Annotated in this window: 52 protein-coding genes (2 of these 52 cut by a window edge); 38 read left to right on the plus strand and 14 right to left on the minus strand. The window is 70.7% G+C overall.

Annotated features, from left to right (window positions below; all coding sequences use genetic code 11):
• The 4 genes in view from OV427_RS26590 to OV427_RS26605 are tightly spaced (at most 22 nt apart) and all read left to right on the plus strand, a layout consistent with a single transcriptional unit that may run on beyond the window.
• A protein-coding gene (locus tag OV427_RS26590) for a DEAD/DEAH box helicase (RefSeq protein ID WP_267858976.1) crosses the window boundary here: on the plus strand, positions 1-86 show its end. It extends 2740 nt beyond the left edge of the window; the window shows 86 of its 2826 coding nt (coding positions 2741-2826); the start codon falls outside the window, past its left edge; its stop codon occupies positions 84-86.
• A gap of 22 nt (positions 87-108) precedes the next feature.
• On the plus strand, positions 109-2136 hold the full coding sequence (locus tag OV427_RS26595; protein ID WP_267858977.1) for a hypothetical protein: 2028 nt from the start codon (positions 109-111) through the stop codon (positions 2134-2136).
• Positions 2133-2867 (plus strand): hypothetical protein, encoded by a 735-nt coding sequence (locus OV427_RS26600; RefSeq protein ID WP_267858978.1) that lies wholly within the window; start codon positions 2133-2135, stop codon positions 2865-2867. The genes OV427_RS26595 and OV427_RS26600 overlap by 4 nt, the downstream gene beginning before the upstream one ends.
• 8 nt (positions 2868-2875) lie before the next feature.
• Positions 2876-4285, plus strand: coding sequence for an EH signature domain-containing protein (locus tag OV427_RS26605; protein ID WP_267858979.1), 1410 nt, complete (start codon positions 2876-2878; stop codon positions 4283-4285).
• Positions 4286-4362: 77 nt separating this feature from the next.
• Here the strand turns inward: OV427_RS26605 and OV427_RS26610 are convergent, their stop codons facing one another.
• Positions 4363-4590 (minus strand): hypothetical protein, encoded by a 228-nt coding sequence (locus OV427_RS26610; RefSeq protein WP_267858980.1) that lies wholly within the window; start codon positions 4588-4590, stop codon positions 4363-4365.
• 258 nt (positions 4591-4848) lie between these two features.
• Between OV427_RS26610 and OV427_RS26615 the strand changes: the two genes are divergently transcribed.
• The gene (locus OV427_RS26615; protein WP_267858981.1) at positions 4849-5184 is read left to right on the plus strand and encodes a hypothetical protein; all 336 of its coding nucleotides are present in this window, start codon (positions 4849-4851) and stop codon (positions 5182-5184) included.
• Between the two features lie 74 nt (positions 5185-5258).
• Here the strand turns inward: OV427_RS26615 and OV427_RS26620 are convergent, their stop codons facing one another.
• The 4 genes from OV427_RS26620 to OV427_RS26635 all read right to left on the minus strand — a co-directional run bounded on the left by OV427_RS26620 (position 5259) and on the right by OV427_RS26635 (position 10643).
• Positions 5259-6518, minus strand: coding sequence for a lipocalin-like domain-containing protein (locus tag OV427_RS26620; RefSeq protein WP_267858982.1), 1260 nt, complete (start codon positions 6516-6518; stop codon positions 5259-5261).
• Between the two features lie 3 nt (positions 6519-6521).
• Positions 6522-9062 (minus strand): FtsX-like permease family protein, encoded by a 2541-nt coding sequence (locus tag OV427_RS26625; RefSeq protein ID WP_267858983.1) that lies wholly within the window; start codon positions 9060-9062, stop codon positions 6522-6524.
• Positions 9059-9775 carry an ABC transporter ATP-binding protein gene (locus OV427_RS26630; protein WP_267858984.1) on the minus strand — a complete coding sequence of 239 codons (717 nt, stop codon included), beginning with the start codon at positions 9773-9775 and terminating at the stop codon, positions 9059-9061. The genes OV427_RS26625 and OV427_RS26630 overlap by 4 nt, the downstream gene beginning before the upstream one ends.
• Positions 9776-9842: 67 nt before the next feature.
• Positions 9843-10643: an alpha/beta hydrolase gene (locus OV427_RS26635; RefSeq protein ID WP_267863481.1), complete on the minus strand. Its 801-nt coding sequence runs from the start codon at positions 10641-10643 to the stop codon at positions 9843-9845.
• 81 nt (positions 10644-10724) lie between these two features.
• On the opposite strand from OV427_RS26635, the gene OV427_RS26640 reads away from it, so the two are divergent.
• Complete coding sequence (locus OV427_RS26640) at positions 10725-11015, plus strand: DUF3467 domain-containing protein (protein ID WP_267858985.1); 291 nt, start codon at positions 10725-10727, stop codon at positions 11013-11015.
• 14 nt (positions 11016-11029) lie between these two features.
• Here OV427_RS26640 and OV427_RS26645 read toward each other — a convergent pair whose 3' ends face one another.
• Positions 11030-11773: a hypothetical protein gene (locus OV427_RS26645; protein WP_267858986.1), complete on the minus strand. Its 744-nt coding sequence runs from the start codon at positions 11771-11773 to the stop codon at positions 11030-11032.
• 131 nt (positions 11774-11904) lie between these two features.
• Complete coding sequence (locus OV427_RS26650) at positions 11905-13695, minus strand: hypothetical protein (protein ID WP_267858987.1); 1791 nt, start codon at positions 13693-13695, stop codon at positions 11905-11907.
• Between the two features lie 116 nt (positions 13696-13811).
• Between OV427_RS26650 and OV427_RS26655 the strand changes: the two genes are divergently transcribed.
• The 8 genes from OV427_RS26655 (at position 13812) to OV427_RS26690 (ending at position 19874) form a co-directional block, all read left to right on the plus strand.
• Complete coding sequence (locus tag OV427_RS26655) at positions 13812-14552, plus strand: hypothetical protein (protein ID WP_267858988.1); 741 nt, start codon at positions 13812-13814, stop codon at positions 14550-14552.
• Between the two features lie 83 nt (positions 14553-14635).
• Positions 14636-15484 carry a TolB family protein gene (locus tag OV427_RS26660; RefSeq protein ID WP_267858989.1) on the plus strand — a complete coding sequence of 283 codons (849 nt, stop codon included), beginning with the start codon at positions 14636-14638 and terminating at the stop codon, positions 15482-15484.
• Between the two features lie 23 nt (positions 15485-15507).
• Positions 15508-16410 (plus strand): oxygen-dependent coproporphyrinogen oxidase, encoded by a 903-nt coding sequence (hemF, locus tag OV427_RS26665; protein ID WP_267858990.1) that lies wholly within the window; start codon positions 15508-15510, stop codon positions 16408-16410.
• Positions 16411-16416: 6 nt separating this feature from the next.
• On the plus strand, positions 16417-16926 hold the full coding sequence (locus OV427_RS26670; protein WP_267858991.1) for a hypothetical protein: 510 nt from the start codon (positions 16417-16419) through the stop codon (positions 16924-16926).
• A 166-nt stretch (positions 16927-17092) separates the two neighbouring features.
• Positions 17093-18001, plus strand: a complete 909-nt coding sequence (locus tag OV427_RS26675; protein ID WP_267858992.1) for an Immediate early protein ICP0 — start codon at positions 17093-17095, stop codon at positions 17999-18001.
• A 76-nt stretch (positions 18002-18077) separates the two neighbouring features.
• Positions 18078-18692, plus strand: coding sequence for an RNA polymerase sigma factor (locus tag OV427_RS26680; RefSeq protein ID WP_163994350.1), 615 nt, complete (start codon positions 18078-18080; stop codon positions 18690-18692).
• Positions 18693-18765: 73 nt separating this feature from the next.
• The gene (locus OV427_RS26685) at positions 18766-19422 is read left to right on the plus strand and encodes an anti-sigma factor family protein (RefSeq protein ID WP_163994353.1); all 657 of its coding nucleotides are present in this window, start codon (positions 18766-18768) and stop codon (positions 19420-19422) included.
• Complete coding sequence (locus tag OV427_RS26690; RefSeq protein WP_420718281.1) at positions 19419-19874, plus strand: hypothetical protein; 456 nt, start codon at positions 19419-19421, stop codon at positions 19872-19874. The genes OV427_RS26685 and OV427_RS26690 overlap by 4 nt, the downstream gene beginning before the upstream one ends.
• 64 nt (positions 19875-19938) lie before the next feature.
• Here the strand turns inward: OV427_RS26690 and OV427_RS26695 are convergent, their stop codons facing one another.
• Both OV427_RS26695 and OV427_RS26700 read right to left on the minus strand, forming a co-directional pair.
• Entirely contained in the window at positions 19939-20757 is an 819-nt protein-coding gene (locus tag OV427_RS26695) for a hypothetical protein (RefSeq protein ID WP_267858994.1), read from the minus strand.
• Positions 20758-20861: 104 nt separating this feature from the next.
• Positions 20862-21434: a hypothetical protein gene (locus OV427_RS26700; RefSeq protein ID WP_267858995.1), complete on the minus strand. Its 573-nt coding sequence runs from the start codon at positions 21432-21434 to the stop codon at positions 20862-20864.
• A gap of 884 nt (positions 21435-22318) precedes the next feature.
• On the opposite strand from OV427_RS26700, the gene OV427_RS26705 reads away from it, so the two are divergent.
• The 10 genes from OV427_RS26705 to OV427_RS26750 all read left to right on the plus strand — a co-directional run bounded on the left by OV427_RS26705 (position 22319) and on the right by OV427_RS26750 (position 35093).
• Positions 22319-22558, plus strand: coding sequence for a chaperonin (locus OV427_RS26705; protein ID WP_267858996.1), 240 nt, complete (start codon positions 22319-22321; stop codon positions 22556-22558).
• A gap of 71 nt (positions 22559-22629) precedes the next feature.
• Entirely contained in the window at positions 22630-24231 is a 1602-nt protein-coding gene (locus tag OV427_RS26710) for a phospholipase D-like domain-containing protein (RefSeq protein ID WP_267858997.1), read from the plus strand.
• A 172-nt stretch (positions 24232-24403) separates the two neighbouring features.
• Positions 24404-24880, plus strand: a complete 477-nt coding sequence (locus OV427_RS26715) for a hypothetical protein (protein ID WP_267858998.1) — start codon at positions 24404-24406, stop codon at positions 24878-24880.
• Positions 24881-25020: 140 nt separating this feature from the next.
• A complete protein-coding gene (locus tag OV427_RS26720; RefSeq protein ID WP_267858999.1) occupies positions 25021-26433 on the plus strand; it encodes a hypothetical protein in 1413 nt (470 codons plus the stop codon).
• A 30-nt stretch (positions 26434-26463) separates the two neighbouring features.
• On the plus strand, positions 26464-27141 hold the full coding sequence (locus tag OV427_RS26725) for a hypothetical protein (protein ID WP_267859000.1): 678 nt from the start codon (positions 26464-26466) through the stop codon (positions 27139-27141).
• Between the two features lie 129 nt (positions 27142-27270).
• Positions 27271-27654, plus strand: a complete 384-nt coding sequence (locus OV427_RS26730; RefSeq protein ID WP_267859001.1) for a BlaI/MecI/CopY family transcriptional regulator — start codon at positions 27271-27273, stop codon at positions 27652-27654.
• Between the two features lie 4 nt (positions 27655-27658).
• Positions 27659-30070, plus strand: coding sequence for a M56 family metallopeptidase (locus tag OV427_RS26735; protein WP_267859002.1), 2412 nt, complete (start codon positions 27659-27661; stop codon positions 30068-30070).
• Between the two features lie 82 nt (positions 30071-30152).
• A complete protein-coding gene (locus OV427_RS26740; protein WP_267859003.1) occupies positions 30153-31871 on the plus strand; it encodes an aldehyde dehydrogenase family protein in 1719 nt (572 codons plus the stop codon).
• 102 nt (positions 31872-31973) lie between these two features.
• The gene (locus OV427_RS26745) at positions 31974-33134 is read left to right on the plus strand and encodes a tetratricopeptide repeat protein (protein WP_267859004.1); all 1161 of its coding nucleotides are present in this window, start codon (positions 31974-31976) and stop codon (positions 33132-33134) included.
• Between the two features lie 174 nt (positions 33135-33308).
• Entirely contained in the window at positions 33309-35093 is a 1785-nt protein-coding gene (locus OV427_RS26750) for a cation:proton antiporter (RefSeq protein ID WP_267859005.1), read from the plus strand.
• A 10-nt stretch (positions 35094-35103) separates the two neighbouring features.
• On the opposite strand, the gene OV427_RS26755 is transcribed toward OV427_RS26750, so the two are convergent.
• The 3 genes from OV427_RS26755 to OV427_RS26765 form a co-directional block, all read right to left on the minus strand.
• A complete protein-coding gene (locus tag OV427_RS26755; protein ID WP_267859006.1) occupies positions 35104-36237 on the minus strand; it encodes an NAD-binding protein in 1134 nt (377 codons plus the stop codon).
• A complete protein-coding gene (locus OV427_RS26760; protein WP_267859007.1) occupies positions 36234-37820 on the minus strand; it encodes a cation:proton antiporter in 1587 nt (528 codons plus the stop codon). Before OV427_RS26760 ends, OV427_RS26755 begins: the two co-directional genes overlap by 4 nt.
• A gap of 78 nt (positions 37821-37898) precedes the next feature.
• Positions 37899-39065: a PQQ-dependent sugar dehydrogenase gene (locus tag OV427_RS26765; protein ID WP_267859008.1), complete on the minus strand. Its 1167-nt coding sequence runs from the start codon at positions 39063-39065 to the stop codon at positions 37899-37901.
• Positions 39066-39362: 297 nt separating this feature from the next.
• Here OV427_RS26765 and OV427_RS26770 point away from each other — a divergent pair, with 297 nt between their 5' ends.
• The 5 genes from OV427_RS26770 to OV427_RS26790 all read left to right on the plus strand — a co-directional run bounded on the left by OV427_RS26770 (position 39363) and on the right by OV427_RS26790 (position 45197).
• Positions 39363-40697: a hypothetical protein gene (locus OV427_RS26770; RefSeq protein ID WP_267859009.1), complete on the plus strand. Its 1335-nt coding sequence runs from the start codon at positions 39363-39365 to the stop codon at positions 40695-40697.
• Positions 40698-40917: 220 nt separating this feature from the next.
• Positions 40918-42222, plus strand: a complete 1305-nt coding sequence (locus tag OV427_RS26775; protein ID WP_324289993.1) for a DUF2380 domain-containing protein — start codon at positions 40918-40920, stop codon at positions 42220-42222.
• Entirely contained in the window at positions 42219-42689 is a 471-nt protein-coding gene (locus OV427_RS26780) for an NUDIX hydrolase (RefSeq protein ID WP_267859011.1), read from the plus strand. The genes OV427_RS26775 and OV427_RS26780 overlap by 4 nt, the downstream gene beginning before the upstream one ends.
• A gap of 337 nt (positions 42690-43026) precedes the next feature.
• Positions 43027-43608 (plus strand): type 1 glutamine amidotransferase domain-containing protein, encoded by a 582-nt coding sequence (locus OV427_RS26785; RefSeq protein ID WP_267859012.1) that lies wholly within the window; start codon positions 43027-43029, stop codon positions 43606-43608.
• 188 nt (positions 43609-43796) lie between these two features.
• A complete protein-coding gene (locus tag OV427_RS26790; RefSeq protein ID WP_267859013.1) occupies positions 43797-45197 on the plus strand; it encodes a hypothetical protein in 1401 nt (466 codons plus the stop codon).
• A 12-nt stretch (positions 45198-45209) separates the two neighbouring features.
• Here the strand turns inward: OV427_RS26790 and OV427_RS26795 are convergent, their stop codons facing one another.
• Positions 45210-46145 (minus strand): DUF1684 domain-containing protein, encoded by a 936-nt coding sequence (locus OV427_RS26795; protein WP_267859014.1) that lies wholly within the window; start codon positions 46143-46145, stop codon positions 45210-45212.
• A 138-nt stretch (positions 46146-46283) separates the two neighbouring features.
• On the opposite strand from OV427_RS26795, the gene OV427_RS26800 reads away from it, so the two are divergent.
• The 4 genes from OV427_RS26800 (at position 46284) to OV427_RS26815 (ending at position 49476) form a co-directional block, all read left to right on the plus strand.
• The gene (locus OV427_RS26800; RefSeq protein WP_267859015.1) at positions 46284-47165 is read left to right on the plus strand and encodes a 2-oxo acid dehydrogenase subunit E2; all 882 of its coding nucleotides are present in this window, start codon (positions 46284-46286) and stop codon (positions 47163-47165) included.
• Positions 47166-47196: 31 nt separating this feature from the next.
• On the plus strand, positions 47197-47430 hold the full coding sequence (locus OV427_RS26805) for a hypothetical protein (RefSeq protein WP_267859016.1): 234 nt from the start codon (positions 47197-47199) through the stop codon (positions 47428-47430).
• Positions 47431-47586: 156 nt separating this feature from the next.
• Positions 47587-49026, plus strand: coding sequence for a hypothetical protein (locus tag OV427_RS26810; protein ID WP_267859017.1), 1440 nt, complete (start codon positions 47587-47589; stop codon positions 49024-49026).
• Between the two features lie 144 nt (positions 49027-49170).
• Positions 49171-49476 carry a cyclic-phosphate processing receiver domain-containing protein gene (locus tag OV427_RS26815; protein ID WP_267859018.1) on the plus strand — a complete coding sequence of 102 codons (306 nt, stop codon included), beginning with the start codon at positions 49171-49173 and terminating at the stop codon, positions 49474-49476.
• Between the two features lie 92 nt (positions 49477-49568).
• On the opposite strand, the gene OV427_RS26820 is transcribed toward OV427_RS26815, so the two are convergent.
• Positions 49569-50657, minus strand: a complete 1089-nt coding sequence (locus tag OV427_RS26820; RefSeq protein WP_267859019.1) for a hypothetical protein — start codon at positions 50655-50657, stop codon at positions 49569-49571.
• A 202-nt stretch (positions 50658-50859) separates the two neighbouring features.
• Here OV427_RS26820 and OV427_RS26825 point away from each other — a divergent pair, with 202 nt between their 5' ends.
• The 5 genes from OV427_RS26825 to OV427_RS26845 form a co-directional block, all read left to right on the plus strand.
• A complete protein-coding gene (locus OV427_RS26825) occupies positions 50860-51225 on the plus strand; it encodes an ArsR/SmtB family transcription factor (RefSeq protein WP_267859020.1) in 366 nt (121 codons plus the stop codon).
• Positions 51226-51236: 11 nt separating this feature from the next.
• The gene (gene arsB / locus OV427_RS26830; RefSeq protein WP_267859021.1) at positions 51237-52370 is read left to right on the plus strand and encodes an ACR3 family arsenite efflux transporter; all 1134 of its coding nucleotides are present in this window, start codon (positions 51237-51239) and stop codon (positions 52368-52370) included.
• Positions 52367-52786: an arsenate reductase ArsC gene (locus OV427_RS26835; protein WP_267859022.1), complete on the plus strand. Its 420-nt coding sequence runs from the start codon at positions 52367-52369 to the stop codon at positions 52784-52786. The genes arsB and OV427_RS26835 overlap by 4 nt, the downstream gene beginning before the upstream one ends.
• Positions 52787-52988: 202 nt before the next feature.
• Positions 52989-53813, plus strand: a complete 825-nt coding sequence (locus OV427_RS26840) for a hypothetical protein (RefSeq protein ID WP_324289994.1) — start codon at positions 52989-52991, stop codon at positions 53811-53813.
• Positions 53814-54270: 457 nt separating this feature from the next.
• Positions 54271-56249, plus strand: the beginning of a protein-coding gene (locus OV427_RS26845; protein ID WP_420718367.1) for a HAMP domain-containing protein. It continues 5191 nt past the right edge of the window; only the first 1979 of its 7170 coding nucleotides appear in the window; it begins with the start codon at positions 54271-54273; its stop codon lies beyond the right edge, outside the window.

The following is a 56249-nucleotide window of genomic DNA, read 5'->3' on the forward strand; positions in this document are numbered from 1 at the left end:
AAGGGAAGCGCTCCGTGGCCCGGGAGTTCCTGTCGCCGCTTCCGGATGACGCCAGCCAGTATTCAACCGTGTTCCAGAAAGCTTGAGCTGTAAGGGGGGAAGTGAGGCATGCCGTTCTTGTCTACGCTGCTGCAGGACAAAAACCTTCTCTTCGCGCTCCTGGTGATGGTCGGGCTGATACTCATGGCCTGGGGGTTCGCGTGGAGGAGGAAGGCCACGCTCGCGAAGGCGGTCCAATCTCTGGACGACGGACTGGAAGCCCTGCTCTCGGGGGTCAAGCATGAGCCTGCGCTGAGCGGCCAGGGGAGGGCGTTGTGGCGTGCCATCCGTGAGCAGCTCGTCTTCCCGCCAGGACACCCGAGCGCTCCCGTCCCCGTCCTCATCCGCACGTCACCCTCACAGGAGCTGCGGGAGACCTGCCGCGCCCTCTTCCGCCATTCCTGGGGACATGGGCTCGGCAGGAACCTGACCGGCACTGCCCTGGTGATGACCTTCGGCCTCCTGGGCTACGTCCTCGTCGGGCCGGTCCAGGAGGCGCTGCGCGCTTCCCAGGCGACGGGCACGGCCTCCCAATCGGACCTGCTCTCCCAGGCCATCGGCAGCATGGGCGCGAAGTTCTTCGTCTCCGCGTTGGGCCTGATTGGCTCGTTCATCTTCCAGGCGCTCTCGTCCGGGATGGAGGCAAAGTTGCTCGCCCGGCTGGACGCGATGCGCCCCCGCTTCGAGAGCCTGACGCGAACCCTCGACGCGCACGAGGTCCTCCTAGCCTCCGCACGCGGTGACGCCCTGGGGTCGCTGCGGACCGAGTTGGTCCAGACGCGCAAGTCGCTGGCCGACAAGCTCGAGAAGCTCGAGAGCGTCAACGTCAGCCTCCAGGACATCGGTACGCATGTGCAGACGCACCTGGGGAACATGATGAAGGAGCATGTCGGCGACGTGCTCACGCGCCAGCTCAGCGCCGTCGAGCAGGCGGCGCGCGACATCGCCGAGGACGTGAAGAGCGCCATCGCCACCGGCCTTGCCACCACGCTCCAGCAGGAGATGTCCACCGTCCGCGAGAGCCTGCACAGCATCGAGAAGGCGCTGTCCGGGCGGCAGGAGCACGACCTGGGTCGCATCCTCGAACAGCTCCGGGACACGGTCTCCGGTGGCTTCCATTCCCAGTCCCAGGACATGTCCCGTCAGCTGGAGAGGCTGGCCGACGTGTTCCCCAGGCTCGAGGAGCAGTTCGCGAGCCTGGCCCGGACTCTGGGCGAGAATGCCCGCCAGTGGGGCAGCGAGAACCAGCGGGCCGTTGACACGCTGGCGGAGCGGGTGACGGTGCTGGTGGAGAGCTTCGACCGCGTTCGCGACGACCTGGAGACCGCCGCGGCGCGGGTGCTCAAGAACTCCACGGAGTCGTCGCACCGGATGAGCGAGGGGAACCAGCAGGTGCTCGGGCAGTTGAACAGCGCGGTGTCCGCCGTGTTGGACAACTTCAAGCAGGTGCTGGCCGGGATGAATGGCAGTACCGATGCGTTGATACGGGCTGCGTCCGCCTCCGCGAAAGACCTCCAGGCCCACACGGCGCGTCAGGCGGGAGCCCTCGACCGGCAGGTGGCCGCGTTGCAGGTCGCTGCGGACGCGGGCATGCAGGACCTGCACGCGCGCTCCGAGATGTTCTCCAAGCGCATGGAGGAGACGCAGGCGGGATTGATCGACCTCACGAAGCAGCTCCAGGCGGCGGCGGCCGGGCTCGTCACCGCCAGTCGGGGGGTCAGCGAAACGCAGGAGAGAACGAAGAGCACCTCCAGCCAGATGGCGGATGTCGCCAGCCAGCTGAGCGACGCGGCGAAGGCGCTCCAGCGTCAGGCCTCCGAGCGCCAGACCTTTATCGAGAATGAAGTGAAGCTGCTCCGCGCCCAGGCCGAGGCCCTCAACCGCGTCGACCCGGTCTTCGCGGGGCTGGCTTCCGCCTATGAGGAGTCCGTCAAGAAGCAGGTTCAGTACCTGAGCAGCAAGTGGAACGAGGTCATGCGCGACATGCAATCCGTGGTGACCCAGAGCTCGGGTGAGCTCGCGCAGGGCGTTGATGACCTCGCCGACGCGGTGAGGGAACTCAAGGACGTGATGCGGCCCCAGCCGAGGCGTACATGAGTGGTTCGGGTGATGGAAGCGAGCGCTCGCTCGCGGACCTCATGGCGGGCGTGGCGGTGGTCTTCCTGATGCTGGCGGTCATCTTCATCCTGGAGGCACGCAAACAGCAGGAGGCCGCCATCCAGGAGAAGGAGGCCGCCCTGGGGCGGGTGGACTCGCAAAAGGAGGGCGTCCAGGCATCGCTGCTCGCGTTGCGGGAGGACCTCGTCACGCTGGACGCCACGCTCGACGGAGGATTCATCTCGCTGAGCGGCCTGGACGGCGGGGTGAATTCGCTGGAAATCGAGTTCAAGAACCTCCAGTTCGGCCTGGGCCAGTGCCGTACGCCCTCGGCCTACGTGGAGCAGTTCGAGCGGGGCGCGGTTCCTCTCATCCGCCGCGTGTGCGAGGCCGTAGACGCCATGCGGGACGCGGGGGCGGAGCCCACCATCATCCTCGAAGGCCATACGGATGACCGGCCCTTTCTCGGGACCAGCGGGGAGTGCGGCGTCCGCAATGGCATCACTGCTGTCAGCTTCGAGAACAACGTGCGCGCCAGCGCCGCGCGGGCGCAAGAGGTGTTCTTCACCGTGCGCTCGCAGCTCACGGATGCGGGCTACGAAAGGGAGTGCCTGGACGCGAACTTCGTCGTGTCGGGCCGGGGGCAGACCGCGCCACGCACTGGCGTGGAGGCCAATGACCCCACCAACCGGCGGCTGGTGATTCGGGTCCGAGGGGACCTGCGACTGTAGGGGGCGCCATGGGATTGGACTCGCTGTTGGACAAGCTCATTGAGCGTCAGCGCGTCTTCGCGGCCGGGCTCGGGACGTTCCAGGATGAAACGGAGCGCGGGATGCATGCGCTGTCGCGGAGCCTGGAGGAGGCCCAGCGCCACCTGGACGAGCGTGAGCCGCTGCGTCTCCAGCGCGCCAGGGAGTCCATCGACGTGACCTCCCTGATGAGCCGGGTGAAGAGTCGCGACTTCGCCAGCCTGTCCCGCCGTGAGCGGCGCGCGGTCCCCTCGCTCTGGAGGGAGGTGGGGCTGGAGGGGATGCGCTGGTTCCTGAAGGAGAGCCCGGAGAGCGCGCTCCGCCTGGTGAGACAGCGCCTCCGTGATTGGAGCCTCGCCGAGGACGAGCGGATGCAGCTCGAATGGGCGCGGTTGGCGGCGGGGTCCCTGTCCGCCGCGCGGACGTCGCGATGGGTGCTGCCCCTGCCCGTGGAGAGCGTGCTCGGACGGCGCGGCCCGGAGCTTCTGGCCACACGCTGGGCGGAGGACTCGCTGCTTCAGGTTGTCGAGAAGCTCAGGGCCGCCGGGATGCGTGCGGGGATGGCCTACGTCGGCCACGTCGTGGCGGCGCACCTGCGACAGGGCCGGGAGGCCCAGCAGGAAGGCACGGTCAGCTTGGCGTTCCTCCTGGACGATGCACGGGGGCGGCCCTGGCTCCCGCTGTCATCCTCGGCGGGCGACACGCTTCAGGCTCCGCTGGAGGCCCGGGTCGAGGTGGTTGCCGCAGCCCTGGAATACCGGGCCCAAGGGGCATGCAGCGAGGAGGTCCGAGCCCGACTCTCGGACAGGCTCGTTTCGGGCGATTCTGATTTTGGAGACCCGCGACTCACCACGCTGACGCAAGCCTGGGCCAAAGTGCAGGAGCACTCACCCGACGCCTTCCGCGCCTTCCTCTCCGGGCTCATCCAGCAGGACCTCCAGTTCTTCTTCGAGCGGGCCATGGACGAGGAGGACCGGAGGGACTTCTGGCTGCGCTATCTCGGCTCCATCCGCTCGACGACGTGCTGGCTGGAGCCTGACGCCTACGACGAGCTGCGCCGACGTCTGGATGCGCTGCCCCCCGAGCAGCAGGCGGCCTTCAAGCGGGCGAAGAAGTTCGCCAGGGAGCGGGTCAGTGCCTTCTGTCTCTATTTCGAGCACTACGTGGTGGTCGAGTTCTCCACCGTCGGCCACGCGTCCTTCGTGTACGGCCATGCGGACTTCGAGCGAAAGCTGAAGGGCCATCGGGTGGTGTGTGCCAGGGACCTGAGTGATGGCCTTGATGGCAGGTTCCACACCCGCCGACTGGTGCACGGCCAGAATTGGGAGAGGCGGTTTGCCCAGACACTCCTGGAGCTCCGCATCGAAGCGGACCGGCGTGGAAGAAGCCCTCGGCGCTGAAGTGGCGCGGAGGCTTGGCCTGACGGCGCGCGAGAGAGGCATTCTCCCGCGCGCCGTCGTCACTTCCGGCTTCTGACTCAGGCCGGCCGCGACGGGTACGGGCAGAAGAAGTGCGGTGTGACGTCGCCACGGTGGCGGATGAACAGGAAGCCCCAGGAGGGGTTCTGGTCGTGCATCTGCTTCAGCAGGCGGAGCATCCGGTCGAAGACCCTCCGCACGTTCTCCTGCTTGGCGAGGGCGGCGTGGACGCCCCCGATGACGCGCTCGGGGAGCGTTCCAATGCCGGTGACGAGCAGGCGCCGCATCTGCGCCGTATTCGATACACGTGCCCCGTCTCCCGTGCGCCGGACAGCCGGGTCCTCAGCCAAGTCCCAGTGGCAGGACGTGCAGGCCCGGCGCGCCCGCTGTGATGGAGGGGCTGCGGTGGTGTGCGGCACGCTGGCCGGGGATTACCTGGAGCCGCTGTGGTTCGTGAATAATCCGGCAACCTCCACGTCCCCCAACTGGCGCGTGCGAAGGCGGCGCTCGGCAGGGCCTGCGCCCTGGGCCGCGCGGAGTCCTGCGTGACGCTGGCCTGCGTGCTGTTCTCCGGCGCGCGCTCCGTCCTCGATCCCACCTGCGGATTCGCGCTGCTGGAGGCCCATTGCACGCAGGCCCCCAAGGCCTGCCAGCCCCGGCTCGAGGAACTCGCGGGCGGGAGCTGCCCGGCGCCTCTCCCCAATGGACGCTGGGGCTGGTGTGCAAGGTGTGACGCCAAGGTGGGCAGGGCCTGCTTCCTGCTCGGTAACGCCCATGAGGAAGGGCGGCTGGGGCAGAAGCCAGAATCGCCCTCCGCGACAGAGTCATACCGGAAGGGCTACGACGCGGGCGACACCCGAGCCTGCGAGCGCGTGCGGTAGCCGTCCACGGGCCCCACCGGGGTCGCACGATCGGGAGCGGCTCGCGCGGCGCACCGCTTCCAGCGGGATGCCGGTTACTTCACCGGGCTGCTCGCGGCGGCCTCTGCTTCCGGTGTCCCGCGCGCGTGTGTCCCAGCGCGCCGCGGGGCATGCGTGTCCGCGTACCCCGTCAGCTCCACGTAGCCACGGCCCGTGAGTGGCTTCCCTTCACGCGTGCCCTCCAGGCCCACCGCGCCTTCCCAATACAGCACGCTGACGGGCAGCTCCTGGTCCGCCAGCTTCGGCGTCACCGTGACATCCAGCCCCAACTTCTCCACACGCAGCCGCCAGCGTGACGGGTACTGGCCTCCGCTGCGCGGGCTCTTCCACGTGTCCAGCACTTCGATTCGCACGTCCTCGCGCGACACCCGTACCGGCTCGCTCGACGCCGCGCCCGGCGGAGGCACCCACGTGCCCGAGCTGAACCGGTCCGATGTGCCGTCCTTGCGGCGGAGCTGGTAGTACATCAGCTCGCTTCCGTCGGAGAGCTGCAGCGAGAACCAGTCCCAGCCCACCTGGTCCGCGCCGAGCGCGCTGGTGCTCCACTCGCGGTCCATCCAGCTCTCGCCCTTCACCTCGTACGTCCGCCCGTCCACCCGCACCGTGCCCCGCGAGGGCATGCGCGTCATCGAGTAGTAGTAGGACGCGTTGCCCCGCTCCGGCCCCTTCTGGCTCAGGCCCCTGTCTCCCTGGAGCACCGGCGGCTTGCCCGGCTCCAGCAGCAGCTCCAGCGCGACTTCATCCGTCTCCGCGTGCAGTCGCACGGGCCACGTGGCCTCGCCCACGCTGGCGGCCTCCCAGTCTTCCAGCCACACCTTGAAGGGCTTTGCGCTCGCTCCAGCGAGTTCCAGCGCGGAGCGGCTGAAGCGCTCCGAGGCATGGAACCGCCCGCCCGCCACGTCCGAGACGGTGAAGTGCCCCAGGTACACCTGCCGCGCGCCCCACGCGGACGCGCGCTGTGGGACCTCAGGGGCCAGCGCGCTGCGGAACAAAGTGAACTGGTAGCCGAAGGCGCGCCCGTCCTCCGTCTCCAGGTTGCCCGTCCAGTACCACCACTCGGTGCGGAACTCCGGGTGCGGGCCGTGGTCCTCGGGGAACTGGAACGCGCGGGGCTCCACCGCGCGTGCGTAGCCCGCCACGCTCGTGTCGCTCCCGCCCAGTGCTCCGCTCACCGTGAGCGTCCCACTGCCCGGCAGCGGTGGCGGTGCCGACTCGCGCGTGACGATGACCACGGCCACCGCCAGTCCCACCAGCACCACCGCCGTCCCGATGACGAGCCCTCGGCCGCCGCTCATGCCTCACTCCTCCCGCAGCGCGAGCGCGGGGTTGGCGCGCGCCATCTTCCACGCCGGGTACAGCCCGGCCAGTGCCGACGCCACCAGCGCCAGCAGCACCGCCTGCACCAACGTCACCGGCGTCACCGCGAGCTGTAGCGTCCACCCGAAGGAGCGCTGGTTGATGACATGCACCAGCACGTACGCCAGCGCCACGCCGAGCGGCACGGAGAACAGCCCCGCGAGCAGCCCCAGGAGGCCCGTCTGCAGGGACACCAGGCCCCAGAGTTGTCCCGGCGTCAGCCCGGTGGCGCGCAGCACCGCCAGCTCCCGGGCCCGCTCCAGTTGCAGCGACATCAGCGCGCTCAGCACGCCCACGAAGGCCACGCCGATGGCCAGCAGCCGGAGCACCTGCGTAATCGTGAAGGTGCGGTCGAACACCTCCATGGAAGCCTGTCGCAGCGAGCGGTTGGCGCGCACCAGCAGCGCCTGCGTGTCCCCGGCCCGCTCGCGCACCGAGGCCACCAGTGCATCCACGTCCTGTCCTGGCGCGGCGTACAGCGCGACGCCGCTCACGCCCCGGTCGTCGTACCAGCGCTCGTACGTGGTGCGCGGCATCAGCATCGTCCCCACGTCCGAGCCGTAGTCGAAGTACACGCCCACCACGGTGAAGTCGTGCGGCCCTTTATCGGTGGCCAGTTGCACCGTGCTGCCCACGTCCACGTGGCGGTGGAAGCTGAAGGGCTCGGAGACGAGGATGGCGTCCGGTGTCGCCTCCAGCTCGCGCCACACCGAGGCCGCGTCTCCCTGCTTGAAGCGATAGGGCCGGGTCTGCGTCCGCGAGAAGTCGATGGCCACCAGGTCCGTGGGCACGCCGTCCGCGCGCGTCGTCGTCACGCGAATGGTGCTGCTCGCGGCGACGCCCGGCGTGGAGCGCAGACGCTCGTCCAGCCCCGGCACCAGCGTGGCGGTTCCACGCCGTGCCACCAGCGACGGTGGGGAGATGAACACGTCCGCCTGCAGCGACGTGTCCAGCCACGACACCACCGTGCCACGGAAGCTGGACACCATGAGGCCCACGCCCACCGTGGTGGCCACCGCCACCATCAGCGCCGCCAGCGCCACCGCCGTGCGACTGAGGCTGGTGCGCACGCTGCGCGCCGCCATGCGTCCCATCAACCCGAAGGCCAGGCCCAGCGGCGCCGCGGCGGCCACCGACAGCCGCTCCGTCACCCACGGCACCAGCAGCGCCGCGCCCAGCAGCACGGAGAAGAGGCCCCCATACGCCGGCAGCAGCGCCTGCGTGGGCCACGCCAGCAGCGCCGTGCCCGCGGCCAAAACCCCCAGGCCCAGCAGTGCCAGCCTGGGCGCGCGGCCGCGCGACACGTCCTCCACCGTGGAGCGCCGCATCGTCGTCACCGGCGGGGAGCGCGCCGCCTCCCACGCGGGCACCAGCGCCGCCAGCACCGTGGCGCCCAGGCCCAGCAGCAGGCCCTTGGCCAGCGTGAAGGGCTCCAGCGCCAGCCCGCGCACGCTCACCACGAAGTACAGGTCATTGAACGTCTGCGTGACGAGCCCCACCAGCCCGCGCGCCAGCAGCACGCCGAGCAGCAGGCCCGCCACCGTGCCCACGGCGCCGAGCACCGCCGCCTCGCCCAGCACCAGCGCGAAGAGCTCGCTCCGGGTGATGCCAATCGCGCGCAGCCGTCCCAGCAGCCCGCGCCGCTGCACCACGGAGAAGGTCATCGTGTTGTAGATGAGGAACATCCCCACCACGAGCGCCAGAAGCGACAGCGCGGTGAGGTTGGTGCGGAAGGCCCGCGTCATCTGCTCCACCGTGCCCGCCCGCGCGGAGGCGCGCACCAACTCCGTGCCCGTGGGGAGCGTCGCCTCCAGCCGCTTCGCCTCCGCGTCGTCCCGCATCCGCAGGTCCACGCGCGTCAGCCGCCCCACCTTCCCGAGCACTTCCTGCGCGGTGGACACGTCCGTGAGCACCAGCGCCTCCAGCGCCCGCGCGGTGTCCGGGTCCGACGGCTCCAGCAGCGCCGACACGCGCAGCCGCTTGTCCTGGCCTTCCACGCGTACCGGCAATTCGCCGCCGGCGGGGACGCCCAGCGCCCGCGCGGCCCGGGCGCTCAGCAGCACCGTGCCCGGCTCGGTGAGCAGCACGCCCACGTCGCCCACGGCCTCGCCCTTCGCGTACTCGCGGAAGGGGCTTTCCGCGAACGGGTCCACGCCCAACACGGTGAGCGTGCGCTTGTCGCCCACCGCCGCCTGCACGTGGCCCTCCACCACCGGCGCGGACACTGGCGCGTCGCGGCGCAGGCGCAGGTCCCGGTACACGCGCTCGTCCACGCCCTGGGAGCCGGCGCCCACGAGCTGGTGCGTGGCCCGGCCGGCCACCGCGTCCGTGGAGCGCTCGAAGGCGCGCAGTGCGCTGTCGCTCGCCAGGTCGATGGACACCACCACCGCCACGCCCAACGCAATCCCCAGGAGCGACAGTGCCGTCAGCCACGGGTGGCCGCCCAGGTGGCGCAGGCTGGAGCGGACCAGCAGCCCCTTCATCGCGCATCCCTCCGCGTGTGCTCGCGCTCCACCAGCCGTCCGCCCTCCATCTGCAGCACGCGGTCCGCGCGAGCCACCAGCCCCGGCTCATGCGTCACCATGAGCGCGCACGCGTGGCCCTGCCGCGTGAGTCCCTCCAGCAAATCCAGCACCTGCCGCGCCGTCGTCTCGTCGAGGTTGCCGGTGGGCTCGTCCGCGAGCAGCAGCGGTGGCGAGTGCGCCAGCGCGCGCGCCACCGCCACGCGTTGTTGCTCGCCGCCGGACAGCCGGTCCGGGAAGCTGCTCGCGCGCGCCGCCAGCCCCACCCGCTCCAGCAGTGCCCGCGCCTTCGCGCTGGACTCCGCGGCGCCGTGCCCGTTCAGCTCCAGGGGCAGCCGCACGTTCTCCTCCACCGTCAGCGTGGGCAGCAGATTGAAGGCCTGGAAGATGAAGCCGATGCGCTCGCGCCGCAGCAGCGTGCGCTCACGCTCGCTCAGCCGGCCCAGGTCCCTGCCGTCCACGCGCACCTCGCCCTGGCTGGGCACATCAATGCCGCTGATGAGGTTGAGCAGCGTGGATTTGCCCGAGCCGCTGCGGCCCAGCAGCACCACGAACTCGCCCCGGTGCAGGGAGAGGCGGACGCCGGAGAGCACCTCTCGCACGGTGTCGCCTTCGGCATAGGCCTTCGTTACATCGCGCAGCTCGACGAGGGGCGGAGTGTCGGACGCAGGCATGGACGCGTCTCAAATACACGCATGCTCGCCGTGCCGCCGTGTTTTGTGTCCGCCCGTGCCGTGGAGCTCAGGCGCCCGCGTGCCGGGTGTCCCATGACTCCGAGTAGCGCCACTGCTCCAGGAAGCCCGCGACTTCGGACGCCAGCAGCGGACCCGCCGTGTCCCGGGGGATGATGTGGAAGCCGTCGCGCAGGGAGAGGAAGCGCACCGCCGGGCTCGCGGTGAGCCTGCGGGCGAGCCACCGCCCGCCCTCCGGGTCCACCACGTGGTCCTGCTCCGCCACCGCCACCAGCGTGGGACAGCGCACGTGCGCCACGTCCCGCACCGCCAGGTTCTGCAGGGTGCAGAGGTCTCTCAGCCGCGCCACCGGGAAGGCCGGGAGGACGGGCGCCTGGGCCAGCGCCTCCGGGTCCGACAGGTCCGTGCCCGTCTTCTCCACCCAGGGGTGCGCCCACTCCAGCACCGGGGTGCGAGCGAGCTGCTTGATGAGGAACATGCGCGGCCCCCGGAAGCGCACCGCCGGGGCCACCAGCGCCAGGGCCTTCACCGTTTCCGGGTGCCGGGCCGCCAGCCCCAGCGCCAGCAGCGCGCCCATGGAGAGGCCCGCGACGAAGATGTTCCGGTGGCCGTGCAGCGCGAGCAGCGCGCTGTCCGCCGCGGCCTGCCAGTCGCGCCAGTTGACGTGCAGCAGCGCCTGGGGCGTGGTGCCGTGCCCCGGCAGCCGGGGGGCCACCACGCGCATTCCGCGCGCGGCCAGGGCCTCTCCCAGCGGGCGCACGTCCCACGGGCTGCCGGTGAAGCCGTGCAGCAGCAGGCACACGTCCTCGCCCCGGCCCAGGTCGAAGGGCGCTGTCTTCCGCGGGTCCATGGGCTCGGGAGTTGGCTCTGGCATCGCGCTCACCCCGTGACGCTGGCCACGAGCAGGCGCAGGCGCTATGCCCTCTGCCTCATGGCGGACACTCCGAAGCCCCCGGACATGCAGTTGCAGATACAGATAGACGAGGACGTGGCCAATGGTCAGTACGTGAACATGGCCCTTGTGAACCACTCGGACACCGAGTTCACCCTGGACTTCATCTACGTCCAGCCCCAGGTCGCCAAGGCCCGGGTCCGCTCCCGCATCATCACCAACCCCAAGCACATGAAGCGCCTGCTGGCGGCCATGCAGGACAACATCGCCCGCTACGAGGCGAAGTACGGCGCCATCGTCCTGCGCGACGACGACAGCGGCATGCACTGACGCCCGCGGGCGCCCTACGAGTGCTGAGCGGTCGGCTGCTGGGGCGCGGGCGAGCCTTCCGGCGGCTGCTGCGAGGGCAGCGGCGGGGCTTCGGGCACGTCCTGCGGGGGCAGCTCATGCACCCCTTCCTGTGCCTCCGTCTGCTCGGAAGGGTGCTGGCGCTCGGCGAGGTATGCGTCGACGCGCTGCTCCAGGTAGGTGGCCATCTGCGGGGACACCCGGGCCAGCAGGGCCCACTCGATGTCGCCGGCGCGGTAGAGGTGGGGCTTCGTCGGAGACATGGGCTCGCCCATCACGTACGAGCCAGCCTGTCCCGAGGTGCCGCCGGCGTTGCTCTTGCTGCCGCCCCCCTCGGACCCGGCCTCCGCGCCCTCCCGCGTGCCGGCGAAGCTGCCCGGGTGCGAGGGCGCCAGGCCGTTGGTGGTGTAGGTCATGCGGTACGCGCGCACCATGGTGCGGCCGTCCTCCAGGCGGACCGCCTGCACCAGCACGCGCGACCAGTTCGCTCCCACCTCGATGTTGCCTGCAATCTTCCACGAGGTGTGCACGTAGAGCGGGTCCGAGCTGGGGAGCGTCCGATACCCCTGCTCGGTGAGCAGCTCCCGCATCTGCGTCAGCAGGGCCTCCGGAGGGAGCTTGTAGACGGCGTGGCTGCCAGTCCCCTCCAGCAACTCCTTGCGAGGGTCTCGGGTCGTGGCGCAGCCCGAGGCTCCCAGCGCGAGCCCGACGGCCACCAGCAGTGCGAGACGCCGCGTCATGACACGACCACCTTGTTCCCCCGGCCCGGGTTGGAAAGGCATCCGGCGGCCCGGGGAGTCATGAAGGCCGGATGGCCTCGGGTAGAACGCTCGGCCGACACAAACATATCGTACAAGCCGCGCCCGGCTCCTCAGTCACAGCGATGGCAGAGGGTGCGTCGTCCCCCCGCCATCCATGGGGCGGCATATTCCCTACACACCCGGTCGGGTCGCTCCTGGAGCTGCCGGACGCGGGCCTCCAGACGGGGGACGCCGTCCGCGCCGAGGCGCCGGTAGGCCTCCAGGTCCGTCTCGGCGGCTTCCCAGAAGACGCAGGTGTCCGGCCCCTCCCGCACCGCGCCGTTCTCGAACACGGGCCAGTGCCCGTTCCGGGCCTGCCAGTCGTCCGGCACCCAGCCCAGTTCCACGTTGGCGAAGTTCACCTGGGGCCAGGACGGGCTCAGCAATCCGCCGAAGCGCTTGCCGGTGTCGCGCAGCACCTCGCGGACGATGGCGGTGGCACCCCGGTCCTCCAGGGGCTCCAGGAACTGGAAGGGCGGCTGGCCCCGCACGCGCTCCTCGTAGCTCGCGTCGTACACCCGGAAGGCCCGGCCCCACCCGCGCGTCACCTCCACCAGCATGACGGCGACCAGCACGGCGAGCGCCACGCTCCAGGCCCTCGCGCGAGGGGCCCGGGCCGGGAGCAGCAGGGCCCCGACGCGGCTGCTGGTGACGAGCATGAGCGCGCTCAGCAGCAACAGCACGGCGTGGAGCCCGTACTTGAGGAAGTAGTAGTCGATGGGCAGCCGCGCCGACAGGTACGCCCCCTGGATGGCCGCATTGACGCCGGCGAAGAGCAGGGCGAAGTCGAGCAGCCGCCGCTCCACGGCCTCTTCCCCGCGCGGGGGCAGGAAGCGCACGACGAGCAGCCCCACCACCGTCCAGCACTGCACCCGCAGCGCGCGCTCGTACCCGTGGGGGATGAAGCCGCCGCTGATGTGCGCCAGGGGCAGCAGCCGCCAGTACGCGTACGCGGCCGCGCCCAGGAACGCGAGCCCCACGGGCCAGACTCCCAGGCGGAGCTTCGACGGAAGCCCGCGTCCCTCCAGCAGCAGGAGCACGCCGCAGGTGAAGAGGAAGTCCCCGAGGTTCAGCCCGTACGTGTACCGGTAGAACACGGTGAACAGCACGAGCGCGGCGCACCGCGCCCACGCCGCCCGGGGCAGCCCGTACGCGAGCCACGCCAGCACCAGCGGCACCAGCCCGAAGAGGTGCGCGTAGAAGCCCTCGGCCTGGTGGTAGTGCAACAGCCGCAGGAGCAGCAGGGGCCAGGCGACGGCGGTGGCCGCCAGCAGCGCCACCTGCGCCGCCACCGCCGCGCGGGCGGTGCCCCACCGCCGCACGGTGACGACCTCCAGGCCCGAGACGAGCGCCAGCGCCAGCACGGCGGGCACGAGGTAGAAGCCGGCGCGGAAGCTGGTGAAGGCATCCAGCCCGAAGAGCTGCTCCAGCCCATACGTCACCGTATGGAAGACGGTGAAGCCCTGGTAGGTGCCGGGCGCGTGCGTGACGAAGTCGGCCCGCAGCGCGGCGTGGTTGCCGGCGTCGCCGCCTCCGGTGCTGACCAGCCCTCCCATGACGGGGATGCCCAGCAGGCGCCACGTCAGCCCCAGCATGGCCGCGAGGCAGAGTCCCTGGACCCCGGCGAGCAGCGCGTGGTCGGGCCACGGGCGCAGGGCCGACAGCACCGTCCACGTGAGGAAGGCGGCCAGCAGGACACCGGCGGCGGCGCCCACCCACAGGGGCAGTCCCAGGGTCGCCCGGAGCACGCTCGCCAGGACGAAGGGCAGGAGCCACGAGAGCAGCAGGAAGCCGAGCGCGCCGAGCCCGCGAGGGCGCGCCGCGAGGGATGGAGAGGGCTGTGGGTCGTGGGTGTCCGGCACGGGGCGGGGCCCTCCTACCCCATGTCCCAGGGCCGGCCAAGCCAAGGGGAGTCGGGGAGACTCCCGGCCGCTGCCCCCTGGCCACGGGGCCCGGGCCGGCGCAGACTCGGGGCACCGTGCTCCGAATCCTCGTGCCGCTTTTCGTGCTGCTGTGCGCCTCTTCCGCGTCCGCCCAATGCCTGGGAGACGGCGTGCAGCTCTTCCCCACGCCGGGCGCCATCGTCCCCACCAACACGCGCTTCCTCCTGGAGGGCGTGGGCACCGCGCGCCCGCAGGTGACGGCGCTGGTGGGCAAGAAGCTGCGGTTGGTGGCCGACAAACACGTGGTGGAGGTGAAGGCGCAGCGCGGCTGGGAGAGCAGCCTCGGCCGGGCCACTGTCATCCTCAAGGTGAGCGGGAAGCTGGAGCCGGACACGCGCTACACGCTGCGCGTGGACGAGGTGATTCCCAACGTCATGGTGCTCAACGGCCCCAGCACGGTGCTGCCCGAGTGGCGCACGGGCAAGGGCCCCGACAACTTCGCCCCGAAGTGGCTGAAGCGGCCCGCCGTCTCCGAGGGCATCCTCCGCCGCACGCCGCAGGGCACCGCCCGCTTCGTCCGGCTCAACCTGTCGCTGCGCGAGGACAGCCCCGCCTACCTCGTGGTGAAGCTGGAGCCCCGGCGTCCGGGCCCCGGCGTCCAGCAGTACGTGGTGCCGGTGCACAACAACACCGCCTTCATCGGTCACGAGGCGTGCAGCGGCACCTTCGCCATGGAGGACGGGCGCAGCTACCGCGCCCGCATCGAGGCCTTCGACTCCGCGGGCCAGATGGCCCCACCCGTACCGCCCGTGGACTTCGAGGCTCCCGCGGATTGAGGCGGGAAGGGGGAGGTGACTCCTTCCACCGGACGGGTGCGAAGATGCGGCGCTCCCTCTTCACACCCCGAGGCCCCTTGTTCATGTCGCAGCGTCCCTTCCGCTTCCTCGCCGCCCTGTCCACCGCGTTCCTGCTCGCCGCCTGCGGCGGGGATGACGACGACGGGGACTCCGGCGGGCTCACCCGCACCACGCTGAAGGCCGCGGCCGACCAGTACTGGGGCGCGCCGCGCTTCTCGCCGGACAGCTCCCGCATCGCCTTCGTGCGCGCGCTCGAGCAGGGCGACACGTACGAGGTGGCGGTGATGAAGGCGGATGGCACCGACGTCCGCATGCTGGCCAACGACGGCACCTACCTGACGGGCATCGCATGGAGCCCGGACGGCACCCGTCTCTACTACTCCGGCGACGAGGGCATCTTCAGCATCCCCGCCGCGGGCGGCACGGCGGTGCGGGAGTACGACGCCTTCGCCGCCTCGGCGCTGGACGTGTCGCCGGACGGCAAGAAGCTCGTCTATGGCGTCAATGGCAGCGGGCTGTCCATCCTCGACCTGACGACGCACACGGTGCAGCCGCTGAAGGACGACGGCTCGGCGCCAGCCTTCTCGCCGGACGGCAAGCGGCTGGCGTACGTCGACAGCCCGGAGTTCGACGTGCATGAGATTCGCGTCCTCACGCTCGCCACGGGGGAGAGCTCCCTGGTGACGGCCGACGCCAGCTACCTGTCCACGGCGGACTGGCTGCCCGACGGCCGGCTCGCCGCCCTCGCCGGGGACGGCATCTCCCTCTTCGACCTGTCGGGCGCGACGCCGAAGGGCACGCTGGTGCGCGACCAGTTCGCGGCGAAGGAGCTGGATGTCTCCCCGGACGGCAAGAAGATGGTGTACGCCATCAACGGGCAGGCCGACCTCTACGTGCTGACGGGCTTCTGAGCGGCGAGCCTTCCGGAGGGTGCATGACGACGGTGGACGTGGAGAGCCTCAAGCAGCGGATGGCCGCCTTCACGCTGACGCTGCAGGACGAAATCTGCGGCGCGCTGGAGCGGCTGGACGGCACGGCGCGCTTTCGCGAGGACCCGTGGACCCGTCCCGGCGGCGGCGGCGGGCGCAGCCGCGTGCTGGAGGACGGCGCCGTGCTGGAGAAGGCCGGCGTCAACACGTCCATCGTGTACGGCGAACTGGAGGAGCAGTTCGCCCAGAAGCTCCAGGGAGAGGGCCGCACCTTCTGGGCGGGCGGCATCTCCCTGGTGCTGCACCCGCGCAACCCGCACGTGCCCACCGTGCACGCCAACTACCGCTTCATCCACCAGGGCGGGAAGGCGTGGTTCGGCGGCGGCGCGGACCTGACGCCGTATTACCTCTATGAAGAGGACGCGGCGCACTTCCACCGCACGCACCAGGCCGCGTGTGACAGGCACGACGCGGCGTACTACCCGCGCTTCAAGGCCGCGTGTGACAAGTACTTCCACCTGCGCCACCGCGAGGAGTCGCGCGGCGTGGGCGGCATCTTCTTCGAGAACATGGGCGGTGAATTGGAGAAGGAGTTCGCCTTCGTGCAGGACTGCGGCCGGGCCTTCCTCGCCGCGTACCTGCCCATCGCCGAGCGGCGCAAGGACACGCCCGTCACCGAGGCCCAGCGCTTCTGGCAGGAGGTGCGGCGCGGGCGCTACGTGGAGTTCAACCTCGTCTATGACCGGGGCACCGTCTTCGGCCTGGAGACGCGCGGACGCACGGAGTCCATCCTCATGTCGCTGCCGCCGCAGGTGCGCTGGCGCTATGACCACCATCCCGAGCCCGGCTCCTGGGAGGCGCGGCTGGTGGAGGTGCTCCGCCACCCGCGCGACTGGGCGGGGGGCTGAGGACGCATGCGCTCGCGCAAGAAGCTGATGGCCATTGTCGCCGGGCTGGTGGTGCTGGGCCTCGCCGTCTGGGGCTGGCTCTACTACCGGGGCCTGCGCGCGCTGGGCGAGGGCCTGGCCCATGACGGCCGGGGTGGCGGTCTCTTCAAGGCCGACCCGCCCACCGACACGGAGGCGCGCGTCAACGTGCTCGCGCTGTGTGACGCGGTGCAGAGCTACCGTGACGAGCACGGCACGTACGTCGTCGCGGGCCCCACGCCGAAGGAGGTGCCGCGCGGCGGCACGCCGGTGCCCTTCCCCAAGGAGGAGGCCTTCCAGCACCTCGGCTTCGAGCCGGGCGAGGAGGTGCGCTTCCAGTATGAGGTGGTGGTGCAGGAGAGCCCGGTGGGCGAGCCCGAGGTGTCCTGCCTCGCGCGCGGCGACTTCGATGGGGACGGGCAGAATTCCGTCTACCGCGTTCGTCTGGATCCGAACGGAATGACGACGCCCATCGAAGTCGAGCACGAGGGCGAGTAGCCCGCTTCCGCAACCCCGGAGGCGCTCCGCCCGAGAATCCGGGCACCCTCTCGAAATGTCCGGAAACGGCACGGCGCTTCCGCGTGCGTTAGGCTCGGAAGCACCAGGGACGGACACCGAACCCTTCCTGGAGCTTCCTCTCCCCACGGCTGGTGAGGCATTCCCCATGTCCTCCTTCCGAATCCCCTCCGCCCTCGCGCGCCTCCTTCCGACGTCCGTGGGCGGCGGTGGCGCCTCCCCGCGCACCCCCCCGCCGAAAGAGGCCGGGCCCCTCCCGCGCCAGGGCGACATCTTCCGCAACCCGCCGCCCCCGCCCGCGGGCCGTCCCCCGCTGGCCGGCGACGAGCGCCCCCCGGTGAAGTCCGTGGAGGAACTGGTGCCGCCCGGCCTGGAGGAGACGGCCGGCCAGGAGGAATTGGGCCACCGCTTCGGCTCGGATGCCGCGCTGCTCGCCGCGCACCTCAAGCCCGCGCAGGTGTCCGGCTCCGAGCGCGCCACGCGCCTGTGGGCCTTCTTCGCCGCCTACGCCGAGACGGCCGCGGCAAAGCCGCCCCAGGAGGAGGCGAAGGCCGCCTTCAAGGAGTCGCTCGAGAGCCAGGGCTTCGCCGAGCTGCGCGACGCGCACACCCAGGAGAATGGCGTGGACCGGGGGCTGTGGGTGCTCAATGCCCGCTCTCCGGACGAGGCCCGCGAGCGCGCCGCCAGCGTCCGCCTGGAGCCCCCTCCGGACGTCCGTCACTCGGAGGTGGCTTCCCGGCAGGACAGCCCGGCGACCGACCAGGCGAGCGCCCTCCCGTCCGGCGCCCGCACCTCCGAGGCCCTGAGGGGCATGCACGTCCCCATCGCCCTGGAGGCGCGCGAGGCGAACGTGGACGCGGAGGACCCCGAGGACGTCCGCAAGCGGAAGACGAACCGCCGGCTGGGGAAGAAGATGCTGTGGAACGTGCTCCACCGCTTCCGCTCGGACCCGGAGGACGGCGCCGTGGCCGACGCGAACTGGGACCGGGCGACCTTTGGAGCCATGCTCGCCCTGGCCGCCATCGCCCTCATGGTCGCCGCGCTCGTGAGCCTCTAGGGCCGCCCACCGGCGAACCCCCCGCTCGCGCGAATCACTATGGCGGACGCCGGCTTGTGGTACGTTGCCGCACCCATTGGCTACCGACGACCTTACACTCGTCAAGCGCGTCCGGAGCGGCGACCAACGCGCATTCAAGCTCCTCGTCGAGCGTTACCAGCGCAAGGTGTACGCCGTTGCCCTGGGCATGCTGAAGGACAAGGAAGAAGCGATGGACGTCTCCCAGGAGGCGTTCGTCAAGGTCTACAAGTACCTGGACCACTTCAAGGGCGACTCGTCCTTCTACACCTGGCTCTACCGCATCACCGTCAACATCTGCATCGACGTGATTCGCAAGCGCGGCGGAGGCGGTGAGCACGTCGAGTTCGACGAGACGCAGGACATGGACCTGTCCGAGGCCCGCATCGGCGCGCTCGGCAGCCGCCTGGGCACCAACCCCCAGAAGAGCGCCCTGCGCCGCGAGCTGGCGGAGAAAATCCAGGAGGCCCTGGCCACCGTGCCGGAGAAGCACCGCGCCATCCTCCTGCTCCGGGAGATCGAGGGAATGTCCTACGAGGACCTGGCCCGGACGTTGGATATCCCCAAGGGCACGGTGATGAGCCGCCTGTTCCATGCCCGGGCCAAGGTTCAGAAAATCCTGAGTGAATACCTGGAGTTGGACGAGGCGAAGAGCGGAGTGGGGAACGAGTGAGCGGGCCTCGAATATCTGAGGGAGCCCTGCGTCCCAATTTTCGCACTCCCCACCAGGAAGCAGGGTGAAGGTCATGGCCGGAAATCCCGCGTGTGAGCGTTTCGTCCCAATGCTCTCCCCGTACGTCGACGGGGAGTTGACGCCCGCCGAGCGCATCAACGTGGAGCGTCACCTGGGCGCGTGTCGCGACTGCACCGGGCGCACGGCGGACCTGCGGGCCGAGTCGGGACTGCTCCGGGTGGGCCTGGACATGGCCGTGGACGACGTCGACTTCAAGGACTTCGCCCAGAAGGTCATGGCGCGGGTGACGCCGGAGAAGCCGCCCCTCATCGAGCGGATGAAGCTGGCGCTGTCGGAGATGTTCCTCTACCAGCGCACGGCGATGATTTCGTCGCTCGCCACCGCCGCCGTGCTGGTGCTGGTGGCGCTGCCGCTGCTCATGAGTGACAGGGCCCCGGTGGGCTACGCGGCCGAGCGCATGACGGTGAAGTCCATCCAGCCCTACCAGAACGCGAACGCCCGGGTCGCCCCGGTGGTGATGGAGACGGACAACGGCGGTACCATCATCTGGCTGGTGGATGAGGAGTCGGGTGACACCTCGTCTTCCGGCAAGGACGACGAGGAGCTGGAGGAGGAGATTGGCGGCGGCATGTCTCCGGACGGTGACGGGCTCAAGCGGCCCGCGCGCCCGGGGACGGACGCCCCACGGCCGTCGGGAGGTCCCCTGTGAGAATGCACGCTGTGTCGAGTCGCCTGGTGCTGGCCCTGCTGGGAGTCGGGTTGCTGCTGCCCGTGGCGGCCCGCGCCCAGGACGAGAAGGTCCAGGTCCAGGCGGAGGTGGTGCTCGCCTCGAAGAAGGGCTCCGAGGTGGAGCCCCCCGAGCTGGCGAAGATGAAGGAGCAGTTCCAGAAGCAGAACCTGAACTTCACGTCCTTCAAGCGCCTGTCGCTGCAGGTGCTCGAGGTGTCGGCGAAGCAGCCCACCGAGCTGAAGCTGCCCAACGGCACCAACGCGACGCTGCAGCTCTTGGGCATGAAGGACGGCACCGCCACGGTGCGCATGTCCATCCCCCGCAAGGCCACGCTGGACGTGGAGCTGGGGCGGCAGGGCACCGTCTACCAGATGGCCGGCAAGTACGTGGGCGGCGAGCTCATCCTCGTCCTGTCCCCGCCGGCGAAGTAGTCGTCTTCCCCGCGCCGCGTCCCTTCATTTGAAGATGACGCGGCGCCCGTGCGAGGGGAGCCCTTCAGGCGGCGCGGTGGACGGAGACGTCCAGCACCCGGGGGCTCGGCGTCTCGTCCTCGTCCGTCAGGTCCACGTCGAGGTCCTCGGCGTCGTCCTCCGCCTCCAGCGTCACCGGAGGAGGCAGCGGGACCTGGCGCGCGGCCACCGGCTCCTCGGCGCGCTCGCGCTCCAGGTGGATGCGCAGCCCGTCGAACATCAAATCGAACGCGCCGTAGATGCGCTCCACCATGGCCAGCGCGTCGGCGCGGATGGCGGGCGCCAGCTCCATGGACTCCAGCTCCGCCGCCAGCTCCTCCTCGAACATGGCGTGCTGCGCCTCCGCCTTCATGTGGTGGTCGGAGAAGTACTTCAGCCGGTCGTCCGCGCCCTGCACCGCGGAGATGGTGGCGGTGCGGCCGAAGAAGACGTGGCTGGTGGACTCCAGCGCCCACAGCAGGACGATGCGCAGCCGGTCATCCACCTGGCGGTACACCTCGCTGATGATGGCGTAGGCCGCGTCACGCGTCTTCACGTGCGCCTTGCCGTACATGGTGCCGATGCTGAGCGAGCCGCCGGTGAGCGCGGCGATGTCCTCCTCGAACCACTGGTCATGGCCGCTCTCCTCCGCGTGGTGCCGCGTGGCGAGCGCCTTGAGGTGCGCGTCCTGGATGAAGTGCGCGTTGAGCCGCAGCACGTCCTGGAACGTCATCACCCAGAAGGTCAGGCGAGGGGCGAATGCCATCACCTGCTCAATGGGGCGGTCCATCTTCAAGTCGGAGAAGAACGGGTGTGAGGCGAACCGCGCCTCGCAGACGGCGATGTGTTGGAGCACGGCCTTCATGGTGATTCCTCACGGTGTTGGGTCCCCGCCCCGGCCAGGCGGAGATGTCGGGAGCACTCACCCGCCGCGGGGAGCACGGCGGGCGTCAAGGCGTGCGGCTTGCGCTACCAGTTGACGGTGTACGTGCAGGAACCGTCTCCCCTGCGCCGGCAGCTCTTGGGGTCATGTTCAATACGCACCCAGAGCGAATCCTTGGGGCGGAACCTGTCACCGATGGCTTCGATGAGGCCCAGGTCCAAATCACATGGATAGGGATTGTCACACACCATGCGCGCGTTGCGCTTGTCGACGGGCTCGAAGCGGTAGCCGCCGATGGCGCCCTTGCCGCGGTGGTTCATCCGGTACGCCACGTCGACGGCGCGCAGCCCCTTCTCCAGCGTGTCGATGTCGGGAGGGAAGTGCGCGCTGTCCGGAATCTTCCGGCCAATCGTTCTCACGGTGCTCGGTCCAATCTTCTCGAAGACGAGCTGGAAGGACTTCAGCAGTGCCGGCATCGGGTACCAGGCGTCCGCCTTCAGCGGGCTGATGCCGTTCTCCGCCAGGATTTTCAGCGCACGAGATTGTGCGAGCTCCATTCCATTAACGATGGCCAGGATGGACTGCCCGATGACTTCCACGCCCTGGTAGGCCATGGGCTGGAGCGTTGTTGCGGTGACGGGGGGGGTCTTCAAATCCATACGGTGTACGCCCTCGCATTGAGTGCGAGACATTGAACCGGCTTTTTCCAATATTTTCAAATTGCCTGAGTTGTCTGTAATTTTCCGGCAGAGAGACTAAGGGGAATCCCGCAGGTGTGGATTTGACTCGCGCGCGCTGTGCAGTCGCGCTCGTGCGAGTCACGCTGGAGGTATGGGCGGGCGGGCAGGTGAAGCATGTCTGGGTATGTCGGTGAGCTGCGCTTCGGTGTGTGTCGAATGCAGTGACGGTCGCTCGCGTGCAGTGGTGCTGTGCTGGCGGGAGGGATGTCGGTGGCGCGCGCAGATGTCACCGGGTTGCGTGTGGCGGTGTCGGTGGTGCGCGCGGTTCACGCGGCGGCTCGGGTGGCCCGTGCGGCCGGTGTTGGACGTCCGTGTGGTGCGCGCGGCGGCGCAGGGGGTCCGTGCAGCCGGTGTCGGAAGTCCGTGCACGTGGGTGCCGGAACTCCAGGCACCCGGTGACGGGTGGCCATCATGGGGTGCGGCCATGCACGAAGTGCCGGGAGGCCGTGCATGCGGGTTTCGCAGCCCGGGCGTGCGGTTCTGGCAGTCGCGTGTGCGGTGAGGCGCCTGGGGCCCGTGGTGCGGCGTGCGTGTTCCGCGCGTGGGAGTGGGTGCGCGGGCCTGGGACGCCCGGGCCCGGCGCGTTCCGGGCGGGTCGGAGACGTTTCGTCCGGCTTTCCGGGCAGGGGCTGAAAAAAGGTCAGCCTTTCCGTCCCCGACAGGGGGGAGGCAGGCGGGCGACCCTCGTAATCCCGAGGGTTTAGTGCTCGGCATGGGCGTTGCTCTGAGGGAGGGGCGTGCAGGGCGGCGGCGGCGGGCAGATCGCAGGACAGGCAGACACCCTCAACCTTGGAGATGAAATCATGGCGAAGACGACTCAGCGTGGGCAGGTCATCCGTCGTAAGGCCCGGCAGGTGAAGGTGACGACGGCGCGTGCGGTGAAGGGTGCGAGCCGGAGCGCGCGTCAGGTGCAGGTGACGCTGGGCGACCTCATCGCGGCCGCGTTCGACACGGTGGGCGGCGAGGTGAAGAAGGTGGCCCAGGTGGTGTCCTCCACCGACATGACGCTGGCCACCGGCAAGCACATCGTCTTCGTCGGCTGACACGCGGGCTTCGTGATGTGCGCCACCCCGTGGCGCCAGGGCGTTGGTGGCGACGGCAAGGGGTTGCACGGGTGAGACGCGTCATCATTCCCGGACGGAATTGCTGGACGGTAGAGGAGGCGAGCGACGCGGGTGTACTGGTGGACGCGCGCGCCTATTACCGGGAGCTGTACCGGGCCGCTCAGAAGGCCCGACGCTACATCGCGATTACGGGCTGGCAGTTCGACAGCGACGTGGCGCTCTTGCGAGGCGACGACCTCGGCGAGGCGCGCGGCGAGGTGCGGCTGCTACCGATGCTGGACGAGCTGTGTCGTGCCAACCCGGAGCTGCACGTCTACGTGCTGGCCTGGGACTTCAGTCTGCTGCTCGCGATGGAACGCGAGTGGATGCAGCACCTCATCTTCAACTGGACGACGAACGAGCGTGTGCGCTTCCGCTTCGATGCGTCCAGCCCGCTGTACGGCGCGCACCACCAGAAGCTGGTGGTCATCGACGGACAGGTGGCCTTTACCGGCGGCATGGATGTCTGTGATTGCCGCTGGGACGACAGGGATCATCCGGTGCGCTCGCCGCTGCGCTGTGACAGCGGGAGGGACCCGCACGGTCCCTACCACGACGTGCAGTCCGTGCTCACCGGGCCGGTGGTGGACAAGCTCACGGAGCTGTTCGAGGCGCGCTGGGCGCACTCGGGCGGCGGCGAGCTGAAGCTGCCGAAGGTGGCGCGTGACGACGTGGGCTTCACCCCGAGCATTCCGGCGCCGCCGGGGCCGGTGGCCATCAGCCGCACCTTCGGCAAGACGCTGCTGCCTCCGCAGGAAGCCGTGCAGGAGGTGCGCGCGCTGTTCCTGGACGCCATCGACTCGGCCGAGCGCTTCATCTACATCGAGAACCAGTACTTCTCCTCGCGCGCCATCTACCAGGCCCTGGTGAAGCGCATGCGCGAGCCGGGGCGCGGCCGTCTCCAGGTCATGCTGGTGCTGCCGCAGCAGCCCGAGGCGCTGCGCGAGCAACTGGCCATGGGCATCGCCCAGGTGCGCCTCCTGCGCGCGCTGGAGCGCGTGGCGCGGGAGATGGGCCATGACTTCGGCGTGTACTGCTCCGCGGGGCGTGACGCGCAGAGCGGCGCGGACGTCTACACGTACATCCACTCGAAGGTGATGGTGGTGGATGACCGGTTCCTCACGCTGGGCTCGGCCAACACCACCAACCGCAGCCTGGGGCTGGACTCGGAGCTGAACCTGAGCTGGGAGGCGGAGGAGGACGGTGACGCGGTGTCGCGCGCCATCCGCCGCATCCGCGTGTCACTGATGGCGGAGCACGCGGGCCTGGAGGGCGTGGAGTCCGTGCGCGTGCTGGCGCGCGCCGACGGAGACCTCGTGGACTGGCTGGACGGCATGGCGGCCGCGGGCCTGTACCGGCTGCGCCCGCACCCGATGCAGACGGTGTTCGACCAGAGCCCGCTGCTCAAGTCGCTGGAGCCGGAGGAGCTCATCATCGACCCGGAGGACTCCGTGCTGGACGAGTCCCTCTTCGAGGCGCTCCACCGCGCGGAGGACGGCCTCTTCTCCTCCGGCATCCGCCTGCTGTCCCGCTGGCTGGTGGGCGCGGGCACCGAGCGACCGCATCGCGCCATCTGCCCGACGAATACGGAGGACGGGCGCTCCAGCGGCTGAGTCGTCCGTCCGCGGTCGCGGGTGAAGGCACGGGGAGCGTGGTGGACGCGAGCGCCCGCCCGGCCGTCCGCTCTGGAACGGGCCAGGGAAGGCGGGCCTGTCCGCCGGGTTGCCCGTCCCCCGTGGGTCGCCACCTTGTCGGGAGCACAACTCTCGCCAAGGAGATTCCCACATGAAGCTTCCGTTGATGGCCGCGCTGGCCGCGCTCACCTTCTGGGGCTGTTCGAGCCAGTCCGCGAACACGCGGGCGGATGACAGCGCCAGCGTTCCGGCGAGCGCGACAGGCGGCGCGGGACAGGCCGGCGCCTCCAGCGAGGACCCCGCGCGCGAGCAGGCCGAGCAACAGCAGGAGGCCCGGGAGAGCCCCGGCGAGGCGGCCGACGTGGTGGACAACGAGCGCCGGGACCGCAAGGACGCGCCCACCGTCCATGACGAAGAGGCCACCGGCGGCAGTGGCACCGACACCTCGGTGACGACGGGCGACGGCGAGAAGTGGGACGTGGTGGACGAGCCGGGCGCGCACCGCGAGTCGCGCCCCGACACCAGCAAGGACGCCGCCCAGTCGGAGGACGCGGCGACGGGTGGCTCCGGCACCGAGCCCCAGGGCGGCTCCGAGAGTGACACCGGCGGTGGTGGCGACGGCCGCTAGCAGATGGCTCCCGGCGCGTTCCACCCGCCAGGTCTCCGGGCCTGCGCGGGTGCGCGTGTACCGACGCACCGCAGTGTCACCCACACGTTGCGGGGGTCGGTTGCTTCGTCCCATGGCGCGGCCGGGTAGAGTGGGGGGCGATGACTGGCGCCCCCTTCTTCGTCCTTCTCGCCCTCGTTTCCACCCAGCAACCCGAGGCCGGTTCCACCATCGAGGAGGTCCCCAATGAGGAGGCCCCCTCTTCCGGAGGTGGGGCCTCGTCCGTCACCACGGCCCGGCTGGATGAGCCCGCTCCTCCGGGCGCGCGCACCGGTGGCGAGGGCTTCGGCTTCAGCGCCCAACTGGAAGCGGGCGCGCTGAGTTTTCCCTCGGGCACGCCGGGGGGCGAGCAGGACCTGTTCGCGCGGGTGTACCCGGCGCTGGGGCTGACGAAGGGGGAGACCTTCGTGCTGCGGCTGGGCGCCAACCTGCGCCTGCGGGTGGTGGACGGGGAGCCGAAGCAGGCGGAGACGGACTACGGCGGATACCTGCGCCGCGAGGACTGGGATGAGTTGAGCGACGCCGGGCAGGTGGTGCGCATGCTGCGCATCGGCCAGGAGGGTCGGCCGTTCTTCCTGCGCGTAGAGCCCTTCGTCGACGAGACGCTGGGGCGCGGCTACCTCGTCAATCGCTACATCAACGTGCTGTCGCCGGACTACCACCCGGCGGGCGGCACGGTGACGTTCGTGAAGGGGGCGGTGCGCGCGGAGGTGCTGGCCAGCGACGTGCTCGCCGCGCGCATCTTCGCGGCCGAGGCGCTGCTGGACATCGGCCGCATGGCCAGCGAGGACGCGAAGCGGTTCGACCGCTACCTCGTGCGCCTGTCCGCGGCGCATGACGCGGGCCGCGCGGGCGGAACGACGCCGACGATGACGCTGGCGTCGGTGGGCGGCGACGTGGCGCTCTACAAGGGCGAGCGCCTGCGCACGTGGGCGCTGCTGGGCGGCGGCGCGCGCTTCTCGGAAGGGCACACGCCGGACTTCGGCGGGCTGCTGGGCATCGCGATGGAAGGACAGACGTCGAGCGGCACGCAGCTCAGCGTCACCCTGCAGGGACGCAAGCAGGGAGGCACCTTCCGCTTCGGCATGTTCGGCCCCGACTACGAGCTGGGGCGCTTCTCCGGCGTGGGCCTGCACGAGGTGCCCCTGGCGGAGGAGGTGCTGCCCTCGGGCTTCGCCGGCTACCTGGAGCTGAGCGTGGCGAAGGGCGGCCCGGACGAGCTGATGCTGCTCGGCAGCCTGGCGGCGCAGTACTTCGGCTTCGGCCGCACGGACGCGGACGTGTCCGCGGGCTTCGAGCTGCCGGGCGCCCGGACGCGTGTCCTGGCTCGCGCGGTGCTGACGGCGCTGGGAGACCGGCCCCGTTACTCGTTGGGCCTGGAGGTGCGCCAGCGTGTCCTCAACCACTTCTATGCCTGGGGCTCCGGCGGGACGGTGCACTTCCCCCAGCCGGACGGAACGCTGGTGCGCGGCGTCACCGCGGGCCTCGGCGTGGGCGTGGACTTCCAGCGCTGAGGCGCTGGGCCTTCGGAGCGGAGGCGGGGGGTGAGGGCTCGCGCGACAGGGCTCCTGGGCGCGGTGCTCCTGGCCGTGGCGGGCCCTGCGTGGGGGGCGGGCGCGGAGGACGCGCGCGCGGACTACCTGCGCACGCTGGAGCGCTTCGAGCAGGGCGTCGGCTTCTCGCTGGAGCGCGTCTTCGACTCCGGGCTCGCCGCGGCCCGTGCCCTCCGGGAAGGCCGGGAGGGTCCTCCGGCGCCGCTGCCGGGCTTCCTCGTCAACGATGAGGATGTGCTCGACCTCCGGCCGGACCCACGCTTCTTCCTCGCGCTGGCGAAGCGGCGGGGCACCGACGTGGACCGGGAGTTCTTCTCGCTGCTGGGCCGCACCTACGCCTACGACGGCGTGTCGCGGCTGTACCACGCGCCTGGCGGCTGTGACGCCTTCGACCATCCGGAGTTGGAGCCCCTCTACCGGAACTGGACGCGCTTCTGGGCCACGCACCCGCGCGCGTACACGGAGGCGGTGGACCAGGAGGTGGCGGCGCTGGAGGACACGGTGGCCCGGAGCACCTGCGCCTGCGGCGACCGTGAGTCCGTGGAGGCCGGGCTGGAGCGCTTCCTGAAATCATTCCCGCGCTCGCCCGTAGCCCCTGACGTCCGCGCCCGCCTGGAGCAGGTGCGCGCGGGGACCAGCGACTTCCGCTTCCGCTGCCAGCCGGGCTGAAGCCGCTGCTTTGCGGGTGAGCATGTGCCTCCCCGCCTCGCGCGACACTCCCACCGAAGTCGACTTGACTACGACTGTAGTCACGCGTACCTTGCTTCGTGACTACAGTTGTCGTCACGGGAAGGTCGCATGAAGAAGCCGGTAGGAGACCAGGAGCTGACGGTGCTGCGGTACCTGGCGGAGCACGGCCCGGCCACCGTGGGCGAGGTGGCCGAGCGTTTCGGTGAGCCGCAGGGGCTGGCGCGCTCCACCATCCTCACGGTGATGGAGCGGCTGCGGCTGAAGGGGTACCTGACGCGGCACAAGGTGGAGGGCGTGTTCCAGTACGCCTCGCCGGTGCCGGAGACGGAGCTGCTGCGGGACGTGGTGGGGGACTTCGTGCAGCGGCAGTTGTCCGGCTCCCTGTCGCCGTTCGCCGCATACCTGTCCGAGGCCGATGACGTCACCGACGAGGAGCTCGCGCAGCTCCAGGACGTGGTGGCGCGGCTGCGCTCGAAGAAGCGGAAGGAGTAGCCACATGGATACGGGCTGGCTGTCTCACGTCGGGGAGTGGGCGTCCGCGTGGCCCGCGGGGCTGTGGCGGGCCTCGTGGCAGGGGGCGCTGTGTGCCGCGCTGGTGTGGGCGCTGACGAGGTCCTGGTCGAAGATGCCGGCCTCGCTGCGCGCCGGGCTGTGGTGGCTGGTGGCGCTGAAGTTCGTAGTGTCGCTGGGCTGGCTGCGGCCCGTGCCGCTGCCGGTACTGCCGGCGTCGCTCGCCGCGCGGGTGTCCGGCGTGGAGGCGATGACGTCCACGGTGAGCCCGGAGGGTGCGCTGCCCGCCGTGGCGGATGCGGCGGTGGGTGGGCGCGATGAGGCGGCTGGCGCGGTGACGAGTGGGTCGAGCGCGCGAAACGACGTCCCCGTCGTGAGCTCAGCGCCGCGAGCCGCGAGCCCGGAGCGGACCTTGGCGGCCCACGGCTCACTGTCACGTGAGGGCGCGCACGCGAAAGGCTCTGCCTTCAAGGATGGCGCGGGGACTGTTGCCCTGTCCCGTGAGGCCGCGCGCACGGAAGTGCCTGGCCACGAGCGAGCCACCAGCCTGTCGTCGCGTCCGGCGGGGCTGCCCGTCATCAGCATCGTGACGGATGAGCGCACGGAGTCTCCGGGCAACACCGCCTCCGTTCCCACCACGCGCTCCTTCATCACCGCGATGCAATCGGTTCTCTGGAGCCGGGTGCTGGCGTGGGTGCTGCTGGCGGCGTGGGCGGCGGGCGTGGCGTGGCAGCTCCGGAGCCACGTGAGGGGCTGGGCCACCATGCGGCGCCTGCGCCGGAGCGCGCGCCCGCTGGCGCACCCGGTGCTGGAGTCGGAGGTGCGGGAGCTCTCCGCCGTCGCGAAGCTGTGGCGGGTGCCGAGGCTGCTGGTGTCGGAGTCGGTGGCGAGCCCGCTGGCCACGGGGCTGTTGGACCCGGTGGTGGTGCTGCCGGCGAAGGCGGTGCGGCGGCTGCCGGTGGAGGCGCTGCGCATGGCGCTGGCGCACGAGCTGGCACACCTGCGGAGGGGAGACCTGTGGCTCGGCTGGGTGCCGGCGCTCGCGGAGGCACTCCTCTTCTTCCATCCCCTCGCACGGCGCGCCGCGCGGGAGTACGCGCTGGCGCGGGAGGAGGCGTGTGACGCCGAGGCCCTCCGGCTCACCGGCGCGGAGCCCGCCGACTACGGCGAGCTGCTGATTGCCTTCGGTGTCGCCCGAGGCGCCGGTACCGCCGCCGCCATGGGCGCGTCGGCCCACATTCACGCATTGCACAGGAGGTTGAGCATGTTGGAGCACGTCGATGCCGTTCCCGCCCGTTCCCGGCGCCTGTTGAAGGTGGCGCTCTCCGCCCTCGGCCTCGCGGCCCTGGTGCCCTTCCAGGTCGTCGCGCAGGAGCCCGCCGCTCCGGCGTCCAACGACGCGTCGAAGGGGGCGAAGGCCGCCGTGCCTCCCGCGCCGCCCGCCGCTCGCGTGGCCGCGACGCCTCCCGTGCCTCCGGCGCCCGCGGCTCCTCGCGTGGCCGGCACGCCGCCCGTGCCCCCGGCGCCCGCGGCTCCTCGCGTGGCCGGCACGCCGCCCGTCCCCCCGACGCCTCGCGTGGCCGGCATTCCGCCCGTGCTCCCGGTGCCGGCGGGGCTGCCCGTCCCGCGTGTGGGCGCGGTGCCGTCGGTGCTGCCCCTCCCGCGCGTGGCCGCGGTGGCCCCCGTGCCTCCCCCTCCGCCCGCGCCTCCCCGGGGTCGCCATGACGATGATGACGACGACGACAGCAGCTACGTGCTGCTGGCGGACAACATGGCGATGATGAACGGCAGCTCCGTGGACCTGAACCTCGCCGGCATGTTCAAGCAGCCGGGCAAGGAGCTGCTCTACGTGCGCCGCAAGGGCGAGGCGTTCATCATCCGCGACCCGGCCACCCTGAAGGCCGTGCGCACGGCCCTCGAGCCCACGCGCGAGCTGGGCAAGGCCCAGGGAGACCTGGGCGAGAAGCAGGGCGCGCTGGGTGGGAAGCAGGGCGATCTCGGGCAGAAGCAGGGTGAGCTGGGAATGAAGCAGGGCGAGCTGGGCATCAAGCAGGCCGAGCTGGCGCACAAGCAGGCCGGGCTCAACCTGGAGGAGATGCGCCTGGAGCGCCTCCCCGAGGCCGAGCGCGACCGCCGCCAGGCGGAGCTGCGCAAGCAGGAGCAGGCGCTGGAGCAGGAGATGAAGGTCCTGGAGAAGCAGCAGGAGGCCCTCGGGGAGCAGCAGGAGGCGCTGGGCCGCGAGCAGGAGAAGCTCGGCGAGGAGCAGGAGGCGCTGGGCCGCGAGCAGGAGAAGCTCGGCGAGCAGCAGGAGGCGCAGTCGAACGAGGCCGAGAAGAAGGTGCGCGGCCTCATCGACGAGGCGCTCCGCAAGGGGCTCGGGCAGCCGTTGCCCACCTGAGGACGGTTTCCGGCGCGGGCCCGTGACGCCGGAGGCACGGCTCCTCTAACTTGAGGAGTCCCTCGCCCCCCGGAGGTCCCGAATGAGCCTCGCCGCCATTCCCCAGGCCACTTCCAGCAGCACGCTCGACTCGGTGGTGCAGCGTGTGAAGGAGGGCTCGCGCGCCTGGGTGAAGCTGGGCCTGCGTGAGCGAATCGCGCTGCTGGAGACGCTGCGCCGCGCCTTCGCCACCGTCGCCGAGCCGAGCGTCCGCGCCGCCTGCGAGGCCAAGGGCATCGACCCGGACAGTCCGCTGGCGGGTGAGGAGTGGCTGGGCGGTCCGCTGGTGGTGCTGCGCAACATGCGCCTGCTGGTGGACTCGCTGAAGGACATCGAGAAGCACGGCGCGCCGTACATCCCCGCCTCCCACCTGCGCACGCTCGAGGATGGGCGGCTGGCGGCGCGCATCTACCCGAAGGACGCGCTGGACGGAATGCTCCTTCCGCGCAACGTGGGCGAGGTCTACTTCCTCCCCGGCGTCACCGCGTCCAACCTCCGCGAGCACCAGGCCTCCTTCTACCGCAAGCCCCACGGCGGGAAGGTCTGCGCGGTGCTGGGCGGTGGCAACGTCAACTCGATTCCGCCCGCGGACTGCCTCTACAAGCTCTTCGTCGAGGGCACCGCATGCGTGCTCAAGATGAACCCCGTCAATGCCTACCTCGGGCCCTTCCTCGAGCAGGCCTTCGCTCCGCTGGCGAAGCACAACGTCTTCGCCGTGGTGTACGGCGGCACGGAGGAGGGCTCCTCGCTGGTGAACCACCCGGCGGTGGACGAGGTGCACGTCACCGGCAGCGACAGGACACACGACGCGCTGGTGTGGGGCCCGCCCGGCCCCGAGTCGGAAGCGCGCCGCGCCCGCAACGCGCCGCTGATGACGAAGCCCTTCTCCAGCGAGCTGGGCAACATCTCCCCCGTGGTGGTGGTGCCCGGGCCGTACTCGGAAGGCGAGCTGCGCTACCAGGCGGACAACATCGCCGGCATGGTGGCCAACAACGCGTCCTTCAACTGCAACTCCGCCAAGCTGCTGGTGCAGCCGAAGGAGTGGGCGCGCCGCTCGCAGGTCATGGACGGAGTGCAGGCCGGCCTGGGCAGGGCCGCCGTGCGCCGAGCTTACTACCCGGGCGCGGAGCAGCGCTGGAAGCAATTCACGGACGGCCGCGCGCGCCTGCGCCTGGTGGGCAATGCGAGCTCGGGCGAGCTGCCCTACGCGCTGATTCCGGACGTGGACCCGGCCGAGGCCCAGGACCGCGTCTTCCGCCAGGAGCCCTGGTGCACGGTGCTGTCGGAGACGGGCCTGCCCGGCTCGGATGACCCGGTGGCCTTCTTGGACAAAGTGGTGCCCTTCCTCAACGAGAAGGTGTGGGGCACCCTCAACGCCACGCTCATCGTCCACCCGAAGTCGCTCAAGGACCCGGCCGTCCACGCCGCCGTGGAGCGCGCCATCCGAGAGCTGCGCTACGGCACGGTGGCCGTGAATACGTGGCCCGCCGCGGGCTACGCGCTCGTCTCGTTGCCGTGGGGCGGCCACCCGTCCTCGTCCGCGCAGGACATCCAGAGCGGCCTGGGCTGGGTGCACAACACGTTCATGCTGGAGGACATCGAGAAGGCCGTCATCCGCGCGCCGCTGACGAACCTGCCGGCGCCGCCGTGGGTGCCGGGGCACCGGGGCGTGCGGGACCTGGCGCGGAAGCTGGTGGAGTTCGAGCTGGGGCCGTCCTGGCTGAAGGTGCCGGGTATCGCCACGGCGGCCCTGCGGCGGTAGGCCTGGGGCGCCAGGGCCCCGGGCGGCGGGGACCGGGCGGGCGGCCGGGCCACGGACTGCGTGGACGCGGCGCCCCATGGTAAACCCGGGCGCATGGCATCAATGCACGCACGGGAAGGCGGGCAGTTCCTGCAGCAGGGGCGCTCCGAGGAGGCGGTGAAGAGCTTCCAGAAGGGGCTCTCCGTCGACCCGGATGATGTGGACTGTCTCCTGGGGCTCGTCCGCACGCACCTGAGCACCGGCGCGGCCGGCGACGCGGAGGCGGCCACGCTGCGGCTCTTGAAGGTGAAGCCGGACCACGCGGAGGCGCAGGCCCACCTGGCCATGCTGCGCGCGCAGGCGGGTGACGCCGAGGCGCTGGAGGCCCTCAAGACGCTGGCCGCGGCGCCCACCGCCGGCTACTTCGAGCGCTTCAACCTGGGCGGGCTCCTGCTGGACCGTGGCGACCTGGCCGGTGCGCGCGCGGCCTACGAGTCCGCGCTGGACGTCGCGCCCGGCAGCGCCCACGTGCACTTCGAACTGGGCCGCATCCACCTCCAGCAGGGCAGCGTGGACGGCGCGGCGGCGCACTTCCAGAAGTCCTCGGAGCTGGCTCCGGCCGAGCCCATGCCGCTCTTGATGCTGTCGCGCGCGCACGCCGCCCGGGGGGCACTGGGGCTGGCCATCCAGGCGGGCACGCGGGCGCTGGAGAGCGCCCAGGGGGGCATGCGGCGCTCGGTGCTGGAGGACCTCTTCCGGCTGTACCTGACGGCGGGCAACCCGGAGGCGGCGAAGCGCGCGGTGCAGGAGCTGCGGCAGCTGGTGCCGGCCAACCACAACTACGTCTATCTGCACGGGCTGGCGGTGATGAGCGCCGGGGCCTTCCGCGAGGCGCAGGACCTCTTCGAGGAGGCGCTGCGCATGGCGCCTCGGAGCTGGCAGACGCTGCAGGCGCTGGCCCAGGTGCACCTCGCGTTGATGGAGCGGGGGCTTGCCCGGAAGCGACTGGAGGAGGCGGTGGCGCTGGTGCCCACGGAGCCCGGGCCCGCGAATGACCTGGCGCTGCTGCTCTTGCAGGACGAGGCGCACGAGCGCGTCCGGCCGGTGCTGGAGCCCGTGCTGGCCGCGCACCCGCAGGACGCGGTGACGCACCTCAACCTGGCGGTGTCCTGGTTCCCCACGGACAAGGCGGCGTGCGTCCGCCATGCGAGGCAGGCGCTTGCCCATGGCGACGGCACCGTGCGCGAGCAGGCGGAGCGGCTGTTGAAGCAGCTCGGAGGTTAGAGCCCGGCGGTGCTCCGCGCCCTGCGGACGACCCGGCCCCCGAGCCGAGGCTCGCTGGAGTCGGGGCGTGGGCCGCCCGCGAGGCGTGTTACCCCATGAAGGGGGGAGCCTCGCCGCGGAGTCTGTGACGGGCACGCGTGTCCTCCCGCCCGGGGCCTGGGGAGGCCCTCCGCCATGGAAGTCCCGGCGGTCCTCCAGGAATTGGTGGTGGTGCTCGGTGTCGCCGTGGCGGTGGTGCTCGCGCTGAGCCATGTGCGGCTGCCCACCATCGCGGGGCTCATCGCGGCGGGGGCGCTCATCGGTCCGGGTGGGCTGGGGCTGGTGCGAGACGCGGCCCTCATCACCGTGCTCGCGGAGATTGGCGTGGTGCTGCTGCTGTTCAGCATCGGCCTGGAGTTCTCCCTGGCGAGGCTGCGGCGGCTGTGGCGGGTGCTGCTGCTGGGCGGCGGCCTCCAGGTGGGGCTCACCACGCTGGGCGTGCTGGCCGGCGCGCTGGCGCTGGGCGTCCCGGCGGCCCGGGGCATCTTCTTCGGCTTCCTGGTGGCGCTGTCCAGCACGGCCATCGTCCTGCGCGCGCTGGCGGAGCGGCACGAGGTGGACGCGCCGCACGGGCGGCTCATCATCGGCGCGCTCATCTTCCAGGATTTGTGTGTGGTGCCGATGATGCTCGCCATTCCGCTGCTGGCCGGACAGCGGGGCGGAGCGGGGGCGCTCTTCTCGGTGCTCGCCAAGGCGGCGCTGCTGGTGGTGGCGACGGCGGTGCTGGGGCGCACGGTGGTGCCCCGCTTCCTCAAGGACGTGGCGGCCACGCGGCGGCGCGAGGTGTTCATCCTCGCCGTGCTGGGGCTGTGCGTGGGCATCGCCTGGGTGTCCGCGCTGGCGGGACTGTCGCTGGCGCTGGGCGCGTTCCTCGCGGGCCTCGCCCTGGCGGACGGGGACTACGGGCACCAGGCGCTGGCGGACGTGCTGCCGCTGCGCGAGACGCTCTCCAGCTTCTTCTTCATCTCCGTGGGCATGCTGCTGGACGTGCGGGTGCTGATGGAGCGGCCGCTGCTGGTGGCGGCGCTGGTGCTGGGCGTGCTGGTGCTGAAGGCACTGGTGGGCGCGGTGAGCGCCATGGTGATGCGCTTCCCGCCGTGGGTGGCGGTGCTGGCGGGGCTGGGACTGGCGCAGATTGGCGAGTTCTCCTTCGTGCTCGCGCACGAGGGGGGCCAGGCGGGGCTGCTCAGCGCGGACGAGCAGCGGCTGTTCATCACCATGAGCGTGCTGACGATGGTGGTGACGCCGGTGGCGCTGCACTTCGGGCCGAGGCTGGCGGCGGGGGCGGCGCACCTCAAGCGCCTGGAGTCGCTCATCGGCGCGCACGGGCCACACCACCTGGAGGCGGGGCACAGCGAGGCGCTGAGCGACCACTACATCATCGGCGGGCTGGGCACGGCGGGGAAGCTGGTGACGCGGGCACTGCGGGAGAGCCAGGTGCCGCACGTGTGCATCGACCTGGACCCGGAGGTGGTCTCCGAGGCGCGGCGGCGGGGCGAGTCGCTGTACTACGGCGACATCACCAGCGCGGAGATTCTGGAGCGGGCAGGCATCCACCGGGCCCGGGCGCTGGTGCTGCTGCTGGACGACCCGCTGGGCGCGGCGAGGGCGGTGTCCACGGCGCGGCGGCTGCACGCGAGCGTGCCCATCCTGGTCCGCGTGCAGCGACTGGGGGATATCGCGGACCTGCGCGAGCGCGGGGCCAGCGAGGTGCTCGCGGGAGAGCTGGAGACGGCGCTGGAGGCGGTGTCGCGCGTGCTGAAGTCCACGGACCTCTCGGAGGAGGCCGTGGCGCAGCTCCTGGACACGCTGCGCAAGGACCACCCGCACGGCCCCGGGCCGAACGGGCCACCGCCGCCTCCCGCGCTGCCGCCTCCCGCGCGCAACGGCGGGCCGGAGCGGCCGGAGTACCGGCACTGAGGAGAGGCCGCTACCGCCCGAACAGCCCCCGCTTCTTCTGTGGCTTCCCGCCCTGTGCACGGGACAGACGCTCGCCGAGGATGCGGCTCATCTCCAGCGCCACGGCCGGGTTCGCCATCACCACGCTGCGGAAGTCCTCGCGGCCCACCGCCGCCAGCTCGCTCGCGGCGGTCGTCACCGCCGTCGCCGTGCGCGGCTCGCCCGTCAAGAGCGCCAGCTCGCCGAAGAAGCCGCCCGGCTTCACCGTGGCCACCACCTGCGCCGCCGAGTCCTTCAGCTGCACCTCGCCGGACAGCACCACGAAGAACGTCTCCCCCGGGTCACCCTGGCGGAACAGCTCCGTGCCCCCGGGGTGGTGCAGGTGCTCCGCGCCGCGCGCCACCACCTCCAGCTCCTCGTCCCTCAGCGGCGCGAGGAAGTCCACCTTGCGCAGCGTGGCCGCCAGCAGCGAGCCCGCCCCGGCGCCCACCGGCGGCTCGGCGCTGAGGAAGTCCACCGCCGCCGAGAGCTGCGAGCGCCGCGACACCATGATGACGGTGTGCCCCGCGCGCAGCACCGTGCTCCCCTCCGGCAGCGTCGCGCGGCCCTGCGGGTCCACCACGCCGATGAAGACGCACTCGCGCGGGAAGCCCGGCGTGGCACGCACCTGCGCCACCGTCTGCCCCGCCACCCGCGCGCGCATCGGGAGGGCCAGCTCGAACAGCAGCGTGTCCCCGTCTCCCAGCGGCAGCGTGCCCGCCACCTGCGGGAAGTCGATGGCCGTGGTCATCTTCGCCACCACCACCTCCGCCTCCGCGACCAGCTCCTTCACGCCCGCCAGCCGGTAGGCCTCGCGGTAGCTCGTGTCCAGCATGCGCACCATGAGGCGCGCCCCGGACGTGCTGCGCACCAGCATGGCGAAGGCCAGGTTCTCCGAGTCGCGCGCCAGCACCCCCGCCGCCACGTCCGCCGAGCCGATGCCCGCCGCCTCCAGCACCCGCGGGTTGGTGGCGTCTCCGCACACCGTCACCGCGCCCACCTCCTCGAAGATGCGGTTGCAGACGGTGGCGTCCCGCTCGATGACGGTGACGGTGTGCTGCTCGGCCACCAGCCGCGCCGCCAGCACGCTGCCCACCCGGCCTCCACCCGCGATGACGATTTTCACGACGCCTTCCTCCCGTGGCCCGAGTCCCCAGTGTCGCCGTGCAGCACCTTCTCCAGCGAGAGCGTCCGCTCATCCAGCTGCGCCAGCATGTGCTCCGCCGTGGCCTCCGGAATGAGGCCGTTGCGCCGCGCACCCTGCAGCGCGGTGCGCTCCGCGTCGATGAGCCGGCGCCGCATGGAGATGAGGTCCCTGGCACCTTGAGCGAGGTGCTGCTCGTTGAGGCGCCGCAGCTCGCGCTCGGAGCGGGCGATGTTGACCTGGTACTCGCTGCGCAGGTGGTCATACGCGGCGCGGGGCACCAGCCCCTGCTCGTGCAGCACCTCCAGCTCCTGGTGCGCCGCGCGGCTGGCGATGAGGCGCCCGCGCTGCTCCGCCATGGAAAGGGCCACCTCGTCCTGGTGGAAGAGGCCCAGCCACTTGAGCACCTGGGTGAGCATGAGCCCCTGGCCCACCAGCGACACCAGCGTGACGCCGAAGGCGATGGCCACCAGTTGCTCGCGCGCGGGCGTGGCCGCCGGGAGGCCCAGCGCGAGGCCGATGGACAGCGCGCCCTTGATGTTGCCGGCGATGAACACGTGCTGCCAGCGGAAGGGCAGCGCCTCGGCGGGCCGCAGCCAGCGCAGCAGCAGGAAGGGGATGTAGGTGCCCACCGCGCGCCCGGCGAAGACGCAGGCCACCGCCAGCAACGTCTCGGGCAGGTAGCCGCTCAGCGTCTCCGGCCGCGTGGTGAGCCCCACCGCCAGGAAGAGGAAGGTGTTCACCCCGAAGGTGGCGTACTCCCAGAAGGTGTGGATGGCCACCTGGCTCTGCGGGGCCACCTCGCGCCGCAGGGTGACGCCCACCGCGAGGCCCGCGACGACGGCGGAGATGGCGCCGGACAGGTGGAGCTGCTCGGCCACCACGAACGAGGCGAGCGCCACCGCCGTCGTCACCATGATTTCCGCCAGCGGGTCTTCGATTCGGCGGATGACGAAGCCACCCAGCAGCCCCAGCGCCAGCCCCACCACGCCGCCGCCCACCGAGGCCAGCAGCACCCGCGCGCTCATGGTGGCGATGGACGGCGCCGCAGCCCCCGCCACCACGCTGGCGATGGCCGCGTAGGCCACCAGCGCGGTGCCGTCGTTGAAGAGGCTCTCGCCCTGCATGATGCCGGACAGGCGTGGCGGCACCGGGGCGCGGCGGAACGCGTAGAGGATGGAGACGGTATCGGTGACGGACAGGAGCGCGCCCAGCAGCAGCGCCGGCCATACCGGCAGGCCCAGGGTGAAGTGCAGCGCGGTGCCCGTGGCGCCGATGGCCAGCACCATGCCCAGCGTGGACAGGAGGAGGATGGGCAGCGCGTTGGCGCGGATGCCGGACAGGTCCGCGGTGATGCCGCCCTCGAACAGGAGCGCGGGCAGGCAGAGGAGGAACACGACTTCGGGGTTGAGCGGTGGGACGCCGGGCAGCAGGTGGCCCACGGAGATGACGAGCCCTCCCACCACCAGCGCGACGTTGTACGGCAGGCGCGCGCGCTTGGCCGCGACGGCCAGGACAATCGCCGCCACCATCAACCCGATGACCAGGGGCATCTCGACGTGCACGGCCGCAAGTCTTCCAGAACCGGCGCCCCGACGCACGGGGCACGTCGAGGAATCCGCGTGCTGTCCTGTCGGAAACCTTCAGCGCTTCAGGCGGAGGATGAGGTCCTTGCGCGGACCGCAGTCGCCGCGGCCGTCGCAGTTGCTGGTGGTGACATACAGGTGGCCGTCCGGACCCATGGAGACCTCGCGCAGCCGGCCGTACGTGTCGCGCAGGTACACCTCGTGGCGGGCCACGCGGGCGGGGTTGTCCTGGGCGAACTCCACGCGGTGCAGGTGCCGGGAGCCCAGCGTGCCGATGAGCAGCGAGCCCTTCCACTCGGCAATCGCGGTGCCGGTGTAGAGCGCGGCGCCGCCCGGGGGCATGGCGTCCTCGAAGGTGAGCGACGGCGTCACCTGTCCCTGGCGCGTCTCGCACGCGTAGATGCCGGGCCAGCCCAGGTTGTCGCCGCGCCGCGCGAGGCTCACCTCGTCATGGCCCCGGCGCATCGTCTCGCCGCTGGGCCCGTGGTCGGTGACGTAGAGCGTCGTCGCGTCCTTCCAGTCCCAGCCCTGGAGGTTGCGGATGCCGGTGAGGAACGCGGGCGAGTTGGGGAACGGGTTGTCTTGCGGCACCTGCCCCTCGGGCGTCAGGCGCAGCAGCTTGCCGGCGGGGTCATTCACGTCCTGCGAGCGGTCCGGCGCGCGCGAGTCGCCCGTGCCCACGTAGAGCATGCCGTCCGGGCCGAAGTGGATGCGCCCGCCGTCATGGTAGGTGGCGGAGGCGATGCCGCCGAGGATGACCCGGTCGAAGGTGGCCGTGGCGTGGTCCTCGGACAGCGTCCACCGCTCCACGCGATTCTCATCGCGGCCGCCGGCGTCGGTGGTGACGTACACGTAGAACCGCCGATTCGTGGCGAAGTCCGGGTGCGCGGCGATGCCGAGCAGGCCGCCCTCGGCGGTGCGCGTCGTCTGGAGGGTGGCCACCGGGTTGGGCTGGAGGGCGCCGGCCTTGAGGAGGCGCACGCGGCCGGGACGCTCGGTGACGAGCGCGTCGCCACCGGGCAGCCAGGCGATGCCCCAGGGCACCTCCAGTCCCTCCGCAACCACTTCCACGTCGAAGGGCACGGTGCCGTCGGTGCCCCAGCCGTCCTCCACCAGGATGCAGTCCTGCGGGGAGGCGGTGCCCTGGGCCTGACTCTTCCGGCAGGCGGATGCGAGGGCGGCGAGCACCACGAGGGAAGAGAGCAGGAGGCGGGAGGCGCGCATGAGGGATTGATGCCAGCCTGGCGGTGGGCGCGCCAGCGTCACTTGAAGCCGGCGTCATGCGGCTGACGAGCCCGCGTTCCAGCCCGGGAGGTCCATCGGTGCTGGAATCGGCAGACGAGACTCCGACGGAGCCGCGACCTGGCCCTCGTCTCGTGAAGAAGCCGCTGACGGCCTGACGCCGACGGCAACCCTTTTCCCTCCCCACTGCTGAGTCACCACCGGCCCGGCGCCGCCGAGCTGGACGTCAGACGTGTGTCGTTTCGTCCCCAGGCTTGGGGGCCTTCACAGGAGGCGTGTATGCGCGTGAAGCGAAGTTGGGCCGCTGTGTTGCTGCTGCTCTTGCCGGGTGTCGCTTGGACGCAGTCGGAGCCAGAGACCGACGAGCCAGACGTGCTGCCCCCGACGCGTCAGTGGCACTCCCTGACGCGACTGGAGGCGACGACGTGGGCGTTGCTGCCTCGGGCGGGCATGGGGCGTGACGAAGGGTTCGTGCAAATCGAGCCCACGCTCATCATCGACGGCGGCGAGGAGCTCGGCGTCAACGTGGGCGCCCCGGTGCGGCTGCGTCTGTGGGGAGGTGGAGAGGGCGCGGGCCTCGTGCGGCGAGAGGACTGGGACACGCTCTCCGACTGGGGGCAGCTCTTCCGTGGCCTGAAGTTCGGCTCGGACACCGCACCTCTGGCCGTGTGGTTCGGAGGGCTGGAGAACTACACCCTCCTGTCCGGCCATCTCGTCCGGCGCTACTCCAACCGGACGAACCCGGACTACCACCCGGCGGGAGGCTTCCTCCTCGGCACGCTGGGGCCCCTCTACACGGAAGCCTTCGCCTCGGATGTGCTGGGAGCGCGTCTCATGGGCGCGGAGTTCTCCCTGGACCTGGAGCATGTCTTCTTCGGAAAGCCTCGCATCCCCGCCTGCTACACGCTGGCGCTGTCCGCGGTGCATGACTGGGGGCGTGCCGGAGGACGCGCGCCCTCGCTGACGCTTGCGCACCTCGACGCGATGGCCGTCTTCCGGGTGCGTCCGACGTACGAAGCCTTCGTGTCCGCGGGTTGGGGAGGACGGCCCGGAGAAGGCGGCGCGTGGGGCGCGGTGGTGGGCGCGGGACTCGACGTGCTGACGTCCACGCTGGACATGAAGCTGCGGCTGGAGGGACGGCGCCAGCACGGCGGCTTCCGGCAGGGCGTCTTCGGCCCCGAATATGAGCTGGCGCGCTTCCAGGCAGCGGGCGCGGACGGCAGGCCGCTGGCGGATGCCCCCTTCCCAGAAGGCCATTCCCTCTACGCCGAGGCGAACGTGGGTTGGGATGCCGTCAGCTACGGCGGGCTCCAGAAGCACCTGAGCCTGTCGCTGGGAGTGGAGGCCTTCACCTGGGGCCGCCTCGACGCGGACGGGCACGTCGCGGTGCAACTGTTCCGGCGCAACCTGGAGCTGGCCGTGAAGGGACTGGGCGTGAGTCTGGGGAGGCCCGGGGCACGCTACCTGGGTGCAGCGGAAGTGAGGTGGCGATTCCTCGGTGGAAGGCTCTATGCCATGGGCACGGGCGGCACGCTCCTCTTCCCCGGAGCGGAAGGGACGCTGCGCCCGGCGGCCTTCGCCTCCGTGGGACTGGGGGTGGGCAATGCGCGCTAATGCCGTGGTGCTGAGCGTTGCGTTGCTCACCACGGGATGCGCCTCGGTGTCGCTCGCACCGAGCCGAAGCGAGGAGCTGCGTTACATGCCGCGCGGTGGGTCCGCGCTGACGCAACCGCCGCACGAGGAGCACCCGCATACCTGGGAGGCTTCGCCATCTTCCATCGCGGGAGAGGCGCTCCAACGCAGGCTGGCGCGTCGCAAAGCGCCACAAGGCGGCGTGACGGAGGCTGCCTCGGGCGGCGTGGCGGGAGGCGCTGCCGCGAGTGCCTCACAGGTACGGGACGCGGTGCTCGAAGCCGTAGACGACGTGAAGGGCTCCACGGACAACATCGCCAGCACACTCTCCACGCTGGCCAACCGTCCACCTACCCGCTTCGGCAACCGGGGCTTGACCGGAGCCAACGGCGTCTTCACCGGCAACCTGGACCATGCCTCCAATCAGCTGCCATGGCTGCACAGTGCGCTCGTTAGCACGACGGCGCTGGTGGCGGTTGCCGGGGAAGTCGGTAACGCGGACATGGAGCTGGGCATCCTCCGGATGGCGGGCCCGCGCCTTCAGTCGGCCATGTTCGGCTCCATGCTGCTCGCGGCATGGCTCGACTTCCTCACCCTCGCCGATGCCGTGCTCCGCGAGTGCTCCGCCTACAGCGCCGAGCAGCTCCTCATGGACCTGGAGCGCGTACAGAGGCGGATGGAGCCCACCCTGGCGGCGTTCTCCTCAGGAGACGCGGAGCAGGTGGAGGAAGCGGCCACGGCGATGCCCGAGTTGATGGGACAGCTCACCCGAGAGTTCGGCGCCATCCGCGACGGCGCACGCAAGGCTACCGAGCAGAACGGGAAGTTCATGGCGGCGGCGCAGGCGATGGAGATGCTCACGCTGGTTTCGACGCTGAAGGTGTCGCTGCCTCGCCTGCCGCCCGCCGCTCCCGCCACCGTCGGCGTGAGCCTCGTCATGGGCTCTGGCGGTGTCATGGCCGGCTCGCAGCTTGTCGTCTCCGCCGAGTGGGTAGAGATGATCCGGCGCCTCGTGCAGGCGGGCGTCATCTCCATCCCCGCCGTCAGTGCCGCTGTCCGGATTCACGGCGGGCAGGTGATGATGGCGCAGGCGAACGGGGACCTGCCGGAGGGGCTACGCGACGCGCTGGGCGACAGCCCCGAGGTGCGCGGCATGAGGGTGACGGGCAAAGCCGGGGCGGGCATGTCCGAGCATCCGAAGCACCACGTCATGCCGAAAGAGCGCCGCACATGGTTCGAGGAGCGCGGCTTCAAGGGCGACATGGACATCGACCAGTTCTGCGTTCGGCTGGAGTGGGCACACCACGAGGCGATTCACGGAGGCGGCAACTGGCGCCTGGGGCGTATGTGGCCCAACGAATGGAACCGGATGATCATGGAGGTGCTACAGCAAGCTGAGCGCAGGGCTGGCCAGATGTTGACGCGAAACGAGATCCTCAACATCGTCGCATCTCGAATGAAGCGCTATGGCATCCCGATGAAGTTCACTCAAGGGAGGAGGCGATGACCGATGGACGCTCCTGGCGGGGTGATTGGAAGGCACGCCTGTATGAGCGCGTCCGTGAACGCGGTTACGACTCGCTCACCGCATTTGCCGAGGCACGTCCTGCCGTCCCGCTGAACCAGCTCGCCGAGGAGCTTGGCAAGGACGACGTCGCTGGGGTGCAGGTGTTGGGAGGACTGCATGCTGAGGCAGAGCAGCGCAGGATGGTCACACGTTTCGTGCGCGACGTGCTCGTGCGTGAGCTGTCGGAGACTCTCCCAGATGGCTGGCCGGTCGTGCTGGACCGTGACTCCCGATTCGCGGTCGCCAAGGCGCTCGGCTGCTGGTACGCCGACACCCCTGATACTCACAAGGAGCGCGTCGACCGGGCCGGAGACGCGCTCCTCGCCAATCCGCCGCCCGCTGGCTGGCGCCCGCTCGGCCCCGACGACGAGCTGCTTCGCACGCTCTTGCCGGACGAAGAAGCCTGACCAGTACGGGCGCCCCTGCGAGCCGAAGAGCGGCGCTGCTCATTGCCCCCATGGTCACCGTTCACCGGCTCAAGCAGCGCTTGCGGGCTGAAGCATTTCCGGAGTGGGCAAGAGCTGCAGCGGCAAGTGTCCGTGTCGGCTGTGCCTTGCTGGCCCTGAATCGGCTGGCTCGATGGTGCCCCACGGCCTCGCGCTCCAGCCCAGAGGGCCGGGGAGCGGGCAGGCGGGCGACCCTCCCGAGGCCGGCCCGCCCGCTGCCGCGTTGGTCCGCGCCGGGGCCGTGGGCACCTTGTCCGGACCGAGCGGCACCACCACTCACATTCCAGGGAGGCGACCCATGGCGCGCATCGCGTTCATCGTGGCCAATGACTTCGAGGACTCCGAGTTCCGCGTCCCCTACGACGCCGTCAAGAAGGCGGGGCACGAGGCGGTCATCATCGGCGTGGAGGCGGGCAAGGAGCTCAAGGGCAAGAAGGGCCGGGAGACAATCAAGGCCGAGAAGGCCGTGAAGCAGGTGTCCGCGAAGGACTTCGACGCGCTGGTGATTCCGGGCGGCTACTCGCCGGACCACCTGCGCACGGACATCGGCATCGTGGGCTTCGTGCGGGACTTCTTCCGCGCGGACAAGCCCATCGCGGCCGTGTGCCATGCGGGCTCGCTGCTGGTGGAGGCGGACGTCGTGGACGGGCGCACCGTCACCTCGTGGCCCTCCATCAAGACGGACCTGCTCAACGCGGGCGCGCGCTGGGTGGACCGCGAGGTGGTGGAGGACGGCGGCATCATCACCTCGCGCAACCCCGGAGACCTGCCGGCCTTCAGCCAGGCGCTGCTGCGTCAGGTGTCCGGAGGCCTCGCCCCGCGTCTGGAGGAGCCGCTCGCGCCCGAGGCCGTGTCGGACCAGCCGCCCACCGTGCACTGACGGACGGAGCGCCTCTCCCGCCGTGAGACGGTGAGGCGCCGCGCGCTCGTGCGTTGTTGGTGGACGTGGGGCCTGCCCTGGGGAACAGGGGGCCGGCCGTACGGGCCATGTACACCCATTCGCACTGCCGGCGCCCGGGCTCTCCGGGCCGCCGGCTTTGTCGTTTCGTGCGGGTGGGAGGTAGCGGGATGCGGGCGACGGCGGGGTGGGCGCTGGCAGTGGTGCTGGCGGGGTGTGGAGGGACGCTGGAGCAGGACGGGATGCCCCTGCACGAGGAGTCGCTGGGCACCATCCGACAGGCCGAGGCCCCCGACGGCCCGGTGGCCTGGGTGCGCTTCGCCCGCGGCGAGGGACTGCAGCTCGGCTCGGCCGTCACGCAGGACCGGGACGGCAACGTGCTCACCACGGTGCTCTTCTCCGGCGGCGCGGACCTGGGGACGGGGCCGCTGGGCCTGGACGACCCGGAGGTGCCGGGCGTCGTGCTCGCGAAGCACGCCGCGGACGGGCGGCTGCTCTGGACGCGGGTGCTCCAGGGTCGTAGGGGCGGGCTGTTGTCCGTGAATGCGCTGGGCACGGACCGGGAGCGGAACGTGCTGCTCGCGGGCTGGAGTGAAGCGGGCGCGGAGCTGGACTCCTCGGGTGGAACAGCGCCGGTGAGGGTGGAGGGCGCCTTCCTCATGAAGCTGGACCACTCCGGGCGGACGCTCTGGACGAAGCGGCTGGCGGGGCATGGCGCCCTGCTGGCGAACGGGTTGGTGACGGACCGCGCGGGCAACGTGTTCATGTCCGGCTCGCTGTACGACGGGAGCCTGGACTTCGGCGGGCAGGTGCTGAGCGCCGTCGGGCTGCGGGCCTTCCTGGCGAAGTATGGGGCGGATGGGACGTTGAAGTGGCTCCATGCGGAAGGCGAGTCCTCGCAGGGCGGAGGCGTCGCGCTGGACGAGCAGGGCGATGCGTACTTCTGCGGTACGGCGCCGGGTGAGTCCTCGGAGGAGCCGAGCACCGGGACGCGGACGGGGCTGCGGCGCCTTGCCTCGGAGACGGGGGCGGTGGTCTGGGCGCAGGAGCTGGAGGACGGGGACTGCTCGGGCGTCGCGGTGCATGGCAACCGCGTGGTGATGACGGGGAGCTTCCTCGGGGCCTTTACGTTTGGCGGGAAGACGTATCGCGCGTCGGACACGCCGGGCGTGCTGGACGCGGATGCCTTCCTGGTGGCGTACACGCTGGCGGGCGAGGAGCGCTGGGCGCGCAACTTCGCACGGGCGAGCACCGGCGTGGCGATGGACCAGGCGGACGGGGTGCTCGTCACCGGGCACTACGAGGGTGGCGACAGCGTAGGGCGCCGGGCGCTGCCTGGGACGGCGGGCTCTCTCGACAACATCTTCGTGGCGAAGCTGGACCGCATCGACGGGACGTTGCGGTGGGTGCGCGGCTTCCCCTCGACGGCGGCGCTGGCCCTGGATGTTTCCGTCACGCGCGAGGGCGAGGGCGTCCTCGTGGGCGCCTTCGGTGGGCCCACGGACTTCGGTGCGGGGAGGGTGGGGCCGGAGGGCGGCTATGACGCCTTCATCCTCCGGCTCGGGAAGTGAACCGCCTCGCCCTCAGTGGTCTCCGTACCGCTTCTCACCCGCCTCCACGCGGGCGGCGAGCCGATTGCCTCGCGGGGGCAGGGGGCACGTCGCGAAGCGGGTGAAGGCGCAGGGCGGGTTGTAGGCGCGGTTGAAGTCCAGCACCACGTGCCCGTCCTTCGGCGCATCCGCGTAGAGGAAGCGGCCCGCGCCATAGGTGGCGTCGCGGTTCGTCTCGTCCGCGAAGATGATGAAGAGCTTGTCGCCCTCTTCCACGGGCGTCAGCCGGTGCTCCTTGCCATTCACGGTGAAGACCAGCGTGCCCGGCACCTTCATCGCCTCCTCGGTGCCCAGGACGTTGGGCACCTGGATGGTGCGCGGAGTCTCCGAGGGCTCGAAGCGCGCGTCCACGCGCCACGCGGCACTCGCCGGGTACGTGGCGATGCCGTGGAACTGCTTGCGCGCGGGCGCCTCCTTGTCCTTCACGCGCACGCCCAGCTTGTCGCCGCGCAGAATCACCTGGAGGCTCATGCTGCCGAGCTTCAGCACGTCCGGAGCGCCAGTCTCGTCCGACTTGACCGCGCCTCCGGTGAAGGGCTTCCCGCCGAGCGTGAGCGCGACGCCGGGCGCGGGCTGGAAGCTGGCGGTGTTCCCCTTGCGCGTGAAGGTGCCCAGCTTCGCGGGAGTGCCCTCCGGGAAGTCGAGGTCGCTCTCCGGCGCGGAGCCGGCGGTCTGCTCGCCCTCCTTCAGCCAGAACAGGCCCACCAGGGTGAGCCAGCCCTCTTCGGACTGGAGGTTCTTGAGGCGCTCCTCCTGCCAGGTGCGGGTGGACGCGGCGAGGTCTTCGGCGGCGGGCTTCGGAGAGGCGGTCATGGTCTTGTCGGCTGCGGGACGGGGCTGCGCGGGCGCGGGCTTCGTGGCCGGCGCGGCGTGGAGGGCGAGAGACAGGGCCAGGGCGAACGGCGTCATGTCGGGTGCCTCGGAAGAGGGAGCTTCAAGGACGGCTCCGGTGGCCCCCTGTCTAACAGGACGCCAGGCGCGGCGCAGGAGCTCGGTGCCGGCCACGGTTGCACGGCCCACATCCTCCGTGCGAAGCCGGGCCTCCGCGTGGACCTCGACCTGAAGCCAGCGCCGCCGCCCGGTGCCTTCCGCAAGCTCGCGCTGGGCACGTGGCGCGCGCCGAGAGACCCCAGTGCATACGCGGCACTGGAGGTGCGCATGGAGCGGGCGCTCGCGTACCTGGAGGCGTACCGCGCGCACACCGGCCGGCGCCTCACGGTGACGCACCTGGTGGCCAAGGCCGCCGCGGACGCGCTGCGCCAGTTCCCCGAGGCCAACGTGCTGCTGCGGTGGAACCGGCCCTCGCTGCGCAGGGACGTGGGCGTCTGCGTGCTGGTGGTGCAGCCCGCGGAGACGGGCCGCGCGGACCTGACCACGGCCACGGTGCACCGCGCGGACACGCTGTCGCTCGGCGCCTTCGTGGAGGAGATGGAGTCGCGCATCTCCGACGTGCGCGCGCGCCGGGACGCCGTCATCGAGCGGGGCAAGCGCCGCTCCTACCGCATCCCCGGGCTGTTCATGGGGCTGGCGCTGCGGCTGCTGTCCTTCGTCTGGTACACGCTGAACGTGGACCTGCGGTGGGTGGGGATGCCGAGGGACCCCTTCGGCTCGGTGGCGGTGACGAGCCTCGGCTCGCTGGGGCTGGAGCGGGGCTACGTGGCGATGATTCCGTACACGCGGGTGCCGCTGCTGCTGGCTCCGGGCGCGGTGCGGCGCGTTCCCGTGGTGGACGGCGGCGTGCTGGTGCCGGGCCGGCAATTGGCGCTCACCTGCACGTGGGACGCGCGCCTCCTCGACGTGGAGCTGATTGCCCGGGTGCTGCGCCACATCGGCGCGGCGCTGGAGGACCCGGAAGGCACGTGGGGGGCGCCGACAGGGGTTCCCGGTGGGGAACCCCCGGGGGCTGTCAGCGGGACGGCGGTGGGGTAGAAAGGAGCTCGTCGCTCCTGGAGGTACCGTCATGCCCGTGGATACGAACCGACGCATCAGCTCCGCCCGCCCCGTGGGCCGCGCGCTGGGTGGGCAGGACCGCTACGAGAAGGAAGCCCTCGAAGGGCCGGCCGAGGGCTCGCTCGCGATGACCCGCCGGCAGCGCCTGTCCGGGGGCCCCGTGAAGGCGGGCGAGGAGAGCCCCTTCGCCGCGAAGCTGCGGCGGCTCGCGGGTGGGACGCCCTCGGACGAAGGGGAGCGCTGAGCTCCATCCCCTGAAAGGTGGTGGAGGAGAAGGGGCCACTAAACCCTGCCTGTTTGGATATTCCTCATTAACTGGTAATATTGGAAATCCAATATTTCCAGGTTTCATGAGGGAGAGCGACGTCTCCCATCCATGGCCCGGAGGGGGGATATCGCAATGAAACGACGCATCATTGGAGCCGCGCTCGTCACCACGGTTCTCGCACTGCTGCCCGCGGTGAGCTGCGGCCCCGTGGAACCGCCCGAGGGCTCCGAGCCTCTAGAGGAGCTCACCTGGGACCTGCTGGAGAGCAGGCGGTTGCGGACGTTCGACGAGTGGCTGGCCAGCTCCGGCTACCAGCTCACGGAGGAGCAGCAGGCCCACCTCGAGCGCGAGGGGATGCTCCTGGGGCTCGTACCGAAGGATGTGCTCCCCATCAGGCACTCCAACGGTGTCGTCGAGGTGTTGCCCGAGAGTCAGGAGCGGCTCACGGAGTGGGACCGTGAGCCGGATTCCATGGCGAAGTTCAGGCTCTGGTGGAGCCTGGGACTCTTCGACCCGGCGGATCCGGTCCAGAAGCAACTCGCCGGTGAGTTCGTGCAGCGCGGCCGTGCCTCCGGCCACACGCTGCAGTCCCTGCTGGGTGACGCGGGCACGGATGCCGGGACGGACGCGGGCACGGATGCCGGGAGGGACGCGGGCACCGATGCGGGGACGGACGCGGGCACGGATGCCGGGACGGATGCGGGCACCGATGCCGGGACGGACGCTGGCACGGATGCGGGCACGGACGCCGGGACGGATGCGGGCACGGACGCCGGGTGCGAAATCAGCGTCACCGTGACGGTCACCCAGGGGGGCGTTGCCAGGAGCAGCGCCACGGCCTGCGAGGATGGGTGGTTCTCCAACACCCTCATCGACAACAAAGGTGGCCAGGCGTGTGGCGCCTCGCTGAGCGTGTCCTCGCAATACACCTCCGCCTGTACCGCCGACGCTGGAGTCTCGGTCAGCGGCCCGAGGATCTGGGGCCAGTCGAGTTCAGCCGGCAGCGCCAGCGTCCCGTCCGATAAGGACACCGCGGGTGCATTCGTCGAAGGGGCCTCCTACAGCGGTGGGCTCAAATCGGAGTTCTGCCTGAATGGCGCGTGCCAGAGCTTCCAGCACTCCATCTCGAGCAACCTCGGCCTGAAGGCCAACGGCCAGTCGAACTCTTCCAGCTCCCACGCCAACCATGTGGCGGGCAAGGCGGAAGGGCAGCACTCGGTCGGCCCCGGGCAGACACCGACCGTGAGCGGCAGCGCGGAGGTGGACCGCACCAGCAACGGAGCGGGCGCGACGAGCTACCACTGGGATCACTCCATGTCGACCGACGCGGACACCATCACCGGCAGCGCGGACTACTCCTTCTGGCTGCTCTACAACCAGGACATGAAGCGGAGCAAAAACGTCTCCATCAACATGCAGTTCAATGCCAGCGCTTGCGCCATCACCGACAATACGAGCGGCACCAGCGCAGCCGGAGTCAGCCAGAGCTGCTGGTCTCAAGTCACCTGCCAGGGCGCGGCGTGTGAGCCCTTCGGCGGAGCCCTCAAATCCTGCGCCTGCCCCCCGAAGTAGCACACGGGTTCGACGTGCCGTCCGGCCGCGCGCGGCCGGCACGTCCCCTCGGGGGATGTCCCAGGCCTGGTTGAAATTCGAAGGGGCGGCTGCCCCGGGGCATCCCGGGGGGGCATCCTGTGCCTGGCGGAGGCGTGGACGGCGATGAAGGTCTACCTGGATGACGAGCGCCCCACGCCCGAAGGCTGGGTTCCGGTGCGATGGCCCGAGGAGGCGATTTCACTGCTCGAGGGCGGGCAGGTGACGGAGCTGAGCCTGGACCATGACCTCGGGGATGACGCGCACGGCACCGGATACGACGTCCTGCTCTGGGTGGAGGAGGCGGTGGCGACGCGGGGCTTCGTGCCGCCGCGCCTCCGCGTGCACTCGGCGAACAGCTCCGCGCGCCTGAAGATGGAGCAGGCCATTGCGCGCATCGAGCGCTTCACTCGCGAGCGCGGGGACGGATGACGGCATCCTGAAAGAAGCCTCCGGGGCGCCAGGAGGGTCGACAGCTCCTTCCTGGCGGCCCGGAGTGGGACGCGCGTGGGGCGCGCTTCACTTCATCGGGTCGGGGGCGGGGCCTGCCGGTTCTGGGGGGCCTGCGGCGCCTGCGGGACGACCTGGATTCGGGTCGCGTAGCTGTCGCCGTCGGCGGCGAGGTTGAACGCGGCCTGCACGGGAGTGCCAGCGCGGAGGCTCTGCACGGAGATGCTCCGGCCGCCTTGCGTGGCGCGCGTCTTGTCGCCCACGAACAGGGTGTAGAGGTCACCGGTCTCCGAGTCGCGGAGCTGGATGCGGTCCTTCGACGTAGCGGCCACCTGGCCCTGCATGAGGACGCTCGCCACCACGGTGTTGTCCGGGTCCGCCGCTGGCGCCGAGCCCACCGAGCCCGAGCCACCGGTGCCTGCGCCACCCGTGCCCGCGGTGTTCGTACGCCGCAGTTCGTCCACCTGCCGCTGGAGCTCCTGGACCTGGGCGCGGAGCTTGGCCACCTCTTGCGAGTCGCGGGTCGCGCCGGCTGCACCCGCGGCGCTCGCGCTTCCACCGCTCACTCCGCCACCGCCAGTGCCACCCGTCGCACCTCCGCTGGCGCCGCCACCCGTTGCACCACCGCTGGCACCTCCACCTGTGGCGCCGCCGCTGGAGCCACCACCCGTTGCTCCGCCAGACGCGCCTCCGCCGGTCGCACCGCCACTCATTCCGCCACCGCTGGTGCCGCCACCACCGGTGCCTGTGCCTGTCGTCCCGGTGCCGCTCACATCCGGGTCGCTGGTGCCCGAGCCGCCCGTGCCTGTCGTGCCAGTGCCACTCGCATCCGAGTCGCTGGTGCCCGAGCCGCCCGTGCCGGTGCCACTCGCATCCGGGTCGCTGGTGCCCGAGCCGCCCGTACCGGTTCCATCAACCGTGCCTGGCCGGGTCTCCGCGCCGGTGTTGGTCTCCGTCGTCGCGCCGCCCGTGGTGCCTGTCGTGCCCTGCGGTTCCGTCGCCTGGGATGTCCCCGCGCCACCCTGGGTGCCAGTGGCACCGCCGCTCGTGGCTCCACCTGCGGCCGCGCCTCCGCCTGAGCCTCCGCCTGCTGATTGGGCGAGCCCCACGCTCGAGAGCAAGAAGCTGAAGGCGAGGGCCGCAGTGGTAATCGCGCGTCGCATGGTCGGTTCCTTTTCCCTTCCCTTCGCAAAGGTGAGGTCCGAGGGCGAGGCGACAAGCGCTCATCGACCGCGCCATGCGACAGCACGGCCGCATGCCAGGCCCCGGAGCGGGAGTCGCACGGTCTGCGCTGGTCACCTGTCACGCAGATGTGACACCCCGCTTCGTTGCCGAGCCACGACATTTCAATATGCTCATGTCGTCATGCCAGCCGCCATCTCCGCCCTGGATGTTCGCTCCGCCTCCCGTCTCTTCAAGGCCCTGGGAGACGAGACCCGCCTGCGCATCGTCGCGCTGCTCAGCCACGGCGAGCTGTGTGTCTGCCACTTCGAGTCCGCGCTCGGGCTGACGCAGTCGAACACCTCCCGGCAGCTCGCGGTGCTGAAGAACGCCGGCATCGTCGAGGCCCGCCGTGAAGGGAGCTGGGTCTACTACCAGCTCGCTCCCCAGCTGGACGAGGTGTGCAGGGTACAGCTCAAGGCGCTAGTGGCCGCCTTCTCCAAGCGGGACGTGCTCCGCGAGGACGTGAAGCGCCTGCTCGAATCCCGCGGCCCCAACGCCTGCAAGTGACGAAGGAATCCATGAGCACCTCCTCTCACGCGGACAGCATCGTCAGAAAGCTCTCCGTCATCGACCGGCTGCTGCCGGTGTGGATTTTCGCCGCCATGGCCTTGGGAATCGGCCTGGGCCGGGCCTTCCCGGACCTGGGTGCGCGGCTGGACACGGTGAAGCTGGACACCGTCTCGCTGCCTATCGCCATCGGCCTCTTGTGGATGATGTACCCGGTGCTGGCCAAGGTGCGCTACGGCGAGCTGGGCCGGCTGCGCGCGCGTGGCAGGCTCTTCACCACGTCGCTGGTGCTCAACTGGGTGGTGGGGCCAGTGCTGATGTTCGCGCTGGCGTGGCTCTTGTTGCCGGACCTGCCGCACTACCGCAACGGGCTCATCCTCATCGGGCTCGCGCGCTGCATCGCCATGGTCCTCATCTGGAACATGCTGGCCTGCGGCAGCAACGAGGTGGCCGCCGTGCTGGTGGCCCTCAACTCCGTCTTCCAGATTCTCTTCTACTCGGTGCTGGGCTGGCTCTTCCTCACCGTCGTCCCGGGCTGGCTCGGCGCGGACGTCGCGGCGTTCGACGTGCCCATGGGGAGCATCGCGAAGAGCGTGCTCATCTTCCTGGGCGTGCCGCTGGTGGCCGGAGCGCTGACGCGGCTCGGGCTCACGCGGCTCAAGGGCGAGGCCTGGTACGAGCAGCGATTCCTGCCGCGCCTGGGGCCCACCGCACTTCTCGGGCTGCTCTACACCATCGTCCTCATGTTCGCGATGCAGGGCGACAAGCTCACCCGCCTGCCAATGGACGTGGTGCGCATCTCGCTGCCGCTGCTCGTCTACTTCGGCATCATGTTCACCAGCGCGTTCTTCCTCTCGCGCCGGTTGGGCTTCAGCTACGAGGAGACGGCGTCCCTCTCCTTCACCGCCGCGGGCAATAATTTCGAGCTGGCCATCGCGGTGGCGGTGGGCGTCTTCGGCATGGCCTCGGGGGAAGCCCTGGCCGGAGTGGTCGGGCCGCTCATCGAGGTGCCCGCGCTCATCGCCCTCGTGTACCTCTCGCTGTGGCTCAAGCGCCGGCTCTTTCCCGCGTCGGGTGAGGCCGTCCTTCCCCGCCGCTTCGACGGCAATGCGCCCTCGTCCCATACAAGTGGGGTCTCACGATGAGCACGGTCATCTTCGCCTGTGTGCACAACGCCGGCCGCTCGCAGATGGCGGCGGCCTTCTTCAACGCGCTGGCGGACCCGGAGAAGGCCCGTGCCGTGTCCGCCGGCACGCAGCCCGGCGAGCGGGTGCACCCGGAGGTGCGGGCCGCGATGGCGGAGGTGGGCATCGACCTGTCGGGTGCACGGCCCCAGCGACTCACGGACGAGCTGGCCCGGGACGCCCGGTGGCTCATCACCATGGGCTGCGGTGAGGCGTGCCCCTATGTGCCGGGGCTGAAGCGCGAGGACTGGCCGCTCGAGGACCCCAAGGGCAAGCCGGTGGAGCAGGTGCGCAGAATCCGCGACGAGGTGGCCTCGCGTGTCGCGCGGTTCGTGGCGGGCCAGGGGTGGGCTCGCGAGGGGACGCACCCGGGCTGAGGAGCCGCGCCCCGAGCCCCTCTGGCGTTACTACCCAACGACGAGCAACCAGCCAGCCACGGGCGCCCACCGAGAGCCTTCGCGCCCGTTCTGTGCTGTCCTGTGAAGGCGCGCGAGTGGACGCGACACAGGAGCCGCCGTGACGGGACGGGAGGGGCCGGTGACCGGGAGCAGGAAGGGAGGCCGCGCCTCCGCGAGAGCCGTGCGTCTGCTCAGCGCCCGTCCCTGGCCGCTCACCATCGCCATCGCCGCCACGCTCGGGCTGCTCATCTACACCGCCACCACCAGCCTGCCCTACCTCATCTCCTCGCCCACCACGGACCCGCACTTCGGCGCGCTCAACGACTGTCTCTCCCGCGCACTGCCCGCGCCCCGGCTCGGCTGGGCCGTGTCCCCGGATGCCTCGCGCGCCGCCGTCTATGGCCCTCGCGCCGTGGCGGTCTGCGGCCCTGACGGCGTCCCCACGCGGATGGACGTGGCGGGAGCGCTCGCCGCCACCTTCGCCGGAGACAACCGGCTCTGGGTCTCCGCCGGAGGCCACCTGCTGCGCGAAGAGCGTGGGGCCCTTCGTCCAGTAGGCGACTTCGCGCCCGTGTCCCTCTCCGGCCATGCGGGCGGGGTGCTCGCCCTGGACGAGGCCGGGCAGCTCGTCTCCGTCTCGTCTGAGGGGGGCGTGCTCGGGCAGGCGACCGTCCCCGGTGCCGGGGCCCGGCTCTCCGTGGGAGCCTCCGGCACCCTGGCCGCCGTGCTCAATCACGGCATCCTCCGCGTCTTCGACGCCCGCACGCTCGCCCCACTGCCCGCCGAGCCCCCGTGCCCCGTGTCGGGCCTGTGGTGGCTGGATGCTCCGGACCGGCTGCTGATCGGCTGCGCGCCAGAGGGGACTCCGGCCTTCACGCTGGACCTGCGCGCCGGGACGCAGGTCCCTGCGCCGGGCACGCCGGCAACGCCTGCACGCCGGCTCCTCGGTCGGGCCCTCTATGTCGAGGGGTGTGACGGTTTTCCGTGCACGGCTCCGCCTCCCTGAGATGTTGGTAGAGGGCTCTGGCACCGCATGTTTCACGGGGCGTCCGAGCATGTGAGCCGTCAGGGTTCACTACCTGACGGACAGGCGCCCTGGGATCCGGCTTGGAATCGACAAGCCCGCGAACTCCCTGGAGATTCGCCCCGCCGGGCGCCGCTCAGAGCACTGCTGCAGCGTTCATCCCGATCAGAGGTTCTCCAGCGTGGACGACACCAAGCTCCCCAATCCCAACGCCAACGGCCGCAAGCGCGCCTCGCGGAAGTCACCCAACAATGGGTCTTCCCACTCCGAGGCCCCCACCCGCGCCGGCTCCGAGCGAGAGAATGTCGCGGCCAACCGGCTGCGGGCCGAGCGTGCGCGCACCCGCGCCGCCGAGCCGAAGGCCGAGGAGCCCGTCATCGGCCGTGGCGGCGGCGCCCGCACGCCTGGCGCGGGAGCGCGCACGCGCAATGGCCACCCCATGCAGCCGCTGCTCGCCGCGCTCCGCTCTGTGCAGGCCGGTGACTTCTCCGTGCGTCTGCCCGGTGGCGGCGCCGACGCGGTCATGGACGACATTGCCCGCGCCTTCAACGCGGTGGTGACGCTCAACTCCGCGATGACGCAGGAGATGGTCCGCGTGGAGCGCGTCGTCGGCCGCGAGGGCCGCATGGGTGAGCGCGTCTCGCTCGGCGACGTCCGCGGCGACTGGGCCACGAGCATCAACTCCATCAACGCGCTCATCGGCGACCTGGTGCAGCCCACCACGGAAGTCGCGCGCGTGCTGGTGGCGGTGGCCGAAGGCGACCTCACCCAGAAGATGGCCCTCGAAATCGATGGCCAGCCGGTGAAGGGCGAGTTCCTCCGCATCGGCACCACCGTGAACGCGATGGTGGACCAGCTCAACTCGTTCGCCGCCGAAGTGACGCGCGTCGCGAAGGAAGTGGGTAGCGACGGCAAGCTGGGTGGTCAGGCCGACGTGAAGGGCGTGTCCGGCGTGTGGAAGGACCTCACGGACAACGTGAACCTGATGGCCAACAACCTCACGGCCCAGGTGCGCAACATCGCCGAGGTGTCGACGGCCGTCGCCAATGGCGACCTGTCCAAGAAGATTACGGTCGACGCGCGCGGAGAGGTCTTCGAGCTGAAGAGCACCATCAACACGATGGTGGACCAGCTCAACGGCTTCGCCTCGGAAGTGACCCGCGTGGCCCGCGAGGTGGGCACCGAGGGGAAGCTGGGCGGTCAGGCCGCGGTGCCCGGCGTGTCCGGCACGTGGAAGGACCTCACGGACAACGTGAACTTCATGGCGTCCAACCTCACCACCCAGGTGCGCGGCATCGTCAAGGTGGTGACGGCCGTCGCCAACGGTGACCTCACCCAGAAGCTGATGGTGCCGTCGCAGGGTGAGATTGCCGCGCTGGGCGCGACGCTCAACAACATGACGGACACGCTCAACGTGTTCGCGCAGCAGGTGACCAGCGTCGCCCGCACGGTGGGTGTCGAGGGCAAGCTGGGCGCCCAGGCCCAGGTGCCCGGCGCCGCTGGCACGTGGAAGGACCTCACCGACAATGTGAACCTGATGGCCAACAACCTCACGGCCCAGGTCCGCAACATCGCCGAGGTCACGACGGCCGTCGCGAAGGGCGACCTGTCCAAGAAGATCACCGTGGACGTGAAGGGCGAGGTGATGGAGCTGAAGGACACCATCAACACGATGGTGGACCAGCTCCGCGCCTTCGCCTCCGAGGTGACGCGCGTCGCCCGCGAGGTGGGCACCGATGGAAAGCTCGGTGGCCAGGCCGACGTGAAGGGCGTTGCCGGCGTCTGGAAGGACCTCACCGACAACGTGAACTACATGGCCTCCAACCTCACCACGCAGGTGCGAAACATCGCGCTGGTGACGACCTCGGTGGCCAATGGTGACCTGTCCAAGAAGATTACGGTCGACGCTCGCGGCGAGATTCTGGAGCTGAAGAACACCATCAACACGATGGTGGACCAGCTCAACTCGTTCGCCTCGGAAGTGACGCGCGTCGCTCGTGAAGTCGGTACGCACGGCAAGCTGGGCGGTCAGGCGGAAGTGCGCGGCGTGTCCGGCACGTGGAAGGACCTCACGGACAATGTGAACGTGATGGCCGTCAACCTCACCACCCAGGTGCGCGGCATCGCCAAGGTGGTGACGGCCGTCGCCAATGGTGACCTCACCCAGCGCCTGAAGATGGAGGCCAAGGGCGAGGTCGCCGAGCTGGCCGACACCATCAACGCGATGACGCAGACGCTGTCCATCTTCGCCCAGCAGGTCACGGACGTGGCCCGCACGGTGGGCGTGGAAGGGAAGCTGGGCGCCCAGGCGGTGGTGCCCGGAGTGGCCGGCACGTGGAAGGACCTCACGAACAACGTGAACCTCCTCGCGAACAACCTCACCGACCAGGTCCGTAACATCGCCGAGGTGACGACGGC

It is taken from the genome of Pyxidicoccus sp. MSG2, from assembly GCF_026626705.1.
Taxonomy (GTDB): Bacteria; Myxococcota; Myxococcia; order Myxococcales; family Myxococcaceae; genus Myxococcus.

What these genes read in the sequence shown, in the direction of transcription:
- OV427_RS26790 (WP_267859013.1), top strand. Translation starts at nt 43,797, where the DNA reads ATGCGGGCGACGGCGGGGTGGGCGCTGGCAGTGGTGCTGGCGGGGTGT.
- OV427_RS26635 (WP_267863481.1), bottom strand. Translation starts at nt 10,643, where the DNA reads ATGGACCCGCGGAAGACAGCGCCCTTCGACCTGGGCCGGGGCGAGGAC.
- OV427_RS26795 (WP_267859014.1), bottom strand. Translation starts at nt 46,145, where the DNA reads ATGACGCCGTTCGCCCTGGCCCTGTCTCTCGCCCTCCACGCCGCGCCG.
- OV427_RS26695 (WP_267858994.1), bottom strand. Translation starts at nt 20,757, where the DNA reads ATGAAGGCCGTGCTCCAACACATCGCCGTCTGCGAGGCGCGGTTCGCC.
- OV427_RS26700 (WP_267858995.1), bottom strand. Translation starts at nt 21,434, where the DNA reads ATGGATTTGAAGACCCCCCCCGTCACCGCAACAACGCTCCAGCCCATG.
- OV427_RS26815 (WP_267859018.1), top strand. Translation starts at nt 49,171, where the DNA reads ATGAAGGTCTACCTGGATGACGAGCGCCCCACGCCCGAAGGCTGGGTT.
- OV427_RS26660 (WP_267858989.1), top strand. Translation starts at nt 14,636, where the DNA reads ATGTCGCAGCGTCCCTTCCGCTTCCTCGCCGCCCTGTCCACCGCGTTC.
- OV427_RS26605 (WP_267858979.1), top strand. Translation starts at nt 2,876, where the DNA reads ATGGGATTGGACTCGCTGTTGGACAAGCTCATTGAGCGTCAGCGCGTC.
- OV427_RS26740 (WP_267859003.1), top strand. Translation starts at nt 30,153, where the DNA reads ATGAGCCTCGCCGCCATTCCCCAGGCCACTTCCAGCAGCACGCTCGAC.
- OV427_RS26730 (WP_267859001.1), top strand. Translation starts at nt 27,271, where the DNA reads ATGAAGAAGCCGGTAGGAGACCAGGAGCTGACGGTGCTGCGGTACCTG.
- OV427_RS26715 (WP_267858998.1), top strand. Translation starts at nt 24,404, where the DNA reads ATGAAGCTTCCGTTGATGGCCGCGCTGGCCGCGCTCACCTTCTGGGGC.
- arsB (WP_267859021.1), top strand. Translation starts at nt 51,237, where the DNA reads ATGAGCACCTCCTCTCACGCGGACAGCATCGTCAGAAAGCTCTCCGTC.
- OV427_RS26810 (WP_267859017.1), top strand. Translation starts at nt 47,587, where the DNA reads ATGAAACGACGCATCATTGGAGCCGCGCTCGTCACCACGGTTCTCGCA.
- OV427_RS26625 (WP_267858983.1), bottom strand. Translation starts at nt 9,062, where the DNA reads ATGAAGGGGCTGCTGGTCCGCTCCAGCCTGCGCCACCTGGGCGGCCAC.
- hemF (WP_267858990.1), top strand. Translation starts at nt 15,508, where the DNA reads ATGACGACGGTGGACGTGGAGAGCCTCAAGCAGCGGATGGCCGCCTTC.
- OV427_RS26705 (WP_267858996.1), top strand. Translation starts at nt 22,319, where the DNA reads ATGGCGAAGACGACTCAGCGTGGGCAGGTCATCCGTCGTAAGGCCCGG.
- OV427_RS26765 (WP_267859008.1), bottom strand. Translation starts at nt 39,065, where the DNA reads ATGCGCGCCTCCCGCCTCCTGCTCTCTTCCCTCGTGGTGCTCGCCGCC.
- OV427_RS26685 (WP_163994353.1), top strand. Translation starts at nt 18,766, where the DNA reads ATGGCCGGAAATCCCGCGTGTGAGCGTTTCGTCCCAATGCTCTCCCCG.
- OV427_RS26630 (WP_267858984.1), bottom strand. Translation starts at nt 9,775, where the DNA reads ATGCCTGCGTCCGACACTCCGCCCCTCGTCGAGCTGCGCGATGTAACG.
- OV427_RS26595 (WP_267858977.1), top strand. Translation starts at nt 109, where the DNA reads ATGCCGTTCTTGTCTACGCTGCTGCAGGACAAAAACCTTCTCTTCGCG.
- OV427_RS26785 (WP_267859012.1), top strand. Translation starts at nt 43,027, where the DNA reads ATGGCGCGCATCGCGTTCATCGTGGCCAATGACTTCGAGGACTCCGAG.
- OV427_RS26805 (WP_267859016.1), top strand. Translation starts at nt 47,197, where the DNA reads ATGCCCGTGGATACGAACCGACGCATCAGCTCCGCCCGCCCCGTGGGC.
- OV427_RS26600 (WP_267858978.1), top strand. Translation starts at nt 2,133, where the DNA reads ATGAGTGGTTCGGGTGATGGAAGCGAGCGCTCGCTCGCGGACCTCATG.
- OV427_RS26640 (WP_267858985.1), top strand. Translation starts at nt 10,725, where the DNA reads ATGGCGGACACTCCGAAGCCCCCGGACATGCAGTTGCAGATACAGATA.
- OV427_RS26720 (WP_267858999.1), top strand. Translation starts at nt 25,021, where the DNA reads ATGACTGGCGCCCCCTTCTTCGTCCTTCTCGCCCTCGTTTCCACCCAG.
- OV427_RS26645 (WP_267858986.1), bottom strand. Translation starts at nt 11,773, where the DNA reads ATGACGCGGCGTCTCGCACTGCTGGTGGCCGTCGGGCTCGCGCTGGGA.
- OV427_RS26750 (WP_267859005.1), top strand. Translation starts at nt 33,309, where the DNA reads ATGGAAGTCCCGGCGGTCCTCCAGGAATTGGTGGTGGTGCTCGGTGTC.
- OV427_RS26825 (WP_267859020.1), top strand. Translation starts at nt 50,860, where the DNA reads ATGCCAGCCGCCATCTCCGCCCTGGATGTTCGCTCCGCCTCCCGTCTC.
- OV427_RS26835 (WP_267859022.1), top strand. Translation starts at nt 52,367, where the DNA reads ATGAGCACGGTCATCTTCGCCTGTGTGCACAACGCCGGCCGCTCGCAG.
- OV427_RS26770 (WP_267859009.1), top strand. Translation starts at nt 39,363, where the DNA reads ATGCGCGTGAAGCGAAGTTGGGCCGCTGTGTTGCTGCTGCTCTTGCCG.
- OV427_RS26675 (WP_267858992.1), top strand. Translation starts at nt 17,093, where the DNA reads ATGTCCTCCTTCCGAATCCCCTCCGCCCTCGCGCGCCTCCTTCCGACG.
- OV427_RS26735 (WP_267859002.1), top strand. Translation starts at nt 27,659, where the DNA reads ATGGATACGGGCTGGCTGTCTCACGTCGGGGAGTGGGCGTCCGCGTGG.
- OV427_RS26610 (WP_267858980.1), bottom strand. Translation starts at nt 4,590, where the DNA reads ATGCGGCGCCTGCTCGTCACCGGCATTGGAACGCTCCCCGAGCGCGTC.
- OV427_RS26820 (WP_267859019.1), bottom strand. Translation starts at nt 50,657, where the DNA reads ATGCGACGCGCGATTACCACTGCGGCCCTCGCCTTCAGCTTCTTGCTC.
- OV427_RS26620 (WP_267858982.1), bottom strand. Translation starts at nt 6,518, where the DNA reads ATGAGCGGCGGCCGAGGGCTCGTCATCGGGACGGCGGTGGTGCTGGTG.
- OV427_RS26670 (WP_267858991.1), top strand. Translation starts at nt 16,417, where the DNA reads ATGCGCTCGCGCAAGAAGCTGATGGCCATTGTCGCCGGGCTGGTGGTG.
- OV427_RS26745 (WP_267859004.1), top strand. Translation starts at nt 31,974, where the DNA reads ATGCACGCACGGGAAGGCGGGCAGTTCCTGCAGCAGGGGCGCTCCGAG.
- OV427_RS26780 (WP_267859011.1), top strand. Translation starts at nt 42,219, where the DNA reads ATGACCGATGGACGCTCCTGGCGGGGTGATTGGAAGGCACGCCTGTAT.